Raw genomic sequence first — 57,273 nt, 5'->3', positions numbered from 1 at the left:
TATAGCAGAGATACGACGCCTGGCGCTCGTCGAGCGCGGGCCAGTCGAAGCGGCCGTCCTGCCCGTCCATCAGCGTTTCGTAGCACAGCACCGACGTTTGCATCGGCGGCCGATGTGCTTCATCGCATAGTGCGATCCAGCCGCGTACGCGCGGGCACTGCGGCGCGAGCGTGTCGACCAGCGCGGCGAACGTCGTGTCGAACAGCACGTACGCGTCGTCGGCATGATTGACGATGTAGGCGATCTGGTCGGGGAAAAGCCGCGGGTTGATCGTGTGACACACGGCGCCGAACCCGGTGGTGCCGTAATACGCTTCGAGATGCCGGTAGCCGTTCCACGCGAGCGTCGCGACCCGTTCGCCCGGTTCGACACCGAGCGCGATGAGCGCCTGCGCGAGCTGCTTCGCGCGCTGCTCGCAATCGCGATAGGTGTAGCGATGCAGGTCGCCTTCGATGCGCCGCGACACGATCCCGGTGCTGCCGAAATGCCGCGCGGCATGCGCGAGCAACGATGACACGGTGAGCGGCACGTCCATCATCTGGCCCAGCAGCGGCGTCGTCATAAGGCGGGGTCTCCTCGGCTTGTCAGTGGGTCGATGGGTTGGCGCAAGATCGTGGCGGCGTCGAGCGCAGCAGCATGGTCCGAACGATGAAGGCGGCCGCCCAGCAGCGCCGCGGGCGCGGACTTACAATATCGGCTAATCCAGAGGCGCTCAACATGTCGTTTTCCCCAAGCTTTGCAGGGCTATCCGCAGCTTTGACGGATCTTTCCAACACACTCGCCACTCCCCCAGCCAACGCGTTCGCGCGGCTCGGCGGCACGTTCCTCACGCGCCTGCCCGCCGCGCCGCTCGACGCACCCTATCTCGTCGGCTTCGCGGCCGAGACCGCCGCGCGGCTCGGGATGCCCGAGGGTATCGAGCGCGATCCGGGCTTTATCGAGCTGTTCTGCGGCAACGCGACGCGCGACTGGCCGGCCGACACGCTGCCTTATGCGTCGGTGTACTCGGGGCATCAGTTCGGCGTGTGGGCCGGCCAGCTCGGCGACGGCCGCGCGCTCGGTCTGGGCGAGCTCGAACACGACGGCGAGCGCAACGAACTGCAGCTCAAAGGCGCGGGCCGCACGCCCTATTCGCGCATGGGCGACGGCCGCGCGGTGCTGCGCTCGTCGATCCGCGAATATCTGTGCTCGGAGGCGATGCATCATCTCGGCATTCCGACCACGCGCGCATTGTGCGTGATCGGCTCCGACCAGCCGGTGCGGCGCGAGACGATCGAAACCGCCGCGGTGGTCACGCGCGTCGCGCCGAGCTTCGTGCGCTTCGGCCACTTCGAGCACTTCTACGCGAACGATCGTGTCGACGCGTTGCGCGCGCTCGCCGATCACGTCGTCGAGCGCTTCTATCCGCATTGCAAGGAGGCCGACGATCCGTATCTGGCGCTGCTCGCCGAGGCGGTGCGCTCCACCGCGGATCTGATGGTCGACTGGCAGGCGGTCGGTTTCTGTCACGGCGTGATGAATACCGACAACATGTCGATCCTGGGCCTGACGATCGACTACGGCCCGTTCGGTTTCATGGATGGCTTCGATGCCGGCCACATCTGCAATCACTCCGATACGCAGGGCCGCTACGCCTACCGGCTGCAGCCGCAAATCGCGTACTGGAACCTGTTCTGCCTCGCGCAGGGACTACTGCCGTTGTTCGGCGAGAAGCACGACGAAAGCGTGCGCGCCGACAAGGCGGTCGAAGATGCGCAGCACGTGCTCGCCGGCTTCAAGGACCGTTTCGCGCCGACGCTCGAAAACCGCATGCGCGCAAAGCTCGGCCTCGAACAAGCGCGCGACGGCGACGACGCGCTGGTCAACCGGCTGTTCGAAGTGATGCACGCGAACCGCGCCGATTTCACGCTGACGTTCCGCAATCTCGCGCGCCTGTCGAAACACGATGCGAGCGGCGACACGCCGGTGCGCGACCTGTTCCTCGATCGCGTCGCCTTCGACGCATGGGCGAACGACTATCGCGCGCGGCTCGCCGAAGAGTCACGCGACGACGTTGCGCGCGCCATTGCAATGAATCGCGTGAACCCCAAATTCGTACTTCGCAACCATCTGGCGGAAACGGCGATCCAACGCGCGAAGGAGAAGGATTTCTCCGAGGTGGAACGGCTCGCGGCCGTGTTGCGTCACCCGTTCGACGAGCAGCCCGAATACGCGTCGTATGCGGGCCTGCCGCCCGACTGGGCGAACTCACTGGAAGTGAGCTGTTCGTCATGACGCGCCGGCGCGGTTGAATCGCCACGGCCGTGCCTCCAGAAAATACCGGCACGAACCAGCACAAACCCGCGAGACAAACCCGAGACAGGAACCCGACCATGAGCAACCCCGACGATCTCAAGCATGACGCCCCAGCCGTACAGAAAAGCGACGCCGAGTGGCGCAAGCAGCTGACCGACATGGAATACCAGGTGACGCGCCATGCGGCCACCGAGCGCCCGTTCACGGGCCGCTACGACGATCACTGGGAACGCGGCGTCTACGACTGCGTGTGCTGCGGCGCGCCGCTGTTCGAATCGGACACCAAGTTCGACGCCGGCTGCGGCTGGCCGAGCTATTTCCGCCCCATCAACGGCGAGGTGATCGCCGAGAAGACCGACCGCTCACACGGCATGCTGCGCATCGAGGTGCAGTGCAAGAACTGCGGCGCGCATCTGGGCCACGTGTTCGAGGACGGACCGGCGCCGACCGGTCTGCGTTACTGCATCAATTCAGCTGCGTTACAATTCGAGCCCAAGTAACGCGGCGCGGCAGCATCCCTGCCCGCCTTCGGCGCCGCATTGGAAGTGCGCGCGGCGCCCTTCCAATGCGGCAGTCCCGCTCGCCAGCGGGCACCGCGCACCTTGCACGCCAGGCGGGCGCGCTTCAACGTTCGACTCACTCTCCGACTTCCCGATCAGATAATGAAATTCCTGTTCGATCTGTTCCCGATCATCCTGTTCTTCGTCGCCTTCAAGATCTGGGGCATTTTCACGGCGACGGCAGTGGCGATCGTCGCCACGCTGGTGCAGATCGCGTGGGTGGCGTTCCGCCACCGCAAGGTCGACCCGATGCTGTGGGTGAGCCTCGGCGTCGTCGTCGTATTTGGCGGCGCGACGCTCGTGCTGCACAACGACACCTTTATCAAATGGAAGCCGACCGTGCTGTACTGGGCGTTTTCCGTCGCGCTGATCGTCTCGCAGCTCGGCTTCAACAAGAACCTGATCGAAGCGATGATGGGCAAGCAGATCACGCTGCCGCACGCGATCTGGGGCAAGCTGAACCTGATCTGGGCGGTGTTTTTCGTGCTGCTCGGTCTGCTGAACCTGTTCGTCGCGTATCACTACACGACCGATCAGTGGGTCAATTTCAAGCTGTTCGGCGCGACCGGCTGCCTGCTCGTGTTCATCGTCGGGCAGAGCCTGTGGCTGTCGAAGTACATGAAGGAGGAATGACATGAGCGACCTGTTCATGCACGCCACCACCGCCGAGCGCGCCGCGCTGATCGAGGCGCGCCTCGCGGCCGCGCTCGCGCCCGTCGAATCGATCCGCATCACCGACGACAGCGCGCAGCACGCGGGCCACGCTGGTGCCGCCGCCGGCGGTCATTTCAGTGTCACGATCGTGGCCGTCGCGTTTGCCGGTAAGCCCCGCGTGGCGCGGCATCGCATGGTGTATGATGCGCTGGCCGATGCCATGCAGCGCGGCATTCATGCCCTTGCCATCACGGCGTATACGCCCGAAGAATTTGCTTTGTTGCCCCGCTAGGAACCTTTCGATGACCTTGAAGAAAACCCGCCACTGGGTATTGCTGGCTGCGTTCGCGGCCGCACCTGCATTCGCACAGAACATCGCCGTGGTGAACGGCACGCCGATTCCGAAGTCGCGCGCCGATGCATTGATCCAGCAACTGGTTCACCAGGGACAGCAGGACACGCCGCAGCTGCAGCAGGCCGTGCGCGAAGAACTCGTGAATCGCGAAATCCTGATGCAGGAAGCGCTGCGTCGCGGGCTGCCGAACCGTCCGGACGTCAAGGCGCAAATCGCGGTCGCGCAGCAAACTGTCGTGCTGCGCGCGCTGATCGAAGACTTCGTAAAGAACAATCAGCCGACCGACGCCGAAATCACCGCGCGCTACAACGCGCTCGTCAAGGATGCGGGCGGCAAGGAATATCACCTGCACCATATCCTCGTCGACAACGAACAACAGGCGAAGGACCTGATCGCGAAGATCAAGGCCGGCGCGAGCTTCGAGGCCCTGGCCAAGCAGTACTCGAAGGACCCGGGATCGGGCAAGAACGGCGGCGATCTCGACTGGTCGGACCCGAAGGCCTACGTGCCTGAATTCGCAGACGCGGCCACGCATCTGCAGAAAGGCCAGATGACCGACACGCCGGTGCATACGCAATTCGGCTGGCACATCATCCGTGTCGACGACATCCGCGCCGTCACGCCGCCGCCGCTCGAGCAGGTGCGCGCGCAGATCGTGCAGCAGATCCAGCAGGAAAAGCTGCAGGCGTTCGAAGAGAATCTGCGCAAGAACGCGAAGATTCAGTAAGGGTCGGCGGGCAGATTGTCTTCGGATAGTCCGCCTGGCTCTGAAGCCTGAATGCGATAAAGCCGCCCGTGGGCGGCTTTTTTGTTGCTGCAAGATTTGCAGCGGCGGCGTGCGTGGCTGCCGCAAACAGGAGCCGCCGCACGCGGGTGGGGGCAGCCCCTCGACTCATCAACCGAGCCAGCGACGCGCGTTCTGGAACGCGCGCAGCCACGGGCTCGCGTCCGTGCCGATCTCGCCCCAGCCCTGCGGATGCCAGCTCATCTGCACCGCGCGATGCACGCGCTCCATGTGCGGCATCAGCACCGTGAAGCGACCATCGGCCGTCGTGACCGACGTGATGCCCTCGGGCGAACCGTTCGGGTTGAACGGATACTGCTCGGTCGCCTGACCACGGTGATCGACATAGCGCATCGCGACCGCGACCTTCGACTTGTCGCCCTGCTGCGAGAAGTCCGCAAAGCCTTCGCCGTGCGCGACCGCGACCGGAATGCGCGAGCCTTCCATGCCGGCGAAAAAGAGCGACGGCGATGCCTGCACCTCGACGAGCGAGAAACGTGCCTCGAACTGCTCCGACTTGTTGCGCGTGAACTTAGGCCATGCTTCGGCGCCGGGGATCATCGACGCGAGGCTGCTCATCATCTGGCAGCCGTTGCAGATGCCGAGCGCGAACGTGTCGCCACGACTGAAGAACGCGGCGAACATGTCGGCCAGTTGCGCGTTGAAGCGGATCGTCTTCGCCCAGCCTTCGCCGGCGCCCAGCGTATCGCCGTACGAGAAGCCGCCGCACGCGACCGCACCCGCGAAATCGGCGAGGTTCGCGCGGCCCGCGAGCAGGTCGCTCATATGCACGTCGTGCGCGTCGAAGCCGGCGCGATCGAATGCATAGGCCGTCTCCAGATGCGAGTTCACGCCCTGCTCGCGCAGGATCGCGACGCGCGGACGCGCGCCCTTGCCAACGCCCCGAAGGAAGTCCCCTTGGGGGACGAACGGGGCGGCGACATCGTCGGCCGGATCGAAGCTCAGCACCGGCGTGATGCCAGGGTCGGCCGCATCGAGCAGCGCGTCATATTCGGCGTCGGCGCAAGCCGGGTTGTCGCGCAGACGCGCGATGCGCCAGCTCACTTCGCTCCACGTGCGATGCAGTTCGGCACGCGGCGCCTCATAGAGCTTCTTCGCGTCGCGATAGATCTCGATCACGTCGCGCTCGTTGGTCTTGCCGATCACGTGCGAGCACGCCGACAGATCATGCTCGCGCAGCGCGGCGAGCACCGCGTCGCGATCGGCCGCGCGCACTTGCACGACGGCGCCGAGCTCTTCGTTGAAGAGTGCGCGCAGCGTGCGGTCGTCGCGGCGGCCGCTGGTCTGCTTCACCCAGTCCTTCGCGTCGCCGTAATCGGATTCGTGGTGCGCGTCGAGCACGAGCATGTCGACGTTCAGCGACACGCCCGCGTGACCCGCGAACGCCATTTCGCAAACCGTCGCCCACAGGCCGCCGTCCGAGCGGTCGTGGTACGCGAGCAGCTTGCGGTCGCTATTGAGCGCCTGGATCGCGTTGAAGAAGCGCTTCAGATCTTCCGGATCGTCGACGTCCGGCACCGTGTCGCCGACCTGCTGCGTGACCTGCGCGAGAATGCTGCCGCCCAGACGCTGCTTGCCGCGGCCGAGATCGATCGCGATCAGCACCGACTCGCCGACTTCGCTCACGCGCTGCAGTTGCGGCGTCAGATGCTTGCGGACGTCTTCAACCGGCGCGAACGCGGAGATGATCAGCGACACCGGCGCGACCACTTCCTTCGCGACGCCGCTCTCTTCCCAGCGGGTGCGCATCGACAGCGAATCCTTGCCGACCGGAATGCCGATACCGAGCGCCGGGCACAGTTCCATACCGATCGCCTTGACCGTGTCGTAGAGCGCGGCGTCTTCGCCAGGCGCGCCGCCCGCGGCCATCCAGTTGGCCGACAGCTTGAGTTTGTCGAGCGACGCGATCGGCGCCGCCGCGATGTTGGTGATCGCCTCGCCGACTGCCATACGGCCGGAGGCCGGTGCGTTGATGACGGCGAGCGGCGTGCGCTCGGACATCGTCATCGCTTCGCCGCTGAAGCCTGCGTAATCCATTGTCGTGATCGCGACGTCGGCCACCGGCACCTGCCACGGACCGATCATCTGATCGCGCGCGGTCGTGCCGCCGACCGAGCGGTCGCCGATCGTGATCAGGAACGACTTGCTCGCGACCGTCGGATGACGCAGCACGCTCTGCGCGACGTCCTGCAGCGCGAGGCCGGTCACGTCGACCGGTTCGAGCCTGCGCTCGGCACGCTTTACGTCGCGGTGCATACGCGGCGCCTTGCCGAGCAGCACTTCCATCGGCATATCGACTGGCTGGTGCGCGCCTTCCTGCAGTTCGGAATCAATGAGCTTCAGCTGACGCTCGGCGGTGGCCGTGCCGATCACCGCGAACGGGCAGCGCTCGCGCTTGCACATCGCCTCGAACACCGGCAGATCCGCCGGCGCGATCGCCAGCACGTAGCGCTCCTGCGCTTCGTTCGACCAGATTTCGCGCGGCGACAGACCACTTTCTTCGAGCTGGATCTTGCGCAGTTCGAACAGTGCGCCCTTGCCCGCACCGTCCACCACTTCGGGGAACGCGTTCGACAGACCGCCCGCGCCGACGTCGTGAATACTGAGGATCGGGTTCTTGTCGCCGAGTTGCCAGCACGCGTTGATCACTTCCTGCGCGCGACGCTCGATTTCCGGGTTGCCGCGCTGCACCGAGTCGAAGTCTAGCTCGGCGGTGTTGGTGCCGGTCGCCATCGAGCTCGCGGCGCCGCCGCCCATGCCGATGCGCATGCCCGGGCCGCCGATCTGGATCAGCAGCGAGCCTTCCGGCAGATCGTGCTTGTGCGTGTGCTGGTCGGAGATATTGCCGATGCCGCCCGCGATCATGATCGGCTTGTGATAGCCGCGCACGAGACCCGCGACGTTCTGCTCGTAGGTGCGGAAATAGCCGCCGAGGTTCGGCCGGCCGAATTCGTTGTTGAACGCGGCGGCGCCGAGCGGGCCGTCGATCATGATCTGCAGCGGCGAGGCGATGCGGTCCGGGCGGCCGTACGCTTCGTGCTGGTCGGCCGGATTGCGCTGCGCGAGCGGCTGAGCGGTGTCGCGGGCGTTTTCCCACGCCTCGACGCCGTCCGGCAGTTCGAGGTTCGATACCGTGAAGCCCGCGAGGCCCGCCTTCGGACGCGCGCCGCGGCCGGTCGCGCCTTCGTCGCGGATTTCGCCACCTGCGCCGGTCGCGGCGCCCGGGAACGGCGAGATCGCGGTCGGGTGGTTGTGCGTTTCGACCTTCATCAGCGTGTGCGTGAGCTCGACGCTGCGGCCATAGTGCTCGGGCAATTCGCTCGCGCCGAGGTCGGCCGGCGTGCGCGGGAACCAGCGCTCGGCCATGCCGCCGACCATGATCGCCGAGTTGTCCGAATACGCGACGATCGTGCCCTGCGGGTTCAGCTTCTCGGTATTGCGGATCATGTTGAACAGCGACATGTCCTGCTTCTCGCCGTCGATCGTCCAGTCCGCGTTGAAGATCTTGTGGCGGCAGTGTTCGCTGTTGGCCTGCGCGAACATCATCAGCTCGACGTCGGTCGGATTGCGGCCGAGCTTCGTGAATGCGTCGACCAGATAGTCGATTTCGTCGTCGGCGAGCGCGAGGCCCAGTTCCGCGTTGGCGGTTTCGAGCGCGGCGCGGCCGCTCGCGAGCACGTCGACGGTTTGCAGAAGCTTGGCCGGCAATTCGTCAAACAGATGCAACGCATGGTCGCGCGACGGCGCGACGCTCTCGGTCATGCGATCGTGCAGCGCGGCGGCGACGGCCGCGCGCGCTTCGTCCGACAGCGTCTTCTTGCCGCCGAGCAGGCCGCTTTTCAGCGTCACCGAGTACTCGACGCCGCGCTCGATGCGGCGCACCCGCGTGAGCCCGCACAGATGCGCGATGTCGGTTGCCTTGCTGGCCCACGGCGACACGGTGCCAAAGCGCGGCACGACGAGGAAGGCCTCGACCGCGCCACGCTCCTTGCCCTCTTCGAACGGATTGCCGTAGTGCATCAGCGCCTCGATCTTCGCGCTGTCTTCAGCGGACAGTTCGGTCTGGGCATTGACGAAGTGCAGATACTGCCCGCGCACGCCGGTGATATTCGGGTCGATGCGCGTGAGCGTGTCGAGCAGGCGGGTTTGACGGAAATCGGAGAGGGCCGAAGCGCCGGGGAAACACGAGAAGTGGGCCATGGGACTTGACGTTGCGTCGCTCATTGATGCCGGGGAGCCGCGCATGCAGGCGACGTGAGGCGGAAAGGAAGTCCGGGATTATACCCCGGGAACGGGCTTCCAGCGGGCTCCGGGGTGCGTGGGCGGCGGGCGGCGCCGGCCCGCGCGAGGCGTCGCCGCGGTGCCCGTCGCGTCGCCGCGCGGGTGTTTTGACTGCTATCATTCGCGTTTCACCAGATCGGCGCACGCGGCCCGGGTTTCACCCGGCGGCGCGCCGCATGTCACAGCCAGCGGGACCGCGCGCGAGCCGCCCGTCGGCACATCGAATCAGAGCATGGATGTCATCGTCATTGGCGGCGGGATAGCGGGCGTCGCCACCGCTTATCACCTGCGCGCGGTCGGCCACCGGGTATGCGTCGTCGAGCGTCACGCGACCGTCGCGCAAGGCGCCACCTACGGACAAGGCGGCAACGTGCTGCCGACGCCGCTCGACGTCTGGTTCGGCCCGACCTTCATGGCGAGCCGCTACAACGCGAAAAACGGCGTGATCAGCAAGACCGGCTTCAACGGCGCCGCGCGGCAGTTCATCAAGCAGCTCGGAGCATGGCAGGAGCCCGAGGCGTTCGCGCGCCAGTACGCGCTGCTGCGGCCGCTGATCGAATCCTCGCGCGATGCGATGGCCGACGTCGAAGCCCGCTTCGGCCTCGAATTCGAACAGGCGAGCGGTCTGCTGAACCTCGTGCGCAGCGCGCACGAATGGGAGCTGAACGCAGCCGCGCTCGATCTGCTGCACCGGTTCGAGGTACCGCATCACGTGCTGAGCCCGGCCGAATGCGCGGCGTTCGAGCATGCGGTCCCCACAGATCCTGAATTCGCCGGCGGCGTGCTGTTCGAGCACGAGCGCACCGCGAACTGTCCGCTTTTTACCAAGCTCGTCAAACAGGTGCTCGATACCCAAGGCGGCGTGCAGTTCATGCCGAACTGCGAGGTGACCGGCATTCGTCTCGAAAGTCAGCGCGCGGCGGTCGAGCTGGCGCCGCGCGACAGCGCGCCCCGCTCGCGCGAGATCGACGTGGTCCAGGCCGACGCGGTCGTGGTCGCCGCCGGTTACGGCAGCCTCGCGCTGCTCGAACGCGCGGGGCTCAGGCTGCCGCTGCATCCGCTGCGGCTGCACTCTCTGGTCGCGCCGATCGCGCACGAGGAATGTGCGCCGCACGTCGCGATCGTCGATGCGGTCAAGCGCATCGGCATCAGCCGCATGAACCATCGGCTGCGGATCGCGGGCGGCGCGGTGCTGCAAAGCGCGAGCCAGATCGACAAGCCGCTCGGCGAAGCGCTGACCAAGGAGGCGCTCGCGTTGCTCGGCCAGGCGACGCACGACTGGATTCCGGGCGCCGCGCGCATTTCGGCGGCGCTGCCGTGGGAAGGCGTGAAACTGCTGTCGCCCGATGGCTTGCCGGTGATCGGCAACGCGCTGCATCCGCGGCTGTTCATCAACGTCGGGCATGGCCCGGCCGGCTGGGGTCTCGCCTGCGGCGCGGGCAAGCTCGTTGCACAGCTGATGTCGGGACAGACGCCGACGTTGCCGCAAGACACGCTCGCTGCATTGAGGCCGGAGCGGTTCCAGTAAGGTTTCGTGCGGTTCCAGGCGGGTATGGCGGGCTGACAGCCCGCTGTCGATACCCCGCGTTCATCGCGCCGCTTCCGCCGCGCGCACCGAAACAGCCGCACGCCGTGCGCCTATCGGCACTAACATAGCGATTCCAAAGTCTGCCCGCCGCGCCGCGGGCGCACCGCCAGGTTTCGCCATGACAGACGCAGAAAACTCGCTGCTCTCCCTTTTCGATCCGCTGACCGACTCGCAGCCGCTTGCGCTGCCGCTGCTGACACTGACCGACTTGCGGATCGCCGAATCCCAGGCCGCCGCGGCCCTGCCCGAGCACACGCTGATGGCGCGCGCCGGTCATGCGGCCGCGCGCTGGCTGCTCGAACGGATCGCCGCGGATACGTCGGTGACGAAGTCGCAGCAGCGCGCGTGGCTGGTCGCCGGCCCCGGCAACAATGGCGGCGACGCGCTGGTCGTCGCGACGGAACTGCACAAGGCCGGCATCGCAGTAGAAGTCTGTATGCCGCTTGAAGTGAAGCCCGCCGACGCGCGCTGGGCGCTCGACGCCGCGCGCGCCGCCGGCGTGCCGATCGACGCGGCGCCGCCCGCCTCGCTCGACGGCTATGGCTGGCTCGTCGACGGTATGTTCGGCATCGGTCTCGCGCGGCCGCTCGACGGCGTCTTCGCGACGCTCGCGCGGCAGCTGTCGCAGCGCACGAAGGCGCGCCCGACACAAGGCGCCGTGCTCGCGCTCGATGTGCCCAGCGGGCTCGACAGCGACACCGGCGCGGTGATCGGCGGCAACGGCGCGGCGGCGGTCCATGCGACGCACACGATCACGTTCATCGGCGCGAAGCCGGGGCTTTTCACCGCGCAAGGCCGCGATCTCGCCGGGCGAGTGACGGTCGCACCGATCGGGCTCGTGGCAGGGATCAACGACGGGGGCAGCCAGGACGCTGCCACCAGCGCCTCACGTGCGGCGATCCAGCTCAGCGCGCCCGATCTCTTCGGCCCCTTCATGCCCCCACGCAACTTCGCGACCAACAAGGGCACCTTCGGCAGCCTCGCGGTGGTCGGCGGCGACACCGGCATGTGCGGCGCGCCGATTCTCGCGGCACGCGCGGCGCTCTACACCGGCGCGGGCAAGGTCCACGTCGCGTTGCTCGGCGAAGGCGCCCCGCCCTACGATCCGCCGCACCCCGAACTGATGCTGCATCCGATCGACACGCTGCCGCTCGATTCGATGGACGCGCTCGCGATCGGCTGCGGCATGGGGCACGGCGAACGCGCGACGCGGGTACTGCACGACGTGCTGCTACTCGACGTGCCCAAGCTGTTCGATGCCGACGCGCTGAACCTGGTCGCCAAGGATCCCGCGCTCGCCGCGGAAGTCACCGCGCGCGGCGTGCAAGGCGATCCGTGCATTTTCACTCCGCATCCGCTCGAAGCGGCGCGCCTGCTCGGCAGCGATGCGGCGAGCGTGCAACGCGACCGTCTCGCGGCCGCGCGCGCGCTCGCGGCGCGTTTTGCGAGCGTCGTCGTGCTGAAGGGCGTCGGCACGATCATCGCCGCGCCCGACGGCCGCCTCGCGCTGAACCCGACCGGCAACGCCGCGCTCGCGACTGGCGGCAGCGGCGACGTGCTCGGCGGCATCATCGGCGCGCTGCTCGCGCAGCATCTGCCACGCTTCGAGGCGGCGCTCGCGGGCGTCTATCTGCACGGCCTCGCCGCCGATGCGCTGACCGCGCAGGGCCACGGCCCCGCCGGGCTGACGGCCGGCGAGCTGGCACCGATGGTGCGTACCTTGTTGAACCGGCTGTTCTATTCAGCGCCGCTTGCTTGACGCGCGCGATTGCTCTGAATACGAATCGCGTTCGCGGCGCTCGTCACACCGATGAAACATCGCGATCCCAATCATTGCGAGCGCGCGCAACGCCCTGCTGCCCGTCGCGCATCCCCGCTATACTGATTGCCTGCGCCGCGCGTCGGATCGATCGCGGGTCGCGGCGATACTCCAGCGGGCGCGGGCGCCGCCTCGCGTGTTCGCGAAGTTCGCCCGCTTCGCGAAGTATCGTCGGCACCTGTCCCAATCCGGGCCGCGTGGCATCGCTCCGACTGCATCGCCGCATCATTCTCGGCCACGCTTCATGCGCGCGCCTTCCTTCGTGCCCCTTGGTTAGACGGACGCTATGACCCAGAACTCGCTCCCCTCCTGGTCCTCGCTGCAGACGCATTACGACACGATTCGCGATGCGCATCTGCGCGACTGGTTCGCTCCCGAGAACGATCCCGCTCCCACGCGCGCCGAACGCTTCACGTTCGCGGGCGGCGGTCTCTCAGCCGATTTCTCGAAGCACCGCATCACCGCCGAAACCCTGCAACTGCTCGTGCAACTCGCCCGCGAAGCCGGCGTCGAGAAGCGCCGCGACGCGATGTTCGCGGGCGAGGTCGTCAACCCGACCGAAGGCCGCGCCGCGCTGCACACGGCCTTGCGCGCAACCGACCCGAAGGCGCCGTTCTTCGCCGAAGTGCAGGCCGAGCGCAAGAAAATGGCCGCGTTCGCCGAGCAGGTCCGCAGCGGCACATGGACCGGCTACACCGGCAAGCGGATCCGTCATGTCGTGAACATCGGCATCGGCGGCTCGGATCTCGGGCCGAAGATGGTCGTGCACGCGTTGCATCATCTCGCGACGCCCGAGATCTCGACGCACTTCGTGTCGAACGTGGACGGCGCCGATCTGTACAACGTGATGCAGCAGATCGATCCCGAAGAGACGCTCGCGATCATCGTGTCGAAGACTTTCACGACGCTGGAGACGATGACCAACGCGCGCTCGCTGCGCGACTTTTTCATCCAGAAAGGCTGCCCGGAAAGCGCGCTGGCGAAGCACTTCGTCGGTGTGTCGGCCAATACCGCCGAAGTCGTCAAGTTCGGCATCGCGCAAGAGAACGTGTTCTCGATGTGGGACTGGGTCGGCGGACGCTACTCGCTGTGGTCGGCCGTCGGTCTGTCGATCATGATCGCGGTAGGTCCGCAACAGTTCGACGAGCTGCTCGCCGGCGCCAACGAGATGGACCAGCACTTCCGCACCGCGCCGCTCGACAGGAACCTGCCGGTGCTGCTCGGCATGATCGGCATCTGGTATCGCAACTTCTTCGGCTCGCAGAGCTATCTGGTCGCGCCGTATTCGCAGGCGCTGCATTTCCTGCCGTCGTATCTGCAGCAGCTCGAAATGGAGAGCAATGGCAAGTCCGCGCGTCTCGACGGCGCGTTCGTCGACTATGCGACTTCCGCAGTCACGTGGGGCGAGCCGGGCACAAACGGTCAGCACGCGTTTTTCCAGATGCTGCACCAGGGCCCGACGATCGTGCCGATCGATTTCATCGCGCTGCTGACGCCCGAGCATCCGCTCGCGAGCCATCATCCGAAGCTGCTCGCGAACTGCTTCGCGCAGAGCGAAGCGTTGATGCTGGGTCGCACGCTCGAGGAAGCGAAGAAGGTGGCCGGCCCCGACAAGCCGGAACTCGCACCGCACCTGACGTTCCCCGGCAACCGCCCCACCGCGACGCTGCTGCTCGACGCGTTGACCGCGCGCACGCTCGGCGCGCTGATCGCGCTTTATGAGCACAAGGTGCTGGTGCAGGCGTCGGTGTGGAACATCAACCCGTTCGATCAGTGGGGCGTCGAACTCGGCAAGATCCTCGGCAAGGTGGTCGAGGCCGATCTGGGCGCGGCGAGTACCGACGTGAAGAAGCATGACTCGTCGACGTCGGCGCTGATCGCGCGGGCCCGGGCTGCGTTGAAGCGCTGAATGGAAGTCTGGAGCGCACGATAGCGGGCGATAACGCGCCACAAACAGAACGAAGCGGGCTACGGCCCGCTTTGTTTTTGCTTCGACGACGACATGCTCGAGGTACGCGAGCGCAAGCCCGCGATCCGCCAGACCATCAAGCGAGCCGCCCCGCTTCGATCGTCACCGTCGTATCGCAACGCCGCGCGAGTTCGATGTCGTGTGTCACGAGCACGAGCGTCGCGCCGTGCGCGCGATTCATCTCGAACATCAGATCGATCACCGCGTGGCCGGTGGCCGCGTCGAGACTGCCGGTGGGTTCGTCGGCGAACAGGATCGCCGGGCGCGTGACGAACGCGCGCGCGAGCGCGACGCGCTGCTGCTCGCCGCCCGACAGCAGCTTCGGATAATGACCGGTACGCTGCCCGAGCCCAACCTGTTCGAGCAGTTCACGCGCACGCGCGGCGGCCTCGCGTGTGCCGATGCCGCCTTGCAGTTCGAGCGGCAACGTGACGTTTTCGAGCGCGGTCAGATGCGGCATCAACTGAAACGACTGGAACACGAAGCCGACCGCGCCGCTGCGCAACGCGGCGCGGCCGTCTTCGTCGAGCTCGCCGAGTTCGCGCCCGAGCAGCCGAACCGAGCCCGCGCTGGCACTGTCCAATCCCGCGAGCAAGCCGAGCAGCGTAGACTTGCCCGACCCGGATGCACCGACGATCGCGACGCTGCTGCCGGCATCGATGGCAAGATCGATGTCATCGAGAATCGTCAGTTCGCCCGCAGCATCCTTAACCCTCTTGCACAAGCCCCGCACTTCAATGACTGGATCAGTTCTGTTTGGCATGGTGAAGCGTAGGTTGAAAGTGCGCGCCATCGCCCCTCGCGCCGCGGCGCTGTCTGCGGCATTCGGCGCGACCATGATGGCCGCCGCGCTGGTTTCGTTACCGTTGCGGGCTCACGCGGCGAATACGCCCGAACCCGCAAAGCCGGTGATCGTCGTGCTCGGCGACAGCATCTCCGCTGAGTACGGGCTGCCCCGCGATACGGGCTGGGTCGCGTTGATGCGTCAGCGTCTGGCCGAAGAGCGCATCGATTATAGCGTCGCCAATGCGAGCATCAGCGGCGACACGACGAGCGGCGGACGCGCGCGTCTGCCCGCGCTGATGGAACGGCTCAAACCGAGCATCGTGATCGTCGAGCTCGGCGCCAACGACGCGTTGCGCGGCGTGCCGCTCTCGACGACCGAGGACAACCTGCGCACGATCATCGAACAGGCGCAGCAAGGCCACGCGAAGGTCGTGCTCGTCGGCATGTACGTGCCGCCCAATTACGGCCCCGACTATACGCAAAAGTTCCACGGCCTCTACGGCCAGCTGTCGAAGGAGTTCCATGTGCCGCTCGTGCCGTTTCTTCTCGCCGGCATCGCGGATAAACCGGACATGTTCCAGGCCGATCAGCTCCACCCAACGCAGCAGGCACAGCCGCTGCTACTCAACAACGTGTGGCCCGCTGTCAAGCCACTTCTTCGCACAAGTTCGCCGCACTGAAAGACCTGCTAACGACTTGTTTCCGGAACCTGGGGGGAACATGGATCGCCGAGCCGTTCGACATATGGGCAATCCCTGCCACCCGGCTCATTCTTGAGCGACTTCTGAGGAGATAACGTTGAAATATTTACCGTTAATCGCTTTGACCATTGCCATCTCGGCTTGCGCGGCTCAACCGCCGGCCGGCGTTCAGTCGGTGGGTCAAAGCCAGCAGCCGCCTCGCGCCGTCGCAACCTGCATCGCGCAGAAATGGGCGGATAGTTCGCAACAACAGGTGATCTCGCAAAACATCCTCGCCAACGATCAGGCCATGGACGTCTACGTCCCGGGCCAGCAGCCGCCCAACGGCGCGGCCGCGGTGGTCCGTCCTTCGTATAGCGGTAAGGGCACGTGGGTCGGCTTTCGCGCCGGCGGCGCTGGCGGTGGCAACGCCACCGGCGCGATCAGCGGCTGTCTGTAAAGCTGCCACCTGGCTGTAGATAAAAAAAGCCCCGCAAATGCGGGGCTTGCTTTTGGACGAGCAGGTAATGCTTACTGCGGCTTACTGATCGGCCGGCTGGGTGGCGCTGTCGAGCGTACCGTAGAACTTCACCTTCGAGCGCTCGCGCAGCGCTTTCAGATAGGCTTCGGTCTCCGACTGCGCGTCCACCTGCGCGATCTGCTGCTGCGCGACAGCGAGATGCTGCGCGTCGGTGGCCGCGGGCTGCACGATCTGGTTCACGCGATAGATCGCATAGCCGTCGTCGCCGAGATCGACACCGACGTAGGCCGGCAACTTTTGCGCATCGACCTTGTAGATTGCGCTCAGTGCGGCAGGTGGCACGCCCTGCGCGTCATTGCGCGACACCTTCAGCGGCGACGAGAAACCGGCAGTCGCCTTCGACTTCTCGAACTCGGCCAGTTTCGCGACGCCGTCCTTGTGCGCTGCTTCGTTCGCCTGCACGGCGATCACCTTCTGACGCACCGCGTCCTTCACCGCGTCGAATGCGGGCACGGCAGCGGGCTTGTAGTCGGTCACGCGCGCAGCGATCAGCGTGTTGTTGCCGACGTCGATGGCCTGCGTATTGTTGTGCGCCGATACCGAGTCGTTCGCGAACACGGCTGCGAGGAACTTCGGGTTGTTCACCGGGCTGTCGGGCGGCAGCTTCGGATCCGGCTGCGGCGTGACCGTCGCGGTCTGGATCTGCAGCTTGAATTTGTCAGCGGCCGGCTGCAGGCTCTTGGCCTTTTCATAGACGAGCGACGTGAAACCTTCCGAACTGTCGGTGAATGCCTTGCTCGCCAGTTGCGTCTTCAGCTCCCTGGCGATCTGGTCCTTCACTTCGTCGAACGACTTCGTGACCGCCGGCTTTACATCGGTGACCTTGATGATGTGGAAACCGAAGTCGGTCTGGACGATGCCGCTGATTTCGTCCTTCTTCAGCGCGAACACCGCATCGTCGAACGCCTGGCCGCCCGCGATCATGCCGCGGCCGAAGTAACCGAGATCGCCACCCTTCGATGCCGAACCCGGATCCTGCGAGTTCTGCCGCGCGATCTGCGCGAACTGGTCCGGATGCGCCTTGAGCTGCGCGAGCAACTCCTCGGCCTTCTGCTTCGCTTTGGCCTTGTCGGCCGCGCTCGCGTCCTTCGGTGCCGCGATCAGGATATGGCTCGCGCGCACTTCGCCTTCGGTGCGGAAGTGGGCGATGTTGTCGTCGTAGTACTTCTTCAGGTCCGCGTCGCTCGGCTGCACCGATGCGCTCAGCGCGGCCGGCGACATCACCAGGTACTGGATCGTCGCCGTAGCGGGCGTCGCGAAGTCGTTGCGATGCGCGTCGTAGTACGCTTGCAGTTGCGCATCGGTCGGCTGGATCTTCGCCGCGTAATCGTGCGGATGGAACGCGATGCCCTGCACTTCACGCTGCTGCTGCGCGAGCTCGGTCAAGTGCTGCGCAAGCGTCTTCGACGTGAACGCGCTCGCCTCGATGCTCGCGGGCAGTTGTTGCATAGCGAGGTTGTAGCGCACGCGCTCGTCGTACTGATCGGGCGTCATGCCCTGCATCGCGAGCAGTTGCTTGTAGCGGTCGAGGTCGATCGACCCGTCGGGATTCTTCAGCGACGAGATCACCGGATCGGACAGCAGCGCGCGGCGCACCGCTTCGTCCGATGCGCTCAGATGCAGACGCTGCGTTTCGTCGGCAAGCACACGCTGCTCGATCATGCCGTCGAGCATCTGGCGACGGCGCTCCGGCGTGTCGAACGACTTCATGTCGAACTTCGCGCCGAGCATCTGACGCCCGCGGTCGATCTGCTGGCGCATCGCGTCGTCGTATTCGACACGGGTGATCTTGTGACCGTTGACACTCGCGACGTTTGCACTTTCGTCAAAGAAGCCGCGGAAACCCTGAATACCCACGAAACCCAACCCCGGCAAAATGACGAGGATGAGCATGAACATCATCAGGCGTTGGTGATTGCGGAAAAAATCGAGCATGCGTGAGGGGTGCCAAAAACAGAACGCCCGATCTTACAACAGCGGGCAACAAAAAAGGCGAACCGGAGTTCGCCTTTCGTGGATACTGGCGGAGTGGACGGGACTCGAACCCGCGACCCCCGGCGTGACAGGCCGGTATTCTAACCGACTGAACTACCACTCCTTATACTGCACTTTTGCGACTGGAAACACTGCAGCCGAATCTGAAACTGGTGGGTGCTGAGAGGCTCGAACTCCCGACCTACGCCTTGTAAGGGCGCCGCTCTACCAACTGAGCTAAGCACCCGTTTCGTGATTCAGTGCTTGATGTGTTTTCTGCCTTGCCGCTGCCCTCCCAGTGAATCGTTCATGCAGTCGGGTTAAGCAATTCCTCAAGCAGCAAGCGCACTAGTTTAGCGCATCCTTCAGAGCTTTGCCAGGCCTAAATTTAGGAACTTTTGCTGCCTTGATTTTGATCGCGGCGCCCGTGCGCGGATTGCGTCCGGTGCGCGCGGTGCGCTTGCCGACCGCGAACGTGCCAAAGCCGACCAACGTCACAGATCCGCCCTTCTTCAACGTGTTTTTGACGCCCGCGATGACTGCATCGAGCGCACGGCCCGCCGCGGCCTTCGAAATGTCGGCTTGCTGTGCGATGTGATCGATCAATTCCGTCTTGTTCATTCAAACCCCCGTGAATATTTATTGGCAATCGTGACAGTGCTTTCCAGCACCTCCCGCCACGCGGCCGGCGCGAACGCCAGGCCGCCTCATTAGAAGCGGCCGAAACCCTTGTGTCAACCGGGGTTGAGCCTGATCGGCGTTATTTTAGAGGGGCGCTTTTGTCACAGTATGTTGCAGCGGAAAGACTGGCGATGCGGCCTGGCGACGAAGCCGCGCGGGCAAAAAAAACCCGCGGCTCTTGACCGCGGGTTTTCTGCTTCAGCGAACGACACCGCTGCAGAATGCTTTGGCGTCAGCGCATTCTGATGCGCATCGAACCTTAGTGCTTGACGACGTCCGTCGCTGCATCCTTGCCCGGCTCAGCCCCAACCGGCGCCGAGGGCTTCGGTTCTTCTTCCGGTAACGCCTGCGGTACACGCTCGAGCGCAAGTTCGAGCACCTTGTCGATCCAGCGGACCGGCACGATTTCGATCGCGTTCTTCACGTTGTCCGGAATCTCCGTCAAGTCCTTGACGTTTTCTTCCGGAATCAGCACCAGCTTGATGCCACCGCGATGCGCCGCCAGCAGCTTTTCCTTCAGGCCGCCGATCGGCAGAACTTCGCCACGCAGCGTGATTTCGCCCGTCATCGCGACATCGGCGCGCACCGGAATACCGGTCAACACCGACACCAGCGCGGTCGTCATCGCGATACCAGCCGAAGGACCATCTTTCGGCGTTGCGCCTTCCGGCACGTGGATGTGAATGTCCTGCTTCTCGAACGCTTCGTCCTTGATGCCAAGACGACGCGAACGCGAACGCACGACCGAGCGCGCCGCTTCGACGGATTCCTTCATCACGTCGCCGAGCGAACCCGTGCGGATCACATTGCCCTTGCCCGGCATCACCGCGGCTTCGATGGTCAGCAGATCGCCGCCCACTTCCGTCCACGCGAGACCCGTGACCTGGCCCACCTGATTTTCCTTCGCGGCCAGACCGAAGTCGTACTTGCGCACGCCGAGGAACGTGTCGAGGTTGCTGCCGTCGACCTTCACCGCGCCTTCCGCCTTCTTCAGCAGAAGCATCTTCACGACCTTGCGGCAGATCTTCGAAATTTCACGCTCGAGCGAGCGAACGCCCGCTTCGCGCGTGTAGTAGCGAATGATGTCGCGGATCGCAGTTTCCGTCACATCGACCTCGCCATCCTTGAGGCCGTTGTTCTTCTTCTGCTTCGGCAGCAGATAACGCTGCGCGATGCTGACCTTCTCGTCTTCGGTATAACCGGACAGACGAATCACTTCCATCCGGTCGAGCAGCGGCGGCGGAATGTTCAGCGAGTTCGACGTCGCCACGAACATTACGTCCGACAGATCGAAGTCGACTTCGACGTAGTGGTCGGCGAACGTGTGGTTCTGTTCCGGATCGAGCACTTCCAGCAGGGCCGACGACGGATCGCCGCGGAAATCCTGACCCATCTTGTCGACTTCGTCGAGCAGGAAGAGCGGATTGCGCACGCCGACCTTGGTCAGGCTTTGCAGGATCTTGCCCGGCATCGAACCGATGTACGTGCGACGGTGGCCACGAATCTCGGCTTCGTCACGCACGCCGCCCAATGCCATGCGCACGAACTTGCGATTCGTCGCGCGCGCGATCGACTGACCGAGCGAAGTCTTACCGACGCCCGGAGGCCCCACGAGGCACAAGATCGGCGCCTTGACCTTGTCGACACGTTGCTGGACCGCGAGATACTCGAGAATACGTTCCTTCACTTTCTCGAGACCGAAGTGGTCTTCGTCGAGCACGCGCTCCGCATTCGACAGGTCGTTGTTGACCTTGCTCTTCTTGCGCCACGGCAAGCCGATCAGCGTGTCGATGTAGTTGCGCACGACCGTCGCTTCCGCCGACATCGGCGACATCAGCTTGAGCTTCTTCAGCTCGGCGTCGGCCTTCTTCTTCGCTTCCTTCGGCATGCGGGCGGCCGTGATGCGCTTCTCGAGTTCTTCGAGATCCGCACCTTCTTCGCCTTCGCCGAGTTCCTTCTGGATCGCCTTGACCTGTTCGTTCAGGTAGTACTCGCGCTGACTCTTCTCCATCTGACGCTTCACGCGCCCCCGGATACGCTTTTCGACCTGCAGGATGTCGATCTCGGCTTCGAGTTGCGCGAGCAGATGCTCGAGCCGCTCGATCACCGGGAACATCTCGAGGATGTGTTGCTTCTGGTCGAGCTTGAGCGGCAAATGCGCCGCGATCGTGTCGGCGAGACGCCCTGCCTCGTCGATACCCGACAGCGAGGTCAGGATCTCCGGCGGGATCTTCTTGTTCAGCTTCACATACTGGTCGAACTGCGACACGATCGCGCGACGCAGCGCTTCGGTTTCAGCGCTGTCGGCGTGGTCAGGTTCGAGCGGCATGACTTCGCACGAGAACTGCGTTTCCTGTTCTTCGATGGAAAGCGTCTTCGCGCGCTGCAAGCCTTCGACGAGCACCTTCACGGTACCGTCGGGCAGCTTCAGCATCTGCAGGATGTTGGCGATACACCCTACTTCGTACATGTCCTTTTCGGTCGGCTCATCTTTCGCAGCCGTCTTCTGGGCGACGAGCATGATGTGCTTGCCGCCTTCCATCGCTGCTTCGAGAGCCTTGATCGACTTCGGGCGGCCTACGAAGAGCGGAATCACCATGTGCGGGAAAACGACTACGTCGCGCAGCGGGAGCAGCGGCAGCGTAATGCGTTCCGGCGGGAGGAGTTGGGTTCCTGACATTTCATTTCCCCATGAGTGGAATCAGTTCGTTCGATAGGTGAGGCCAGCAGAAAATATTGCAAGCCTCCGCGTGTGGGAAAAGTTCAGTGACTCCGAAGGTTCAGTGACTCCATAGTTGAGAACAACCAGCCTGACCACACGATAAACGAAAAAGCCGTTCACGTCGCCATGAACGGCCTTTTTGCAGAACTCGAAAGCCGATCAGTTCGAACCCGCGACCTTCGGCGCGTCTTCGTAGATCAGCAGCGGTTTGCCGTCGCCGTCGATAACGTTGTCGTCGATGATGACCTTGCTGACACCTTTCATTTGCGGAAGGTCGTACATGACATCAAGCAACGCCTGTTCCAGAATCGAACGCAGGCCCCGCGCGCCCGTCTTGCGGCGGATCGCCTTGCGCGCCACGGCCTGCAACGCGGCCGGACGGATTTCGAGCTCGACGCGCTCCATGCTGAACAGCTTGTGATACTGCTTGACCAGCGCATTCTTCGGTTCGACGAGAATCTTCATCAGCGCCGCTTCGTCGAGCTTGCCGAGCGTGGCGACCACCGGCAGACGGCCGATCAGCTCCGGAATCAGGCCGAATTTGATCAGATCTTCCGGCTCCACTTCGCGCAGCACTTCGCCGGCGTCGCGGTCCTGCTTGCTCTTCACGCTCGCGCCGAAACCGATGCCGGTCTTCTCGGTGCGATCGACGATGACCTTCTCGAGGCCGTCGAACGCACCGCCGCAGATGAACAGGATGTTCGTCGTATCGACCTGGATGAAGTCCTGGTTCGGATGCTTACGGCCACCTTGCGGCGGCACCGACGCCATCGTGCCTTCGACCAGCTTCAGCAGAGCCTGCTGCACACCCTCGCCCGACACGTCGCGCGTGATGGACGGGTTGTCGGACTTGCGACTGATCTTGTCGATTTCGTCGATGTAGACGATGCCGCGCTGGGCCTTGTCCACCTCGTAATTACAATTCTGCAGCAGCTTCTGAATGATGTTCTCGACGTCTTCGCCGACATAGCCGGCTTCCGTCAGCGTGGTCGCGTCGGCAATCACGAATGGCACGTTCAGAAGGCGCGCGAGCGTCTGCGCAAGCAGCGTCTTGCCGGAGCCGGTCGGGCCGATCAGCAGGATGTTGCTCTTGGACAGCTCGATTTCATCCTTCTTGTCGAGATGCTTGAGGCGCTTGTAGTGGTTGTAGACCGCGACCGCGAGGATCTTTTTCGCGCGCTCCTGACCGATCACGTACTGGTCGAGAATTTCGCGGATTTCCTGCGGGGTCGGCAGATCGGACTTGGACAAGCCGGCCTCGATGCCCGCGCCTGCAGCCTCGTCACGAATGATTTCGTTGCACAGATCGATACATTCATCGCAGATGAATACCGACGGGCCAGCAATCAGTTTCTTGACCTCATGCTGGCTCTTGCCGCAAAACGAGCAATACAACAGCTTTTCGCTGTTAGAACCTTTCTTGTCCGCCATAGATGTGTGAGCCTCCGGACACCGGATTAGATAATACGCCGTTTGCCCCCGCCACGCAGTTTGGGCGCGGCAGGGCTAGTGAGCACGATAACGGCGCTTGCCGCAGACGCCCGGACGGAAGTTGAACATTCACAACCGACCCGATGACGGTTTTGCCGCAACAGTGGGCAAAACAGCATGGCAAAACCGTACCAGATCAGGGACGCTTGTGCGCCACCTGGTCGACGAGGCCGTACGCCTGCGCGTCATCGCCGGACATGAAATTGTCACGGTCGGTGTCACGCGCGATACGTTCGACCGGCTGACCGGTGTGGTGCGCGAGCAGATGATTCAGCCGATCCTTCAGGTACAGGATTTCACGCGCCTGGATTTCAATGTCCGATGCCTGGCCGCGCGCGCCGCCGAGCGGCTGATGAATCATCACGCGCGAATTCGGCAGCGCGAAACGCTTGCCCTTAGCACCGGCCGCGAGCAGGAACGCGCCCATGCTCGCCGCAAGCCCCATGCACAGCGTCGAGACGTCCGGCTTGATGAACTGCATCGTATCGTAGATCGCCATACCAGCAGACACGGAGCCGCCCGGACTGTTGATGTAGAAGTAGATGTCCTTGTCCGGATTCTCGCTTTCCAGAAACAGCATCTGCGCAACCACCAAATTGGCCGTCTGGTCGTTCACTTCGCCCACGAGGAACACGATGCGTTCCTTCAGCAGACGCGAATAAATATCATAGGAGCGCTCGCCCCGACCGCTCGTTTCCACGACGATCGGCACCAGACCGAGTGCCTGCGCTTCGAGATCCCGGGACGACTGGGAGGTCAACGTGTCCAGCATTTGGGCGCGAAAGGTCATGCAATGGATCCTTGTCTGGAAATATTCTGAATATTAGCTGCTGGACACAGGTTGGTGCGACGAGCCCGTATTCAAGTGCCGTCTTCGTGTGGGCCGCACGACCGGATCCGGTACGTCACACAGATTCATGGCACAAAAAAACGGCGTGCCGGCCGTCGGTCGCTCCGACAGCCGGCACGCCGTTGCAGCGACGCTTACGCTTGCGCCGTTGCGCTTGCCAGTTCCTCGAAGCTCACTTCCTTGTCCGTCACCTTGGCCTTGCTGAGGACGAAGTCGACGACGTTGGCTTCAACGACATACGCTTCCATTTCAGCAAGACGTTGCTGGTTGGAATAATACCAGCGGACGACTTCCTTCGGGTCTTCGTAGCTTTTCGCGAATTCATCGACTTCGGCACGGATCTGCTCCGGCTTCGCCTGCAGTTCGTTCGCCTTCACCAGTTCGGCCAGCACGAGACCCAGCTTGACGCGGCGCTCGGCCTGCTCCTTGAACATCGCGGCCGGGATCGGCGCGTCCTTCGCGTTCGGCACGCCGCGCTGTTCCAGATCCTGGCGAGCCATCGCGACGAGGCGCTCCTGATCCTGCTCGATCAGCGCGTTCGGGACGTCGAGCTCCGAGATTTTCAGCAGTGCGTCCATCACCTGGTTCTTGACGATGGCTTGCGTGCGGCGCTTCGCTTCGCGCTCGAGGTTGTCCTTGATTTCAGCGCGCATCTTGGTCAGATCGCCGTCTTCGATGCCGAGCGATTTCGCGAATTCGCCGTCGACTTCCGGCAAATGCGGCCATTCGATCTTCTTCATCGTGATCGTGAATTGCGCCGTCTTGCCCGCCACTTCCTTGCCGTGGTAGTCGTCCGGGAACTTCAGGTCGAATTCCTTCGCTTCGCCGACCTTCAAGCCGAGCGCCGCTTTTTCGAATTCCGGCAGCATGCGGCCTTCGCCGAGGATGAAGCCGAAGTCTTCGGCGCTACCGCCCTGGAATGCTTCACCGTCGATCTTGCCGACGAAGTCGACCGTCACGCGGTCGCCGTCTTTGGCGGCCGTGTCCGCGCCGCCGTCGCCGTGCTCGCCTGCCTCGCCGCGAGCGTGGAAGTGCACGCGCTGTTTGCGCAGGATGTCCAGCGTGCGGTCGATTTCCGCTTCGCTGATGCTGGTCATGGTGCGCTCGATTTCAGCCGTGGCGACGTCGCCCAGCTTCACTTCCGGATACACTTCGAAGGTCGCGTCGAACGCGTAGCTGCCTTCACCAGCGTCGGTCTTCGGCGCGAAGCTCGGCTGACCCGCGACACGCAGGTTTTCGGTGCGGCTGATGTCGAAAAATTCCTTGCCGACCTTGTCGCTCAGCACTTCGGCTTCCACCTGGCCCGAATACTGTTGCGTCACCATCTTGAGCGGCACCTTGCCCGGGCGGAAACCCGGCATGCGCACGTTCTTCGCGAGTTGACGGATACGCGAATCCACTTCCTTCTGCACGGCATCCTTCGGCAGGGAAATCGTCACGCGGCGTTCGAGCTTGCCGAGGTTTTCAACAACGTTAGCCATGGCTTCAATCGTCCTAAAATTATTCGAGCGAATCAGTTATCTTCTCCGTGCTGCCCGTCGATGTCGCTTCGCATCGATTTGCGCCGATTGCATCGCGCCGATTGCATCGATCACGCACCTGCGCCGCGGGCTTGCAGGCCGTCGGCAGCACGGTTGAGTCCAAAGAGCCGAATATTTTAGCAAACTATTTGCGCGCCTAGCCGGGATTCGATGATTGCATCGAGCTTTCCCTGCATTCCGGGCGTTTTGAGGGCCATTTTCGGTTAGTTTTGACACAGCGAGCGCGATTTGCCGCTGGCATCGCTTTCCGGTTAGCGTCGTGCGTTCCTCGGCGCTCTTTCGTCATGCAACAGAACGTTCGCGTGGACGCTCGCACCCGCTCGCGGCCGACGCGTCGTGGCCGCGATCCCGCCTATGCCTTTCGACATATTCAGCCGACGCCCCCATGCTGATAAGCTAACGCACTCGCTCGGGCCGCCACCGCCGGTCACCGGCAGCCGGTCGCTTCATCCGCTCCGGCAACCGCTTACAACGACTCAAACCTCTCAGAGACACCATGCCGAATTCGTCGTCCTCGCCTGTCGTCGTCGTCGCTCCCGATTCATTCAAAGGCTCGCTCAGCGCGGAACAGGTCGCGCAAGCGATCGCATCCGGCGTCCAGCGCGCACGCCCCGACGCGAGCGTGCGCATCTGTCCGATGGCCGACGGCGGCGAAGGCACGCTCGACGCAATGCTCACGAGCGGCGGCGAGCGCCGCACGCTTAGCGTGCGCGGCGCGGCCGGTCCGACGCGCGCAGCGCTGACGGGCCTGCTCACAGACGGCAGCGCCATCATCGAAACGGCGGAAATCGTCGGCATTACGGACCCCGTCGGCATGGGCGTGCCGGTCGAGGCGCGCAGCACGCGCGGCATGGGCGAAGCGATTCGCGCGCTGCTTGATGCCGGCGTGCGGCGCTTTTTCGTCGCGCTCGGCGGCAGCAGCACGAACGACGGCGGCGCCGGCCTGCTGACCGGCCTCGGCTTGCAACTGTTCGACGCGCAAGGCAACGTACTCGAAGGCACACCCGAGCAGCTTGCGCGCGTGGCGCGGGTCGATGCGTCGCTGCTCGACGCGCGGCTTGCCGACACGCAGTTCGTCGGCATGTCGGACGTCGACAATCCGTTGACCGGCGCGCACGGCGCGACCGCGATCTTCGGTCCGCAAAAAGGCGTGAAGCCAGAACAGGTCGCGCCGATCGACGCGGCGCTCGCGCGCTTCGCCGATCTGCTCGAAGCCGCGCTCGGCCGCACGGCGCGTGACCTGCCGGGCGCGGGCGCGGCGGGCGGCCTCGGCTTCGCATTGCACATGCTCGGCGCGCAGTTCGAGCCGGGCGCGGAAACCGTCGCGCGGCAAATCGGCCTCGACGCCGCGCTCACGGGCGCCAACTGGCTGATCACGGGTGAAGGCCGTTCCGACGTACAGACGCTGCACGGCAAGGCGCCGTTCATCGTCTGCGCGCATGCGCGCGCCGCGGGCGTGCCCGCCACGCTGCTGTCCGGCGCGATCGACCCCGCCGCGCTGCCGCGTCTTGCCGAATACTTCGGCGGCTGCTTTTCTCCGGCGCCGGGGCCGATCACGCTCGACGTCGCGATTCGCGACGCGGCGCGCCTGCTCGCCAACGAAGCCGAGCAGCTGACGCGCCTGAAATACGGCGTGCGTTGACCCGCGAAACGGTTGCCGCAACAATCACAGCGCCACGACCGTTCCACTCATCACGGGGTGACCATGAAGGACTCCGCCAAAGCCGGGCTCGAGCAGTTCCTCACGTATCGTCTGCATGTACTGAACAAACTGGCCGAGCGCGGCATCAGCGCGCGCTACGCGGCGAAGCTCGACGTGACGCTGCCCGAAGCGCGGGTGATTGCGACGGTGGGATCGTTCGGACCGTTCTCGATCATGGAGTTGGCACGCCATGCCAATCTCGACAAAAGCCAGGCGAGTCGCGCGGCCGAAGCGCTGATCCGGCAGGGACTCGTGCAGCGCGAAGCGAGCGCCGCGGACGGCCGCGTCGTGCTGGTCTCGCTGACGCAGGAAGGCCGCGCGCTGTATCGCAAAGTGATGCCGATCGCGCGCAAGTGGAACGGCGATATGTTCGAGTGCCTCGACGAAGAGGAAAGGGCCGCGTTCGGCGCGGCGCTCGACAAGGTGATCCGTGCCATGAACGCGCGGGAGTGATAGCGCGCGGCGAACCGGCCGTGTTTGAAAAGCGCCGTTTCACGGCATTGGGCGGCGCGTGTCAAAATTGAGCCTCGGCCAACGCGCCTTTACCCTCTTTTTCATCCAGGGACGCTTCAGTGGACATCAACAAACAGGTCGCGGCACTCACCGCGTCGGAACTCCAGACCGCCGGCGCGAGCCAGGCGAGCGCGATCGCGGTCAGCGTCGTACTGCGTCATCTTCGTTCGCCGGAACTGGCGAAACTGCTGTCGTCGGCATTTGAAAATCATCAGGCGGTGATGCTGCAAACGCCATGGCCGGACCAGATGCTGCAGGCGTTCGAGTCGACGCGCCGTTTCCTCGAAGGCGCCGCGCAAGCGGAATTGCCGGGCTCGCAGGAAGCGCCGGGAACGCCGGGTGCCTGAGTCGCGCGGTCGCGATGAAAGGCAGCGGAGCAACACTGAGGCCTTTCAGAAGACCGCGCAAAAAAGAAAAAACCCCGTCGGTCCAAAGACTTGACGGGGTTTTTCTTGACTACCAATAAGTGGTGCGAGGGAGGGGACTCGAACCCCTACACCCTTGCGGGCGTCAGGACCTAAACCTGGTGCGTCTACCAATTTCGCCACCCTCGCAGCCGGGTACGCCGCAATGCGTCGCGCCCGATTGTCCTGTGCACTCCCAAGCGCGCTGAACACGTGCCCGAAAGCGTAAGCGCGAGATTCTAACCGATTGATTCGCGCTTGTCTGCACCCGGCGGTATCTGCGCGCGCGACGCCGATGCTACAATTTTCGGCTCGTCGAGACGGGCGCCGCGACGGACGTCGGCGCCCTTCTCGCCAGTCCTTCCCCACACTCTCATCCCGTGAATTTCGACGACTATTGCCAGCAGAAAGCGGCGCCCCCAGGATCGAGCACCTACTATGCGCTTCGCCAGGCGCGCGCCGCCAGTCAGCCGCTGTTGACGGCGCTCTTCGCATTGCGTCGCGAGTTCGAGGAAACGGTCAAGGAGACGAGCGATCCGGCGGTCGGCCGCACGAAGCTCGCGTGGTGGCAGAAAGAAATTGCCGCGCTGGCCGCGGGCTCGCCGTCGCATCCGGTGTCCAAGGCACTCGCGGCCTATCTGCCCGACGCGCAGGCCGAATATCCGGCTCTGCAGGAACTGCTCGCGGGCTTCGAGATGGATCTCGACCAGGCACGCTATCTCGACTATCCGAACCTGCGGCGCTATGTGCATGGTGTCGGTGGCAATTTTGCTTCGCTGGTGTCGCGCGCGGCTGCAACCGGATCGGCCGACGATGCCGCGCATGCGTCGGCGTGGGCCGCTCCGCTCGGCGAGGCGCTGATGCTCGCGCAGTTCGTCGCCGAAACCGGCAACGATGCCCGGCACGGCCGCATCTACGTTCCGATCGACGAGATGCAACGCTACAACGTCACCGCCGCCGATCTGATCAACCGCAAATACACCGACGCTTTCACCGAGCTGATGCGGTTCGAAACGAATCGCGCGCGCGACGCGGTGCAGACCGCGCTCGCCGCGGTGCCCGCCAGCGCGCGGCGCGCGCAGCGCACGCTGCTCGCGCTCGCGGCGCTCGCGTTGGCGTTGCTCGATGAAATCGAGCACGACGGTTATCACGTGCTGCATCAACGCATCGCGTTGACGCCGATCCGCAAGCTATGGATCGCGTGGCGCGCGAAGTAGCCTGAGCGCCGGGCGCGTCGATTCGCGCCCAGCGCCCAGCGCTCACGCCCGCAGCAACGGCAGCGGCTCGAACCGCTGCTGCAGAATCGCAGGCGCGTCCAACCCCCACCAGGGCCCGAGCACCGTCGCATAAAGCTGGCGAAAATCCACGCCGACCGGCAGGTTGCCATTCCCATCGAGCCGCGCAAGCATCGGCGGCACGCCAAACAAACCGCCCTGCACGCGACCGCCCGTCACGAAGTGCGGCGCCAGCGTGCCGTGATCGGTGCCGCTACTCTGGTTCTCGCGCGGACGGCGCCCGAATTCCGCGCACGTCATCACGAGCGTATCGTTCCACCGGCCCAACTCGACGAGCGCGGCCTGCATCGCCACCATCCCTTGCGCGAACTGTTTGAGCAACTCGGCCTGTTGTCCCGGCTGGTTCTGGTGCGTATCGAAACCGTTCAGCGTTAGCCGGATCACGGCCACGCCCTGCCCGCTCAACGGCTGCTCCTGTGGCGCGCGTCCGGCGCCAGCTATCTTCAGCGTGTCCGAAGCGGCCAGCACCTGCATTGCCGTTTTGATCGAACTGCCGAACGCGCCGCCCGCAAACGCGGTCTTCAACTGAGGCTGCCCTTGCGTCGCGCGCAGACGACCGGCCGGTTTCACGATGTCGTTTTCGACGTCGAGAAGAGGCGCGAGCGCGGGATTGCGCTCGTGCAAGGACACTGACATCGCGAGTCGAGAGGCCCTGACGAACTGCGCGGGATTGACCAGCGCGATCGCGCGCGCCGTTTGCGAGCGGCCCGATTTCGGCGCTGCCGATCACGACGCTGTCGGCCGCGAAACCGATGGGCACCGGCCTCATCGCGAACGCGCGCGTGAGCCAGCCGTCGCGCAGATATCGGTCGGAGCGTGACGCGGTATCCCAGATCTCGATCGAACGGAAATGCGACAGGTTCGGCGGATAGAACAGGTTCTCGCCGAGCGCGCGTATCTGCGCGGCGAACGGCGCCGTGTCGTCGTAGCCGACAGCGAATGCGCGCAGCGCGCCGATCACGAACTCGACCGGCGACTTCACCAGCACCCCGCGATTGCCATCGCTCCAGAACGCATCGCTGAGAAAAGAGCGCGCGTAGCGTCACCTCGATGTCATAACCGCTCGCGCGAAACTGCATGGCGATCGGCTCGACGCGTGCCGGGTCCGGCGTGTCGGAGATGTGACGCTGATCCGGCGTCCATGCGTTGCGCTCGGCGCGCGTTGGGATCGGCTCGAATACAGTCGGGAGGTCGCGATATCGCTTCGCGGCGCGCTCGTGAGTAGCGTGACATCGTGAGCCGAGGCGCCTGTATGCACCAAGACGCGCACAAAAGCGCGCCGGCGCTGGCGACTCAACGGAGCAGCGGATCAGAAAGTGGACGCTGAAGATGCAACGGGATTTTTCACGCGGCAATGCGCGCGCTGGGATTAACGCTTGTACAACTCGCGCACGGCGTCTTCGATGTGCTGCCGCAACAGCCGACGCTCTTCGGGCGTCATATGCCCGTCGCGGCGACGTTGATCGAGATCGGGGGGAACCGCGGTGCGCAGCATCGCGTCAGAGGCAGGGCGATCGATGCTCGGGTTGTGGCGGCTGGTTCTGCCATTGCCCAAGCGGGGCGCATGCTCGCTCGCCGCTCTATCCGCGGACGGCTGCGCATGAGCGAGCGTCGGGCCCAGTGTGCCTGCCAGCGTACCGGCAACCGCCAGTGCAATCACGCTCAGGCGCACGTTTGGCCAAACCCCTCCCTTCATGTTGTTCCCTTCGTGGCGCGGCAACCGGCTACCTCAGATGCGTATACAAACCCCGGTAACAGCCGGGTGCGAGAGTTTTGTCGAGTGAAGTATCCACCGAACAGCCGCATTCAGTAAAGCAGTCTAAACGCGCATACTTTACGTCGCGCCACACCGCGGGTAAATTTTGTAACCGACTGTAACCCCAGAAATGGTGTAACCGCGCACCACTTTCTAATCGCGCTAAGATGCCGACCATGGAAACCAAAAACCCTTCGAAAATCCTCGTCGTCGACGACGATCCACGCCTGCGCGATCTTCTGCGCCGCTACCTCGGCGAACAAGGCTTCAACGTCTACGTCGCCGAAAATGCGCCGTCAATGAACAAGCTCTGGGTGCGCGAGCGCTTCGATCTGCTGGTGCTCGATCTGATGCTGCCCGGTGAGGACGGCCTGTCGATCTGCCGGCGACTGCGCGGCAGCAACGACCGCACGCCGATCATCATGCTGACGGCCAAGGGTGAGGATGTCGATCGCATCGTCGGCCTCGAGATGGGTGCCGACGACTATCTGCCCAAGCCGTTCAATCCACGCGAACTGGTCGCGCGCATTCACGCGGTGCTGCGTCGCCAGTCGCCGTCCGAGTTGCCCGGCGCTCCGTCCGAGACCACCGAGGTCTTCGAGTTCGGCGAGTTCGCGCTGAATCTCGCCACCCGCACGCTGACCAAGGCCGGCCAGGAAATTCCGCTCACCACCGGTGAGTTCTCGGTGCTGAAGGTATTCGCGCGTCATCCGCGTCAGCCGCTGTCGCGCGAAAAGCTGATGGAACTCGCACGCGGCCGTGAATACGAGGTCTTCGACCGCAGCCTCGACGTGCAGATCTCGCGTCTGCGCAAGCTGATCGAGCCGGATCCGGGCAGCCCGCGCTTCATTCAGACCGTGTGGGGCCTCGGCTACGTCTTCATCCCCGACGGTGCAGCCTGAGTTTGTGCTCCGTTTTCGTTTCTGTGTCACATAAGAAGGGCCCATGCGGATCGACCGGCGCCTCCTGACGCTCGCGTTCGGCGGCCTTTTCTGGCGGACCTTTCTGCTGATCGCGCTGTTGATCGCAGTCAGTCTCGCCGCGTGGTTCCAGAGCTTTCGCGTGATCGAGCGTGAGCCGCGCGCGCAGCGCGTGGCTCTGCAACTCGTCGCGATCGTCAAGCTCACGCGCACCGCACTCCTCTATTCCGATCCCGACCTGCGGCGCGCGTTGCTGCAGGATCTGGAGAGCAACGAAGGGGTGCGCGTGTACCCGCGCGAAGCCACCGACAAATACAAACTCCAGCCCGACGAATCGTTGAATCGCCTGATCGAGCACGACATCCGCGGCCGTCTCGGCGACGACACCATAATCGCGCAGAGCGTCAACGATATCAACGGCGTATGGATCAGCTTCAAGATCGACGACGACGATTACTGGGTCGCGCTCGACCGCGATCAGCTCGACAACGCCACCGGCCTGCAATGGGCCGGCTGGGGCGTGTTCGCGCTCGCGCTGTCGCTGTTCGGCGCGGCGTTCATCACGAGTCTGGTGAACCGGCCGTTCGCGCGTCTGGCGATGGCCGCGCGCCGGGTCGGCTCGGGGCAATCGCCCGAGCCGCTACCCGAGCGCGGCATGGGTGTGGCCGCCGAAACCAATCGAAGCTTCAACCAGATGGTGCGCGACCTCGAACAGCTCGAGGCGGACCGCGCGCTGATGCTCGCGGGCATCTCGCACGATCTGCGCACGCCGCTCGCACGGCTGCGGCTCGAGACCGAAATGAGCCCGTCCGATCAGGCCACCAAGGACGCGATGGTCGACGACATCGAGCAAATGGACATGATCATCGGCCGCTTCCTCGACTACGCGCGTCCCGTTCAGCGTGTGCCGGAGCCGGTGGACCTCTCGGTGATCGCGAGCGAACTCGCCGCACGCATGCAAAGCGAGGACAGCATGCGGCTGATCACGCGGCTCGCTCCGTCGGCGGTGATCGAGGCCGATGAAACCGACATGCGTCGCGTGGTCGGCAATCTGCTCGAGAACGCGCGCAAATATGGCCTCAGCGACGGCGACGGTGTGCCGCGCGTCATTCTCGAAACGCGCGTGTCCCACTCGCGCGTCGAACTCTCGGTGGTCGACGAAGGCCCCGGCATTCCCGAAGACCAGCTCGCGCTCGTCACGCGGCCGTTCTATCGTGTGAATTCGGCGCGCACCCAGGCCAACGGCACGGGCCTCGGCATGGCGATCGTGCAGCGGCTCGTCGCCCGTTATCGCGGCGCGCTACGGCTGCGCAACCGCTCGCCCGGACCCGGGCTTGAAGTGACGATCGAGTTTCCGCTCGCGAAAAGCGCGTGAGCCGACGACGCGCGGCACCGCGCGCCGTCGCCATTCGAAACACGCCGCTTGTTGCGACTTCCGAAGGAGCCTTTGCATGAAAACCGTTGGCGATAAACTCGAAGCGTTCACCGTCATTGCCGCCAAGCCGGGCTTCAACCATCACGAAGAACACGGCGTCTCGGCGTTCGAATACATCACCGAGCAGTCGTTTCCAGGCAAATGGAAAATCATTTACTTCTATCCGAAGGATTTTTCGTTGGTCTGCCCGACGGAAATCGTCGAATTCAGCAAGCTCGTCAAGGAGTTCGAGGACCGCGAGGCCGTGCTGCTCGGCGGCAGCGTCGACAATGAATACGTGAAGCTCGCATGGCGCCGCGAGTACCAGGAGCTCGACAGGCTCAACCACTACTCGTTCGGCGACGTGAAAGGCGAGCTGATCGACCAGCTCGGCGTGCGCGACAAGGAAGCGGGCGTCGCGCTGCGCGCGACCTTTATCGTCGATCCGGACAACACGATCCAGCACGTGTCGGTCAACAATCTGTACGTGGGCCGTAATCCCGAAGAAGTGCTGCGCATCCTCGACGGCCTGCAAACGGACGAGCTGTGTCCGAGCAATCGGACGATTGGCGGCGCGACGCTGTAAGCGGCACCGCCCGTCACCCAAACAAAAATCCCGTTCAGCTCCTGACCAACAACACCGCGGCCTGCGCCTCGATGCCCTCGCCGCGGCCGAGATAACCGAGCTTCTCGTTCGTCTTCGCCTTGACGTTCACGCGCTCGATCGGCAGACCGAGGTCCGCCGCGATATTGGCGCGCATCCCTTCGATATGCGGTGCGAGCTTCGGCGCCTGCGCGATCACGCTGCTGTCGACGTTGCCGATCGCAAAGCCGGCCGCCTTCACGCGCGCCACGCATTCGCGCAGCAGCACGCGGCTGTCGGCGCCGGCGAACTTCGCGTCGGTATCGGAGAAGTGGCGGCCGATATCGCCCAACGCGGCCGCGCCAAACAGCGCGTCGGTGATCGCGTGCAGCAGCACATCCGCGTCCGAGTGACCGAGCAGCCCGCGCTCGTACGGAATCGTTACGCCGCCGATGATCAACGCGCGCCCCGGCACCAGCGCATGCACGTCGTAGCCCTGCCCAATTCTGAAATCCATGTGCGTCACGTCCTCAAGTGCTGAAGCTTTTAAAGCTTCTTTAAAGCCTTTCTAAATTTTTCCAATGTGCCCAGGCGCGGTTTCACGAACCGGCGGGGCGGCTCAGAATCGCCTCGGCCAGATCGAAATCTTCCGGATAAGTGACCTTGAAGTTACGCAGGCTGCCTTGCACGAGCTTCGGCGCGTGGCCCGACCATTCGATCGCGCTCGCCTCGTCGGTCAGATCGTGGCCGTCGGCCTGGGCGCGCAGGATCGCCTCGCGCAGCATGCCGATGCGGAACATCTGCGGCGTCTGCGCCTGCCACAAGCCGTCACGCGCTTCGGTTTGGGCGATGCGGCCATCGGCCGACGCGCTGTCGATACGCTTCAAGGTATCGGCGACCGGCAACGCCATGATGCCGCCGACCGCATCGTCCTTGAGCGAACCGATCAGCGTACGGATCAGCGCCGCCGTGATGCCCGGCCGCGCCGCGTCGTGCACGAGCACCCAGTCGGCGTCGTGGGCGCCGAACTCGGCGAGCGCGTGCAGACCGTTGAGCACCGACGCCTGGCGCGACGCGCCGCCCACGCGACGCACCGCGAAGCGCAGATTGCCGAAGCGGCGGGCGTCGAAGTGCTGGTCGTCGGGCGCGATGACGACGAGCGTCTGCGTGAATTCGCTGCACGCGTCGAACGCGGCGAGCGAGTAATACAGCATGTCGCGGCCGGCGACAGTGCGGTATTGCTTGGGCATCGCGGCGCCGGAACGGCTGCCGGTGCCTGCGCACGGGATCAGGGCAAAGAGACGGGAAGTCACGAGTGCGGATGCCGCCAGGTCAAAGTAAAGGACGGATTTTATAATACGTCCTTCGCATCCACGCCCGTACACGCGTAAACTTGGCCGTCGCGTGAACCCCGAGCCGCCCCTTTTTCTCCTTTATGCCAGACATCGCCGCATCCTCGCAGTCCACCCCGCCCGTCGCGCTCGTCAAGGCCGGCCAGCGTTTCGCCTTCGACGGCACGCGCGGTTCGTCCGACGCGCTGCTGATCGCCCGCTACCATCTCGCGTATCGCGAGAAGATGCCGCTGCTTGCGGTGGTCTGCGAAAACGCGCTCGACGCGCAGCGGCTGTCGCAGGAAATCGGCTTTTTCGCGCCGGACGCGCGCGTGCGCCTCCTGCCCGACTGGGAGACGCTGCCTTACGACACGTTTTCGCCGCACCAGGACCTCGTCTCCGAGCGTCTCGCGACGCTGCACGACCTCGGCGAAGGCCGCTGCGACATCCTGCTCGTGCCGGCCACGACGGCCTTGTACCGGATGCCGCCTGCATCGTTTCTGGCCGCCTACACGTTCTCGTTCTCGCAAGGCGAGCGGCTCGACGAAGCGAAGCTGAAGGCGCAGCTGACGCTCGCCGGCTACGAGCACGTGAGCCAGGTGGTGCGTCCCGGCGAATATTGCGTGCGCGGCTCACTGCTCGATCTGTTCCCGATGGGCTCGCCGCTGCCCTATCGGATCGACCTGTTCGACGACCAGGTCGACTCGATCCGCGCGTTCGACCCCGACACGCAGCGCAGCCTCTATCCGGTCAAGGACGTGCGCCTGCTGCCGGGCCGCGAATTCCCGTTCGACGAGGCCGCGCGCACCGCATTCCGCAGCCGCTGGCGCGAGACTTTCGAGGGCGATCCGAGCCGCGCGTCGATCTATAAAGACATCGGCAACGGCGTGCCGTCGGCGGGTATCGAATACTATCTGCCGCTGTTCTTCGAGGAGACCGCCACCCTCTTCCATTACCTGCCCGACGGTTCGCAACTCGCGTTCGTCGGCGATCTGGACGCGGCGATCCGGCGCTTCACCAACGACACGAAGCAGCGCTTCAATTTCCTGTCGCACGACCGCGACCGGCCGATTCTCGAACCGCACAAGCTGTTCCTGTCGGACGAGGATTTCTTCACGTTCGCGAAACCGTTCGCACGGCTCGTGCTGCCCACCAACGGCGACGGCGCCTGGTCGATCGCGCTGCCGAACCTCGCGATCGATCGTCACGCCGACGATCCCGTCTCGGCGCTGCGCGCGTATCTGAGCACGACGCCGAACCGGGTGCTATTCGCCGCCGAATCGGCGGGCCGCCGCGAGACGCTGCTGCAACTGCTCGCCGACAACCAACTGAAGCCCGCCTCGGCCGACAGCTTCGCCGACTGGCTCAAGAGCGACGCGCGTTTCTCGCTCGGCGTCGCGCCGCTCGCGAACGGCTTCGCGCTGCCGGGCGACGGCATCGCGATCATCACCGAAACCGAGCTGTACGGGCCGCTCGCGCGCCGCGCGGGACGCCGCCGCCAGGAACAGGCGAGCAACGTCGATTCGATGGTGCGCGATCTGTCCGAGCTGAAGCTCGGCGACCCGGTCGTGCATTCGCAGCACGGTATCGGCCGCTACATGGGTCTCGTGACGATGGATCTCGGCGAAGGCGAAACCGAGTTCCTGCATCTCGAATACGCGGGTGACAGCAAGCTCTACGTGCCGGTCGCGCAATTGCACGTGATCTCGCGCTATAGCGGCGCCGACCCGGAAAGCGCGCCGCTGCATTCGCTCGGCTCGGGCCAGTGGGAAAAGGCCAAGCGCAAGGCCGCGCAGCAGATCCGCGACACCGCCGCCGAGCTGCTCAACCTGTACGCCCGCCGTGCCGCCCGCGAGGGCCACGCGTTCGCGCTCGAACCGAAGGACTACGTGAAGTTCGCCGAGAGCTTCGGTTTCGAGGAAACGCCGGACCAGGCCGCCGCGATCGCGGCCGTGATCGGCGACATGACGAGCGGCAAGCCGATGGACCGGCTCGTATGCGGCGACGTCGGCTTCGGCAAGACCGAGGTGGCATTGCGCGCGGCGTTCATCGCGGTAATGGGCGGCAAGCAGGTCGCGCTGCTGTCGCCGACCACGCTGCTCGCCGAGCAGCACACGCAAACCTTCAGCGACCGCTTCTCCGACTGGCCGGTGCGCATCGCCGAGCTGTCGCGCTTCAAGTCGACCAAAGAAGCCAACGCGGCGATCCGGCAGATCAACGAAGGCACGGTCGACATCGTGATCGGCACGCACAAGCTGCTGTCGTCCGATGTGCAGTTCAAGCGGCTCGGACTCGTGATCATCGACGAGGAGCATCGCTTCGGCGTGCGTCAGAAGGAGGCGCTGAAAGCGCTGCGCGCGGAAGTCGACGTGCTGACGCTGACCGCGACGCCGATTCCCCGTACGCTCGGTATGGCACTCGAAGGCCTGCGCGATTTTTCGGTGATCGCAACGGCGCCGCAAAAGCGCCTCGCGATCAAGACCTTCGTGCGGCGCGAGGAAGACAGCGTGATTCGCGAAGCAATGCTGCGCGAGTTGAAGCGCGGCGGCCAGGTCTACTTCCTGCACAACGAAGTCGAGACGATCCAGAATCGCCGGCAGATGCTCGAAGAGCTGGTGCCCGAAGCGCGCATCGCGGTCGCGCATGGACAGATGCACGAGCGGGAACTGGAGCGGGTGATGCGCGACTTCGTCGCGCAACGCGCGAACGTGCTGCTGTGCACGACGATCATCGAAACCGGCATCGACGTGCCGAGCGCGAACACGATCCTGATCCACCGCTCCGACAAGTTCGGCCTCGCGCAATTGCATCAGCTGCGTGGCCGGGTCGGCCGCTCGCATCACCAGGCGTACTCGTATCTGCTCGTGCACGATCCGCAGGGGCTCACCAAGCAGGCGCAACGGCGGCTCGAAGCGATCCAGCAGATGGAGGAACTCGGCTCGGGCTTCTATCTCGCGATGCACGACCTCGAAATTCGCGGCACCGGCGAGGTGCTCGGTGACAAGCAGTCGGGCGAGATTCACGAGATCGGCTTCCAGCTTTATACCGACATGCTCAACGACGCAGTGAGGGCGCTCAAGAACGGCAAGGAGCCAGACCTCACCGCGCCGCTCGCCGCGACCACCGAGATCAACCTGCATTCGCCGGCGATCCTGCCGTCGGACTATTGCGGCGACGTGCAGGAACGTCTGTCGCTGTACAAGCGCCTCGCGAACTGCGAACACAACGATTCGATCGACGGCATCCAGGAAGAACTGATCGACCGCTTCGGCAAGCTGCCGCCGCAGGCGCATGCGCTGGTGGAGACGCATCGACTGCGGCTCGCCGCGAAGCCGCTCGGCATTTCGAAGATCGATGCCGGTGAAGCGGTGATCGGCCTGCAGTTCATCCCCAATCCGCCCGTCGACGCGATGCGGATCATCGAGATGGTGCAGAAGCACAAGCACATCAAGCTCGCGGGTCAGGACAAGCTGCGTATCGAAACGCGCAGCCCGGATCTCGCGGTGCGCGTCGCGACCGTCAAGGAGACCTTGCGCGCGCTCGGTTCGCCGAGCCGCGGCACGGCGGCGGCGCCTGCTCGCTGAGCGCGGCACGCTGCGCGCACAGGCTCGTGAAAACCGCAAAAAACGGGGGGACGTCCCCCGTTTTTTGCATCGATGCTGCGCTGCGCCAACGCGAGCCCGGCTTTTTGGACATCCTGACGAAACTGCAATTTGGGATATGATCGATAGACACAAAACGCTGGAGTCATGTCATGTCTCACGTCGCTGAAACAGCGCAATCGTTGCAGTCGTCCGCCTCCTCCACGTCCCCCGCTTCTCCGATATCTCTGCCCTGGGTCACCCGTCTCGTGTCGATGGACACGGTGAGCCGCAATCCAAACCTCGGCCTGATCGAAACCGTGCGCGACGAACTGCGCGCGGTCGGTATCGACGCGACGCTGACGCACGGCAAGGGCGGCAAATGGGCGAACCTGTTCGCGACCATTCCCGCGCACGACGGCGAAACGAACGGCGGCGTCGTGCTGTCGGGCCACACCGATGTCGTGCCGGTGGACGGCCAGCAATGGGACAGCGATCCGTTCAAGCCGGAGATTCGCGGTGACAAGCTCTATGGCCGCGGCACCTGCGACATGAAGGGCTTCATCGGCGCGGCGCTCGCGCTCGTGCCGGACATGCAGCGCACGAAGCTCGCGAAGCCGATCCACTTCGCGCTGTCGTTCGACGAGGAAGTGGGCTGCGTGGGCGCGCCGCTTCTGATCGCCGATCTGCTGAAGCGCGGCGTGAAGCCGGACGGCTGCATCGTCGGCGAGCCGACCAGCATGCGCCCGATCATCGCGCACAAGGGCATCAACGCGTATCAGTGCTGCGTACGCGGCCAGGCCGCGCATTCGTCGCTGACGCCGAAGGGCTTGAACGCGATCGAGTACGCGGCTCGCCTGATCTGCTACATCCGCGACATGGCCGACCAGTTCCGCGCGCAAGGCCCCTTCGACGAACTGTACGACGTGCCGTTCAGCACCGCGCAGACCAGCACGATCACGGGCGGCAACGCAATCAACACGGTGCCGGCCGAATGCCAGTTCCAGTTCGAGTTCCGCAATCTGCCGACGCTCGATCCCGAGCAGATCTTCGCGCGCATCGACAGCTACGCGCGCGAAACGCTGCTGCCGAAAATGCTGCGCGAGCATCCGTCGGCCGCGATCGAGATCACGAAGATCGCCGCAGCGCCCGGACTCGATTCGTCTGAACAGGCCGCGATCACGCAGCTCGTACGCGCACTGACGGCCGACCAGGACAAGCGCAAGGTCGCATACGGCACCGAGGCCGGCCTGTTTTCGAACGCGGGGATTCCGAGCATCGTCTGCGGCCCCGGCGACATCCAGCAGGCGCATAAGGCGAACGAATTCGTCGAGCTCGCGCAGCTCGTCGCGTGCGAGCGCTTCTTGCGCAAGTTCATCCACAGCATGTCGGTCGAGGCCGCTTAGCCCGTTTCGTTGCAGCGGCGCGCAGCCGCAGTGAACCTGCGCGCCGAGCCACGGGCCTCAGCGACATCGACGACTCCGGAGCGACCGCCATGTCCAGCGCCATGCCGCAGCACACGGATCACACGATCGACGGTGAGCCGATCCCCACGCTCGACGACATCGCCGCGCAGCACTTCGCGTTGACGCCCTGGGTCGCGCGCACGCCGGTGTTCGACCGGCTCGACTTCTCGTCGCTGCGCGGCACCGTCGTCAATTTCAAGTTCGAGCTGCTGCAGGCGGGCGGCAGCTTCAAGGCACGCGGCGCCTTCACGAACCTGCTCGCGCTCGACGACGCGCAAAAGAGCGCGGGTGTCACCTGCGTGTCGGGCGGCAATCACGCGGTGGCGGTCGCCTATGCGGCGATGCGGCTCGGCGTCAGCGCCAAGGTCGTGCTGTTCAGCGCGGCGAATCCGGCCCGCGTCGCGTTGTGCCGCGAGTACGGCGCCGACATCGTCTATGCGGAAGATCTCGCCGAAGCGTTCGAACTGGTGCGCCGCGTCGAGGCCGAGGAAGGCCGCTATTTCGTTCATCCGTTCAACGGCTATCGCACGGTGCTCGGCTCGGCGACGCTCGGCTACGAATGGGCCACGCAAACGCCCGACCTCGAAGCGGTGATCGTGCCGATCGGCGGCGGCGGACTCGCGGCCGGGGTCTCCACCGCGCTGCGGCTCGCGAATCCGAACGTGCACGTGTACGGCGTCGAACCCGAAGGCTCGGACGTGATGAGCAAGAGTTTTGCCGCCAACCATACGGTCAGAATGGGCCACATGCACAGCATCGCCGATTCGCTGATGTCGCCGCATACCGAGCAATACAGCTACGAACTGTGCCGCCGCCATGTCGATCGGATCGTCACCGTGTCCGACGACCAGTTGCGCGAGGCGATGCTGATCCTGTTCAATCAGCTGAAGCTCGCGGTCGAGCCGGCTTGCGCGGCCGCCACGGCCGGCTTGCTCGGACCGCTGCGCGAACAGTTGCAGGGCAAACGCGTGGGCGTGCTGCTGTGCGGCGCCAATATCGACCCGGTCAGTTTTGCCGCGCATCTGGAGCGCGCGCGCCATAGCGAGTCACAGTTTCCTCATTAGCGACGCGCAGCAGATGCGCTTGTTGCCTTGCGGCCAAAGCACTAGCCTATCCGCTTCAGGTTGGTATGATTCGGCTATTCACATCAGGGAGGTGTAGGTATGAGCATGATCCAGGAATTTAAAGAATTTGCCCTCAAAGGCAACGTGATGGATCTGGCGGTCGGTGTGATTATCGGCGGCGCGTTTTCCACCATTGTCAATTCCGTGGTTAAAGACCTGATCATGCCGGTTGTCGGGGTCGCTACCGGCGGCCTCGATTTCTCCAATCTGTTCGTTCGCCTGGGCCATATTCCGGCCACTTACAAAGGCAACCCCGAATCGTATAAAGACCTGCAGACGGGTGGCGTGGCGGTGTTCGGTTACGGTTCGTTCATTACCGCGACGATCAACTTCATCATTCTCGCGTTCATCATCTTTCTGATGGTCAAGTTCATCAACAAACTGCGCAAGGAGCCGCAAGCCGCGCCGGCGGAGCCGCCGCCGCCGCCGGAAGACGTGCTGCTGCTGCGCGAGATCCGCGATTCGCTGAACAACCAGCAGCGTTAATCGTCGAATCAAGCTCGGGTTGCACTGGCCTGAGCCAGTGAAATCAAAAGGCCTGTTGCGATCGGCGTCGCAACAGGCCTTTGTGTTTTCACGCTGCCTTCAGCGCGCTGCGCTTTATCGAGCCTTACCCTTCCTTTTGCGCCTTCAATTGCGCCGCGCTTTCGATCATCGCTTCGAGCTGGCCGAAATTGACAGGCTTCGTCAGATGCGATGTAAAGCCCGCGCTCAAACAGCGGCGCACGTCCTCGTCGGTGCCGAAGCCGGTCAGCGCGACGGCTGGCACGTCGGAATGTTCGCGAAACGCCTTGACGAAATCAAGACCGGTGCCATCGGGCAATCCGACATCGCTGACAACCAGATCGAACCTGTGCAACTGCGTCGCCGCAAGCGCATCGTCGACGCGCCCGACCACCGTCACCTGATGACCCAAGCCGCGCATCAATTGGGCCATCACGTCGGCGGTGTCGGCATGGTCCTCGATCAGCAGCACGGACAGCGAACTCGCCGGCTGCATGTTGCTCGGCACGATGACCGGCGGCGCGGTGGCTCGCGCGGCGGCGGTCGGCAGCGTGATCGTGAAGGTCGCGCCGCAATGCGGACCGGGACTCCGCGCGGTCACGGTGCCGCCGTGCACGTCCGTCAAAGCCTTCGTGATCGCGAGACCGAGACCCAGGCCGCCGAACTGCCGCGTCATGCTTTGGTCGCCCTGCTCGAACGCATTGAACAGCTTGCCGATCTGCTCCGGCTCGATGCCGATGCCGGTGTCTTCGACCGAGATCTGCACCTGCATGCGTTCGTCGCGTGTGCGCACATAGATATGGCCGCCGTCCGGCGTGAACTTCGCGGCATTGCGAATCAGGTTCCACAGCATCTGTTGCAGCCGCGCGCGATCGGCGAGCACGTAGTGATGCGTCGCGTGCTTCTCGACATGCACGTCCTGCTGCTTGACCTGGATTTCGCTGCGAAAGAGTTCGAGCACGCTGTCGATCACCTCGTGTACGTCGACGGTCTCCAGCGACAGCCGCAGCTTGCCGTTCGCGACGCGCGTCAGATCGAGCAGATCGTCGATCAGCCGCGCCTCCAGTTCGACGTTGCGGCGGATCATGCGCACGCTCGCACGCGCCTGCTCCGGCAGTTCCGGGATCATCTCGAGTACGCTCGCACCCGCGAGCACCGGCGTGAGCGGTGTGCGCAATTCGTGCGACAGCATCGCGAGAAAACGGTCCTTCGCGCGATTCGCTTCTTCGGCGGCCTGGCGCGCGGCCTGCTCGGACTCGAGCAGTCGCTCGCGCTCCTCAATCGCCTCGCGCTGCGAGTGGATGTCGGTGCAGCTACCGAACCATTTGCTGACGTTGCCATCGGCATCGCGCATCGCGACCACGCGCACGTCGAACCAGCGGTACTCGCCGTCGTGGCGGCGAATCCGCATCTCGTGCCGATAGTCGCCGCTGCGGCTCGCGACGGCCTTCAGCCAGCTTTGCCGGATCTGCTCGCGGTCGTCGGGATGCACGGCCTCGAGCCACGCGAGACCATGCGAGCCATGTTCGGGCAAGCCGGTGTAGTCGTACCACTGCTTCGACAGGAAGTCGCAATCGCCGGCCGCGTCGCAGGTCAGCACGAGATGCGGCAACGTCTCCGACAGCGTGCGGTAATGCAGCTCGCGATCGCGCAGCACCCGCGCTTCGTCGGACGCGCGTTGCAGCCGCACCTGCGACAACACGCGCTCCACGGCCTCTGGCAGATAGTCGAGATAGTCGCCGGACTTCGGCACCACGTCAGACACGCCCGCGCGCAGCGCCTCGATCACGCGCGACTCGTCGGTGAAGCCGGTCACGAGGATCGCCGGAATGCGCACCCCCTCCGCGCGCAGACGCCGGAAGAAATCGAGCCCGGTCTCCGGTCCGCTCAGCTGATAATCGAGCACGAGCAGATCGGGGGCGCGGCTCGCGAGCCGCTCGCGGGCCGCCTCGACGCCGGCGCAGATCGTCACCCGGCAGCCGGCGCGTTCGAGCGACTTGCGCGCGAGCCGCAAGATGCCCTCGTCGTCATCGACGACGAGCACATAGGCGGCGTGCGGCGTGGACACTTCTTCGATCATGCAGGTGCTCTCCGGCTCGGTACGGTGCTCATCTTGTCATGAACGGCTTTCGGACAGCTTCAAGGCGGCGCGAGCCGATGCCCCGGCGGCAGTTTGACCACTTGCAGGAAAAAGCCGAGCCGACGCACGGCCTCGATGAACGCATCGTATTCGACCGGCTTGCAGAGATAGACGTTGCAACCGAGTTCGTAGCAGCGCGCGATTTCGCGCGGATCGTCGGTCGTGGTCAGCACGATCACGGGCACGGCGGCGGTCTCGGGGGCCTCCTTCAGACGCCGCAACACCTCGAAGCCGTCGACGCGCGGCATCTTCAGATCGAGCAGCACGACGAAATTCGCCAGATTCTCGCGCGGCGGATAGGGATGGCCGTCGGCGTCGGTCAACGGCTCAGCGGCCGCGGGGCCGAAGAAGTAATCGAGCGCCTGCTGGCCGTCGCGAAAGCGCACGAAGCCGTTCGAAATGCCGGCGCGGCGCAGATTCCGCTCGACGAGCGTCGCGTGGCCGTCGTCGTCTTCGATCAGAACGATGCTGACCGCTTGCGCGTGATTCATAGGCTCTCCGTGCCAACGATTCGTCATCCATGCCGCCGGGAGAATGGCAGCGACGGTGCCCGCGCCGGCGTGCGCCGCGCTCAGAGGCGCGCCGGCTGCTCGGGCAGCACCACGAAAAAGGTCGATCCGGCGCCTTCGGCCGATTCGACCCAGACGCGCCCGCCGTGCCGCTCGACCGCGCGCCGCACCACCGCGAGGCCGATCCCCTCGCCGCTTGCGACGTCCCCGTGCAGACGCTGGAACGCGCGAAACACCTTCGACAGATACACGGCCGGAATGCCGAGCCCATTATCGCGGACGTAATAGATGCGCATACGGACCGCGCGCGGCTCGCTTTCGTCGACGGGTTCGGGCGCGAGCGCGCCGACCTCGATGCGCCCGCGGCGCGCCGGATCGAGGAAAGTCAGCGCATTGCCGATCAGGTTGCCGAAGATCTGCTCGACCGCCGCCGGATCGCCCCATGCGGGCGGCAGCTCGCGCACCGTGACGCTCGCGGCGCGCTGGTCGATCGTGCCTTGCAGCCCATCGACGACTCGCGCCACCGCGCGCTCGACGCTGACCCGCTGCCACTGATATTCGAGCCGTCCCGCGCGCGAGATGCGCAACAGCGCGTCGATGATCGCCGCCGCGCGCGCGACCGCGGTGCGCAAATAGTGCAACGACTCGCGCACGTCGCCATCGAGGATCTGCGTCATGCGCCGTGCTTCATTCGCCGGCAGACGAGCCCGTCCGACGAGCACGTCGAGTTCGTCGCACGACACGTGCAGCTCTTTCGAAAACCCCTGCAGATTGACGAGCGGCGAGCGCAGATCGTGCGACACGCTGTAGATGAACATCTCGTTGTCCTGCGTTTCCTGGCGCAATTCCTCATTGACGGCCGCCAGTTCGCGCGCGCGTGCTTCGAGCTCCGTCTTCAGCGCTTCCTGCCCGGCTTCCGCCTCGCGCAGACGCGCATCGGTCTGATGTAGCACCGTGTCGAGCGCGGCGATTTCGTCGCTGCCCGACAACGGCGCCGCGAGCGGCCGGCCGCTGCCGAGCCGCTCGGCGTTATCGGTCAGCACTTCGAGGCGTTGGCCGATGCCGCGCGCGAACACGAAGGCGGTGACCGCCCAGATCAGCATCGAGCCGAACACCGCGGCGATCAGCGCGCGCTGCTGAAGCTCGCGCCGCTCGCCGAGCGCGCTCGAGCGCTCGACGTCGAGCTCCGACGCCGCCGCGCCGAACTGGGCCAACTCGTCGCGGAACACGGCGATCTGCTCCGGCAACTCGCCGGTTTCGAGCGCGATATAGGGGCGTAGACTGCGCCCCTCGTGCAACGCCTGCGAGATCGCGACACTCTGTTCGCGATACGCGTCGATCGCGCGCCGCATGCTGCGCACACGCTCGGCCTGGGCCGGCGTTTCGGCGACGAGCGCATCGAGCTTCGCGAGCCGGTCATTCAGGTCGACCCACACCGCATGGCGGTCGATCAGCGAGGCGCTGCCCGTCACCATCGCCGTGCGCACGCGCGCGGCCTGACGCAGCAGCGGATCGACGATGGCCGACGACTCGTAGAGGATCTGCTTGCTGTTGTCGACCCATCGCGCGGCCTGCGCGGTCCGCTCCTGGGTATCGAAGACGACCCCGAGCAGCGCGAGTTCGACCACGCTCGGTATCGCGATCAGCAGCAGACCTTTGGTGAATAGTTTCATGGTTCCGTCAGGGCGTTCAGGCTGTGGTTCAGGCTGTCACTCGAACGGCGGGGCTCGCGCGCACCCGTCGCGCCCTGCAAGGCGGGCGCCGCGCGGCTGGACGGGCCATTATCGACGTGAATCAGAGATATTTCAACGACGCGCCAGCAAGCGCTCGACCACACAAAAATGACTTTTTTATTGGGATGGGATGTTTTTTCCGCGCCGCCTGCGTCTATGATGGAGACAAGGTGTGCTGGGATGCGAATGCGCGCGGCGAGGCGGTTCGGCATGATTCGTGCGGGAGGCGGTGGGGCGATGCGGTAGCGTCGAATCATCGTGAATCCGGCCTTGTCGTATGCTATAAAACATCGACGTGCGGCGCGCGAAAGCCGGGAGTGGTCGCATGAGGACGCAGCGATTCTTGCAATTCTTTTTCAGGCGAATTTTTATGTCCTTCCCGAAAAAGCGTAGACGCGCGAAGGTGGACGGCGACGAGTCGTTCCTCGCGGTTCTGCGGCATTTCAAGCCGTTCGGTCAACTCGACACCAAGATTGCGCGGGCTCGCGCGCAGGACGAACCGGTGCTCTATGCACACGTGCTGCCCGGACTCGACGTGCTTCTATGCAGTGTGCGCGGCGCACAGCCGCCCTACCCCGCGCCAGCCGAATTGCGGCGGCGCTGCCTCGAATCCATTACCAACGCGCTGGAGCAGCCGCTCGATGGTCTCGAGAACGGCGGCTACTGGTACGAGGCCGACGGCTTCGGCTTCCTCGTGTTCGCGAGCCGTGCGCGCGGCAAGATTCTGACGGAGTTCGGCGCGACACGAATCGGTACCCGGCGCGGCGTGCGTCGCCAGGATGCGTCGGGCGATGCAACACCACGTTCGCTCAGATAGGCCAATCGGGCGCCCTGAAGTTCAGGGCTGCTGACAGGTCGTTCCCTTCGCTTCATCGAAACCCTGGCTCGACGGCAACCGCGCGCAGTTCCTCACGCGGCATCATGCCGTTGATTCGGCGATCGCATCATCGACGCGCTCGCCGCGCTTCAACCGCCCTTGTATTCGGCCGCGCTCGCCGGCGACTGCGTCGCGGGCTTACGATCCACCGCGGCTGGCGACGACGCGCCGCCCGAAGACTTGTTGACCGGCGCGCCCTTGAGCGATATCGGCGCCTTCGGCTGTTGCTTGACGCCCGGCGGCGGCGCCTTCGGCATCTGCCGCGCTTGCGCGAGCAATTGCGCGCACGGCAGCGGCTTGTTGTTGCTCGGCGCGAGCAGCGGGATCAGCGCCGCGAACGGATTGATCAGCCCGAGCCCGACCACCGCGCCGCCGCGCAACGCGAGCGCGGCCGCATTGACGCCGACGTGCGGATCCTTGAAGGTGCCCTTCACGTACAGCGGCGAGCGCAGCGAAAAGACCCGGAAGCCCTTCGTATGCGGATGCACGCCCAGGTCCATCGTCTCGTCGCGCAGATTCACGTGACCGTCGATGTTGATCACCGCGTCGCCGGTATCGAGCGCGAACACGCGCGCTTCGAGCACGCCCTCGGTCGCGACGAAATCGGCGGCCGCGCAGTTGATCTTCACGTCGCGCGCGCCGAACAGCTTTTCATAGACGACGTTCGCGACGTTCAGCCCCGCCGCCTCCATCAGCAGACGGCTCACGGTGCCGTCGGTCACGAGCGCCTTCAACTCGCCGTTCGAAGTCGCCGCGAGCGCCGCCGGCGAATTACCGGTCGCGGACAGCGACGCATCGCCGTTGATCTCGCCGAGCGCGTTCTGCATCGTCTTGAAGCTCGGGAACAATTGCTTCAACTTCAGATGCCGCGCCGACATCGCGAAGCGCCCCTTCAACGGCGCCGCGCTGCCATCGAGATGAATGTCCGACGCGAGCGAGCCGCCCGCGACGCCGAACTTCAGTGGCACGAGCGACAGCACGCCGTCGGTCATCACGACGTGCGTGTACAGATCCGTGATCGGCAGGTTCGTGTTCTTGATGATGCGCCGGCCGGTGAACTTAACGTCGGCGTCGATCGCCTTCCAGCGGTCGGTGCGGAACTCCTCCACGGGCAGCGCGCGATCGCTCGGCTGACGGGCCGTGTCGCCACGCTTCGCCTTGCTCGCGTTCGAATCGGCGCCGATCACCGGCGCCAGATCCGAGAACTGCAACAGATGCGACTCGAGTTCGCCCCGCAGCAGCGCACGTGGCTCGCGCCCGGTATAGGTCAACGAACCGTTCAGATCGCTGCCGCCGACCCGGCCTGTAAAGTTTTCATACGTGAACACGTTGCCGCTCGCTTTGAACTGACCGATCAGACGACCCTCGGTCGCGTACGGCGGGGTCTCGGGCAAGGTCACGCCGGTCAGCGAATACAGGCGCGCCATGCTGTTGCCCTGCAGCCAGAGACGCAGATCGAGCGCCCCGAGATGCGCCGGATCGGTGAGCGTGCCGACGAAGGCGATATGCAGATCGCCGGCTTTGACATCGGCCTGCACCGGGAACGGCCGGTTCGCGTCCTGCAGCGCGAGCACGCCGCCGAGCTTGCCGTTGCCCGACACCGGCGTGCGGTTGTAGGTGCCCTTGACGGTCCAGCCGATCGCATAAAGCGGCGTCGCGCGCCGGGCGCCAGGTGCGGTGCCGCTCGCCCCCGAGACAGCCGCGGCCGGGCTGGCGCTCCCGCTGGTGGTTTCGGCCGGTGCGGCGGCGCCGCTCGTCGCGAGCGCGCCGGAACTCGCGGCCACGCCCGACGTTGCGGATGCGCCCGATGCGCCCGACGCGCCCGATGCCTGCGCCGCCGCTTCATAAGCCGCCGCTGCGGAAGCCGCCTTCGCCTCCGAGGCCGCCTCTGCCTCGGCCTGCGCGGCGAGTTGGCGCGCGCCCGCCCGGCCGACGGCCTGAGCCGACGCGCTGCGCGAGGCCGCTTCCTGCTGCTTCAGCGCGTCGCCGATCGGGATCGGCTGCCCGAGCGTATCGACGACCATCTGCACCTCGACCTTCTTCTGCTGATCCGACAGCGCGATGTTGCCCTTCGCGAACGCGATATCGTGCAGATCGAGTTTCCACTCGGTGGGTCCGCTCGACGACGGCAGCTTGAAGGTCCAGTTATTGCGCCCGTCGACAAGACGTTCCAGATCGACCGACGGATTCACGAGGTTGATCGCCGGAATCACGATGTCGTGCGCGAGCAGCGGCAGCACCTCGACCTCGAAGTCGATTTCGTCGAGCGTCGCGAACTGCGGCTGTTTGGTCCAGTCGGGATTGCCGATGGTGATGTTGGCCGCCGAAAAGCGCGGCCAAGGCACCCAGCCGCGCCAGCCGGTCTCGCCGACCGCATGACGCCAGCCCACCTTCAGGTCGCCGTTGATCGCAAACGGCCGCCCGATCGCCTGGCTGACCTTGTCGTCGATGTAAGGCCGCGCGCGGTTCCAGTCGAAGCTCAGGATGAAGATCACGAGCGCGACGATCAGGATCACGAGCGCCGCCAGCAGCCATGCAAAGATTTTTCCGACCCGTCGTCCGGTGCCGCTCGACCCTGCCATTGAAAAGCTCCGCGTGTTGTTCCACGTTGTGCACCGTGCAGCAGTTATCGTACCTGGCGCGCGAGCATGAATCGCCGCGTCGGTCGTGCGCTGTTGCGCCTCGTCGCTTTATCATGGCGCACGCTTTACCGACAGCCCCACCGGCACACCCTCCCTCCCCACGGCGTTCCAACCATGACCGATGTTCCCTTCGTCCTCGCCGACGGCATCGTACGGCGCGATGCGCAGCGCGGCCAGACGCTGTTGCAGCCGACCACCTTCGCCCTGCGCGCCGGCGAGCGCGTCGCGATTACCGGACCGTCCGGCTCCGGCAAGAGCGTGTTTCTGCGCGCGCTCGCGCTGCTCGATCCGGTCGATGCGGGGCGCATCCTGTGGCATGGCGCGCCGCTCGAGCGTGCGCGGATTCCGCGCTACCGGCGCGCAATCGCGTATATCCGGCAGCGGCCCGCGCTGATCGACGGCAGCGTCGAAGACAATCTGCGCTATCCGTTTGAGCTGCGGGCATATCGCGACGCGCGCTTCGATCGCACGCGCGCGGCCAGGCTTGCGATGCAGGCCGGCCGCGGCGAGGACTTTCTCGGCAAGCGCGCAAGCGAATTATCGGGTGGCGAAGCGCAGATCGCCGCGCTGATCCGCGTGCTGCAACTCGCGCCCGAAGTGCTGTTGCTCGACGAGCCGACCGCCTCGCTCGATCCGGCGTCGTCGCGCGCGATCGAAGCGCTCGTGCAGGCGTGGTTCGATGCCGCGCCGGGCGCTCACGCATCGATGTGGGTGTCGCACGATGTCGAGCAGGCGGCACGCATGAGCGAACGGCATCTGACGATGCGCGCCGGCGTACTGGCCGAACACACTTGCGTGCGGCGCGATGCGGACCAACGCGCTCCCGCGGACCAGCGTCGGGAGCCCCGCCAATGAGCCTGCAGAATCTGAGTTTATGGGACGTCGCGATCGCGACGCTGCTGATCGTCGTGAATGGCGCGGTGTCGGTCGCGCTGAAGCTCGATCTCGAGCGCAAGCTCGCATGGGCGGCGCTGCGCACCGTGGTCCAGTTGCTCGCGATCGGCTATGTGCTCGGCTGGGTGTTCAGTTTCGCTCGCTGGTACGTGGTGCTGCCGCTGATGATCGTGATGACGCTGATCGCCGGTTTCGCCGGAGCGCAGCGCGGCAGCCACACCTATGCCGGACAACGCGCCGACAGCGTGCTGTCGATCTGGGTCAGCTCGTGGCTCGTGGCCGCGGTGGGACTGTTCGTCGTGATCCGCATCCATCCGTGGTACGCGCCGCAATATGCGATTCCGATTCTCGGCATGATCCTCGGCAACACGCTGACCGGTGTATCGCTCGGCATCGAGCGGATGACCGAGGAGCTGACCGCGCGGCGCGACCGCGTCGACATGGCGCTCGCGCTCGGCGCGACACGCTGGGAGGCCGCGCAGGCGCCGGCGCGCCAGGCGGTGCGCGCCGGCATGATGCCGACGTTGAACCAGATGGCGGTGGTCGGCGTCGTCAGTTTGCCGGGCATGATGACCGGTCAGGTGCTGGCCGGGCAGTCGCCATTGCAGGCGGTGCGCTATCAGATCGTCATCATGTTTCTGATCGCGGCGGCGTCGGCGCTGGGGACCGTGGGCGCGGTGCTGCTCACGTACCGGCGGCTCTTTTCGGCCGAGCATCAGTTCTTGCCGACGCGGCTCGTCGAGCGTGAGGCACGCAAAGGATGACGCATAGGGATGACGCGCTAGCGCGTGCTACGCTCGCGCACGCGGCCATCATGCCGCACGCTCGAACCTTCACCGCTTCGCGGTGACGGCGATCTCCGTGCCGTCGGTCAGCGTCAGCGTTTTCGTCGTGCCGTTGACCGGCATCGTGAAACGCACGATCTGACTCACGCTCACATCGTTCGGACACTTGAGCGTCTTGCCGCCGCTCGTCACGGTTTTCACGCCATGCGGCGTCTGCGCCTGGAAGCTCAGCTGGACGGCCGCGGTGCCGTCGCTCGACACCACCGGCGAGAAGCGGATTTGCGTCTGGCGGATCATCGCGCCATTCTCGTCGACCGGCAGCGACGCATAGTCCGGGCATGCGTCCGTCGCGGCCACCGGACCGCCGGGCGGCACGGTCTTCCACGTGAAGTCGTCCGATTCGCCCGAGCGGATCGTGCGGGTCTCCTGGGAATTGCCGAACTGTTTCGACGTGACGCGAACGGTGTAGCGGATCGGACCGTCGAGCGGGGCCTTGTTGGTCACCGTGATCGGCGTGGCTGCGCGAGCAGCCGGCACGAGCGCGCAGGCGAGAGAAGCGACAACGGAAACGGCGGAGAGTTTGAAGCTGAAGCTCATACTGTCACCTCGTTGTTGTGCCGCTGCGCGCTCGCGTCGACGCGACTGCCTGTGCACTGTTCACGCACTGCCGAGGGCCGGCCGGTTCATACCGGCTGGCCTCGCCGCAAGACACGCAACCGTTTTGGCATGCTGCGTCGTCAGTCTAACGCCAAGCGCGCTGCCGCGCGTGTCGTGTCGGCCCGGGTGTTAACCCGCTTGCGGCGACGCGCTTTCTGCGCGTCGATTTCATCTCAGAAGCCAGTCAGCACCAGCTTGCCGATCGCGCGTCCTGCTTCGAGCAACCCATGCGCGCGACGCAGATTCTCCGCGTTGATGCGGCCGAGGTCCTGGCCGAGCGTCGTGCGCAACGTGCCGGCATCGACGAGCCGCGCGACCTCGGTCAGCAGCTTGTGCTGCTCGATCATGTCGGTCGTGCCGAACATCGAGCGGGTGAACATGAACTCCCAGTGAAACGCGGCGCTCTTCGCCTTCAGCAATTCGACGGGCACGGCGGCGCTGTTCTCGACGATCGTGCAGATGCCGCCTTGCGGCTTGATCAGTTGCGCGGCGGCCGGGAAATTACGGTCGGTGTCGTTGAAGATCAGCACGTAGTCGACCTGCTCGATGCCGATCTCCTTCATCTGCGCGGGCAGATCGCCGAAATGATCGACGACGTGATCCGCGCCGAGCTCCCGTGCCCATTTCGCCGATTCCGGCCGCGACGCGGTCGCGATCACCTGCAGCTTGCCGAGCTGCTTCGCGAGCTGGATGCCGATCGAGCCGACCCCGCCCGCGCCGCCGAAAATCAGCACCGTACGGCCGGCGTCGGCGCCCTGAGGGGATACGCCGAGGCGATCGAACAATGCTTCCCACGCAGTGATCGCGGTCAGTGGCAGCGCGGCCGCGTGCGTGAAATCGAGCGACGCCGGCTTGTGTCCGACGATCCGTTCGTCCACCAGATGAAACTCGCTATTGGCCCCGGGCCGGGTAATGCTGCCCGCATAGAACACCGGATCGCCGACCTTGAACAGCGTGACCTCGGGGCCAGCTGCGACGACAGTGCCGGCCGCATCCCAGCCGAGCACGCGCGGCGTCTTTTCGACGATGTCTTTCGGCGCGCGCACCTTGGTGTCGACCGGGTTCACGGAAATGGCTTCGACCTTGACCAGCAGATCGCGGCCGGTCGCTTCGGGTTTCGGGATCTCGACGTCGACGAGCGCTTCGGCGTGATCGATGGGCAGATAACGGTAGAGTCCTACGGCTTTCATGGCTGCTCCTTGTGGATTCGGTTGATGTGCACGTATGACTCGTATCGTAGGATGGTTCTTATTCTGATAAAACAGTCATAATCACTGAAACATTTTTTGGTTTTTCAGAATAATGGACGATTCAAGCCCGGCCGGCCGGTCCGTGCCCAGCGAACGCGAACGGCTCGATCTGCTCGACGTCGCGTTGTTCGTGCGTGCCGCGCTGCTCGCCAACGTGTCGGCGGCCGGGCGCGAGTTCGGTTTGTCGGCGGCGGTCGCGAGCGCGCGGATCGCACAACTCGAAAAGATCCTCGGCGCGCGTTTGTTGCATCGGACCACGCGCCGCATCAGCCTCACCCAGGACGGTGAAGTGTTCATGACGCGCGCCGAGGCGCTGCTCGACGCGGCCGCCGCAGCGCGCGCATCGGTCGGCCGCGCGCAGGCCGAGCCGCAGGGACGGCTGCGCGTGTCGATGCCGTCGTCGTTCGGGCGTCAGCATGTGTCGCCGGTGATCAGCGAGTTTCTGCGCCGCTATCCGGGGGTCAGCGTCGATCTGCGCCTGACCGATCAGGTGGTCGATCTGGTCGACGCGGGAATCGATGTCGCGATTCGCGTCGGCGTGCTGAAGGATTCGTCGCTGGTCGCGCGGCGGCTCGCGGTCAACCGCCGCGTGCTGTGCGCGGCCCCCGCCTATCTGGCCGCGCGCGGCACGCCGCATCATCCGTCGGATCTCGCGGGGCACGAGTGCATCATCCTGTCGGCGCAGCGCGACTGGCGCTTCGTGACGCCCGCCGGTCCGCTCGACGTGCGCGTGAGCGGCCGCCTCGTCACCGACAACGGCGAGGTGATTCGCGACGCGCTGCTCGCGGGCTTCGGCATCGCGCTGAAATCGACATGGGACGTGGCGCCCTATCTGCGCAGCGGCAAACTCGTCAGCGTGCTCGACAGCTATCCTCTCGCGGACGACGTCGCGATCTGGGCCGTGTACCCAAGCCGCGCGTTCGTGCCGCCGAAGACGCTCGCCTTCATCGACTTCGTCGCCGCGCATTTTGGCGATCCGCCGTACTGGGATCGCGAGCCGGTTGGCCTGGCGGGCGCGTAGACGCGATGCCCGCTACGCCGCGTCAGCGCTCGCCGACCTTTGCGCCGCCCTGCTTGCGATCCGAGTTTACGTCGGCATGCGCGTCGTTCTGCGTGCGTTGCTGATACTCGCCGCCGCCGCGGCGGTCGGTATCCTGCTGCCCATGCGCGATGTCGTCATGTGCCTGCTTGCCGACATGGCGCGGCTCGTCCTCGTGCTGCGACTCGGGATGCTGGTCGGCTTCATGCGGCAGCGGCGCCGCGGCTTCCTGCAACGACTTCGGGTCCTTGTTCGCGCGCGGGTCGGCTTGCGGGTCGCCATCGGTCGATTGCGGCAGGGTCTTCATTGCATTGCTCCTTCGCGAAGCGCGTTCGCGCGCCAAGTACGCACGGCGCATTCGCGGGTTGGATTCAGCCACCCGGACGCGCGCTCATCACGCGACGCCCAGACGCTTTTTCATCGCCGCGGTGATGCGCTGACGCGTCTTTGCGTAGCCGGCCCACGGGTCGCTTCCGAGGCCGTCCACGCGCTCGTGGACGTTGCGGATGCCCCATTGATCGCCGCTCGTCGTGCTCTCCAGTTCGTCCCACGCGAGCGGCACCGACACCCCGAGCCCCGGCCGCGCGCGCGCCGAGAATGCGGCCACCGTGCTCGAGCCACGGTTGTTGCGCAGATAGTCGATGAAAATCTTTTTCTTGCGATTCTGCGCGCCCATCCTGGCGCTGAAGTACTGCGGCAGCGTCGTCGCCATGTGCTGCGCGACCGCCTGCGAGAAATCCTTCACTTCGTCCCAGCCGGCCTGCTTCGCGAGCGGCACGACCACGTGCAAGCCCTTGCCGCCGCTCGTCTTGCAGAACGACTTCAGGCCCAGTTCGTCGAGCAGCGAGCGGGTCAGTTGCGCGGCCTCGACCATGCGCTCCCAGCCGAGCGACGGGTCCGGGTCGAGATCGAAGACCATGCGATCGGGCTTTTCGATATTCGACGCGACCGCATTCCACGTATGAAACTCGACGGTGCCCATCTGCGCGGCGCCGACCAGCGCGGCGAGCGTGTCGATCGTGATCAGCGGAGGATGGCCCGGATCGAGTCCCTCGTGCTGCGTGACGTGCGGAATCGACAGCTTCTGGCTGTGCTTCTGGAAGAACAGCTCACCGCCGATATCCTCGGGCGCGCGCACCAGCGCGACGGGCCGCTCGCGCAGATGCGGCAGCATCCATTCGGCGATTGATTCGTAGTACTGCACCAGTTCGAGCTTGCTTGCGCCGCTGCTCTTGTCGATCACGCGATCGGGATGCGAGATGCGCACGCCGGCGATTTCGCCCTGTGCACGCGAGCGTGTTGCCGTGGTTCGGGCGGGCGCGCTTTCCTTGGCGGCGGCCCTGGCGGCACTGGCGGTCTTGCTGGTTGCGCGCTTTTTCGGCGCGTCTGTTCGTGGCGTATCGGCGGTGGCGGTTTCGGTTTGCTGTTGCACGTCGACTCCTTGTCGGGCGGTTTCCCTGACGATCTGGCGGGCCGGCTTGTCGTCGCGCAGGCTGACGAACGACGCCTGGCGCACGATGCCGTCGCCCGTCCATTCGGCGAAGTTGCATTCGGCAACGAGCACCGGCTCGACCCAATGCACGGGCGTGCGGCTGCGCTCGCGCGGTGTGCTCGCGAACGGCATGCGCTTGCTCGCGTGCGCGTCGAGCGCCTGTTTGACCGAGCGCAGCAGCGCGGCGTCGAAGCCCGTGCCGACGCGGCCTGCGTACTGCAGCCGGCCATCGGCGTCGTAGACGCCGAGCAGCAGCGCGCCGAACGCCGAGCGGCTGCCGCCCGGCTCCGAATAGCCGCCGATCACGAACTCCTGGCGGCGCCGGCACTTCAGCTTGATCCACGACGGCGAGCGGCCCGACACATAGCTGCTGTCACGCCGCTTGCCGATGATGCCTTCGAGCGCCATGTCGCACGCGCTCTTGAGCAGCTCGTCGGCGCTGAACGCGAAGTCGTTCGAAAAGCGCAGCACGCGATCGTCGACGCCTTCGAGCAGCGCCCGCAAAATCGCGCGGCGCTGTTCGAGCGGCACGTCGCGCAGGTCGTAGCCGTTCAGAAACGGCAGATCGAACAGATAGATCACGATGTCCTGCGGGCGATGCGCATCGAACGCATTTTGCAGCAACTGGAAGTTCGGCACGTCGCGTTCATCGAGCACGACCGCCTCGCCGTCGAGCCACGCGCTTTGCACATCGAGTGCCGCGAGAGCCTCGATCTGCTTGCTGAACTTTGCGGTCCAATCGTTGCCGTTGCGCGTGAAAACGCTGACGGGACCGCCCTTCGCTTTCGACGCGTGGTCGATGCGCGCAAGCACGCGGTAGCCGTCGAACTTGACTTCGTAGAGCCAGTCATCGCCTGGCGGCGCGCTGTCGACGAGCGTCGCCAGCTCCGGCTTCAGGCTCGCGGGCAAGGCCGCTGCGACCGCGCCTTCGATCGATGGCGACGCGGCGAGTTCGCGTAGCGACTGCGCGCTGCGCGTCGCGACGATGTCGGGGCGTTTGGGATCGGCTGCGCGGCGCAAGGATGCGGATTTCGCCGGCTTGCCCGCGCTCGTGGCCTTGCCGTCGCGCG

The 57,273-nt window shown here is 65.0% G+C and carries 47 protein-coding genes, 3 tRNA genes and 1 pseudogene (2 of these 51 running past the window's edge); 25 read left to right on the top strand and 26 right to left on the bottom strand.

The annotated features are described in order from the left end of the window. Positions 1 to 562: the start of a 3-(methylthio)propionyl-CoA ligase gene (locus HDG34_RS29565; RefSeq protein ID WP_184065050.1), read on the bottom strand. Its footprint begins 1,136 nt before the window's first position; only the first 562 of its 1,698 coding nucleotides appear in the window; it begins with the start codon at positions 560 to 562; the stop codon falls past the left edge of the window. A gap of 155 nt (positions 563 to 717) precedes the next feature. On the opposite strand from HDG34_RS29565, the gene HDG34_RS29560 reads away from it, so the two are divergent. The 5 genes from HDG34_RS29560 to HDG34_RS29540 all read left to right on the top strand — a co-directional run bounded on the left by HDG34_RS29560 (position 718) and on the right by HDG34_RS29540 (position 4,591). Further along, on the top strand, positions 718 to 2,274 hold the full coding sequence (locus tag HDG34_RS29560; RefSeq protein WP_184065047.1) for a YdiU family protein: 1,557 nt from the start codon (positions 718 to 720) through the stop codon (positions 2,272 to 2,274). A gap of 98 nt (positions 2,275 to 2,372) precedes the next feature. Beyond that, positions 2,373 to 2,795 carry a peptide-methionine (R)-S-oxide reductase MsrB gene (msrB, locus tag HDG34_RS29555; protein ID WP_090804758.1) on the top strand — a complete coding sequence of 141 codons (423 nt, stop codon included), beginning with the start codon at positions 2,373 to 2,375 and terminating at the stop codon, positions 2,793 to 2,795. A 162-nt stretch (positions 2,796 to 2,957) separates the two neighbouring features. Further along, on the top strand, positions 2,958 to 3,488 hold the full coding sequence (locus tag HDG34_RS29550; RefSeq protein WP_085481354.1) for a septation protein A: 531 nt from the start codon (positions 2,958 to 2,960) through the stop codon (positions 3,486 to 3,488). A gap of 1 nt (position 3,489) precedes the next feature. Continuing rightward, on the top strand, positions 3,490 to 3,801 hold the full coding sequence (locus HDG34_RS29545; protein WP_013089413.1) for a BolA family transcriptional regulator: 312 nt from the start codon (positions 3,490 to 3,492) through the stop codon (positions 3,799 to 3,801). A 10-nt stretch (positions 3,802 to 3,811) separates the two neighbouring features. Next, entirely contained in the window at positions 3,812 to 4,591 is a 780-nt protein-coding gene (locus HDG34_RS29540) for a peptidylprolyl isomerase (protein WP_184065044.1), read from the top strand. Positions 4,592 to 4,759: 168 nt separating this feature from the next. Here the strand turns inward: HDG34_RS29540 and purL are convergent, their stop codons facing one another. Continuing rightward, a complete protein-coding gene (purL, locus tag HDG34_RS29535; protein ID WP_184065041.1) occupies positions 4,760 to 8,869 on the bottom strand; it encodes a phosphoribosylformylglycinamidine synthase in 4,110 nt (1,369 codons plus the stop codon). A gap of 313 nt (positions 8,870 to 9,182) precedes the next feature. Here purL and HDG34_RS29530 point away from each other — a divergent pair, with 313 nt between their 5' ends. The 3 genes from HDG34_RS29530 to pgi all read left to right on the top strand — a co-directional run bounded on the left by HDG34_RS29530 (position 9,183) and on the right by pgi (position 14,266). Further along, positions 9,183 to 10,478: an FAD-dependent oxidoreductase gene (locus HDG34_RS29530; RefSeq protein ID WP_184065038.1), complete on the top strand. Its 1,296-nt coding sequence runs from the start codon at positions 9,183 to 9,185 to the stop codon at positions 10,476 to 10,478. A 178-nt stretch (positions 10,479 to 10,656) separates the two neighbouring features. Continuing rightward, complete coding sequence (locus HDG34_RS29525; protein WP_184065035.1) at positions 10,657 to 12,297, top strand: NAD(P)H-hydrate dehydratase; 1,641 nt, start codon at positions 10,657 to 10,659, stop codon at positions 12,295 to 12,297. Positions 12,298 to 12,643: 346 nt separating this feature from the next. Continuing rightward, positions 12,644 to 14,266 carry a glucose-6-phosphate isomerase gene (gene pgi, locus HDG34_RS29520; protein WP_184065032.1) on the top strand — a complete coding sequence of 541 codons (1,623 nt, stop codon included), beginning with the start codon at positions 12,644 to 12,646 and terminating at the stop codon, positions 14,264 to 14,266. Positions 14,267 to 14,402: 136 nt separating this feature from the next. Here pgi and HDG34_RS29515 read toward each other — a convergent pair whose 3' ends face one another. Next, entirely contained in the window at positions 14,403 to 15,089 is a 687-nt protein-coding gene (locus HDG34_RS29515; RefSeq protein WP_026225394.1) for an ABC transporter ATP-binding protein, read from the bottom strand. Between HDG34_RS29515 and HDG34_RS29510 the strand changes: the two genes are divergently transcribed. Then, a complete protein-coding gene (locus HDG34_RS29510; RefSeq protein WP_184003517.1) occupies positions 15,088 to 15,792 on the top strand; it encodes an arylesterase in 705 nt (234 codons plus the stop codon). The genes HDG34_RS29515 and HDG34_RS29510 overlap by 2 nt on opposite strands. 118 nt (positions 15,793 to 15,910) lie before the next feature. After that, a complete protein-coding gene (locus tag HDG34_RS29505; RefSeq protein ID WP_090804745.1) occupies positions 15,911 to 16,252 on the top strand; it encodes a hypothetical protein in 342 nt (113 codons plus the stop codon). An 81-nt stretch (positions 16,253 to 16,333) separates the two neighbouring features. Here the strand turns inward: HDG34_RS29505 and HDG34_RS29500 are convergent, their stop codons facing one another. The 8 genes from HDG34_RS29500 to tig form a co-directional block, all read right to left on the bottom strand. Further along, a complete protein-coding gene (locus tag HDG34_RS29500; protein ID WP_184065029.1) occupies positions 16,334 to 18,268 on the bottom strand; it encodes a SurA N-terminal domain-containing protein in 1,935 nt (644 codons plus the stop codon). A gap of 86 nt (positions 18,269 to 18,354) precedes the next feature. Further along, positions 18,355 to 18,431 (bottom strand) — tRNA-Asp (locus HDG34_RS29495). A 47-nt stretch (positions 18,432 to 18,478) separates the two neighbouring features. Further along, positions 18,479 to 18,554, bottom strand: a tRNA-Val gene (locus HDG34_RS29490). Between the two features lie 101 nt (positions 18,555 to 18,655). Then, on the bottom strand, positions 18,656 to 18,928 hold the full coding sequence (locus HDG34_RS29485) for an HU family DNA-binding protein (RefSeq protein WP_018418077.1): 273 nt from the start codon (positions 18,926 to 18,928) through the stop codon (positions 18,656 to 18,658). Positions 18,929 to 19,247: 319 nt separating this feature from the next. Continuing rightward, complete coding sequence (lon, locus tag HDG34_RS29480) at positions 19,248 to 21,668, bottom strand: endopeptidase La (protein WP_018418078.1); 2,421 nt, start codon at positions 21,666 to 21,668, stop codon at positions 19,248 to 19,250. Between the two features lie 201 nt (positions 21,669 to 21,869). After that, complete coding sequence (gene clpX / locus HDG34_RS29475; protein ID WP_013089402.1) at positions 21,870 to 23,141, bottom strand: ATP-dependent Clp protease ATP-binding subunit ClpX; 1,272 nt, start codon at positions 23,139 to 23,141, stop codon at positions 21,870 to 21,872. Between the two features lie 196 nt (positions 23,142 to 23,337). Next, the gene (clpP, locus tag HDG34_RS29470) at positions 23,338 to 23,991 is read right to left on the bottom strand and encodes an ATP-dependent Clp endopeptidase proteolytic subunit ClpP (RefSeq protein WP_013089401.1); all 654 of its coding nucleotides are present in this window, start codon (positions 23,989 to 23,991) and stop codon (positions 23,338 to 23,340) included. A 194-nt stretch (positions 23,992 to 24,185) separates the two neighbouring features. Continuing rightward, complete coding sequence (gene tig / locus HDG34_RS29465; RefSeq protein WP_184063592.1) at positions 24,186 to 25,532, bottom strand: trigger factor; 1,347 nt, start codon at positions 25,530 to 25,532, stop codon at positions 24,186 to 24,188. A gap of 556 nt (positions 25,533 to 26,088) precedes the next feature. On the opposite strand from tig, the gene HDG34_RS29460 reads away from it, so the two are divergent. The 3 genes from HDG34_RS29460 (at position 26,089) to HDG34_RS29450 (ending at position 28,154) form a co-directional block, all read left to right on the top strand. Beyond that, a complete protein-coding gene (locus HDG34_RS29460) occupies positions 26,089 to 27,234 on the top strand; it encodes a glycerate kinase (RefSeq protein ID WP_184065026.1) in 1,146 nt (381 codons plus the stop codon). 63 nt (positions 27,235 to 27,297) lie between these two features. Beyond that, on the top strand, positions 27,298 to 27,747 hold the full coding sequence (locus HDG34_RS29455) for a MarR family winged helix-turn-helix transcriptional regulator (RefSeq protein WP_184063596.1): 450 nt from the start codon (positions 27,298 to 27,300) through the stop codon (positions 27,745 to 27,747). Between the two features lie 119 nt (positions 27,748 to 27,866). Then, positions 27,867 to 28,154, top strand: a complete 288-nt coding sequence (locus HDG34_RS29450; RefSeq protein ID WP_184065023.1) for a hypothetical protein — start codon at positions 27,867 to 27,869, stop codon at positions 28,152 to 28,154. Between the two features lie 120 nt (positions 28,155 to 28,274). Here HDG34_RS29450 and HDG34_RS29445 read toward each other — a convergent pair. Next, positions 28,275 to 28,361: transfer RNA gene (locus tag HDG34_RS29445), tRNA-Leu, on the bottom strand. Positions 28,362 to 28,591: 230 nt separating this feature from the next. On the opposite strand from HDG34_RS29445, the gene HDG34_RS29440 reads away from it, so the two are divergent. Continuing rightward, complete coding sequence (locus tag HDG34_RS29440) at positions 28,592 to 29,428, top strand: squalene/phytoene synthase family protein (RefSeq protein WP_184065020.1); 837 nt, start codon at positions 28,592 to 28,594, stop codon at positions 29,426 to 29,428. Positions 29,429 to 29,470: 42 nt separating this feature from the next. Here HDG34_RS29440 and HDG34_RS29435 read toward each other — a convergent pair whose 3' ends face one another. From HDG34_RS29435 to HDG34_RS29425, 3 genes and pseudogenes are all read right to left on the bottom strand, one after another. Then, positions 29,471 to 30,142, bottom strand: a complete 672-nt coding sequence (locus tag HDG34_RS29435; protein ID WP_184065084.1) for a DUF1501 domain-containing protein — start codon at positions 30,140 to 30,142, stop codon at positions 29,471 to 29,473. A gap of 19 nt (positions 30,143 to 30,161) precedes the next feature. Beyond that, positions 30,162 to 30,627, bottom strand: a pseudogene (locus tag HDG34_RS40255) (DUF1800 family protein); the annotation flags it as partial. A gap of 248 nt (positions 30,628 to 30,875) precedes the next feature. Continuing rightward, positions 30,876 to 31,202: a hypothetical protein gene (locus HDG34_RS29425; RefSeq protein WP_184065017.1), complete on the bottom strand. Its 327-nt coding sequence runs from the start codon at positions 31,200 to 31,202 to the stop codon at positions 30,876 to 30,878. A gap of 227 nt (positions 31,203 to 31,429) precedes the next feature. On the opposite strand from HDG34_RS29425, the gene ompR reads away from it, so the two are divergent. The 3 genes from ompR to HDG34_RS29410 all read left to right on the top strand — a co-directional run bounded on the left by ompR (position 31,430) and on the right by HDG34_RS29410 (position 34,182). Continuing rightward, on the top strand, positions 31,430 to 32,164 hold the full coding sequence (gene ompR, locus HDG34_RS29420; RefSeq protein ID WP_006048917.1) for a two-component system response regulator OmpR: 735 nt from the start codon (positions 31,430 to 31,432) through the stop codon (positions 32,162 to 32,164). Positions 32,165 to 32,207: 43 nt separating this feature from the next. After that, on the top strand, positions 32,208 to 33,557 hold the full coding sequence (locus HDG34_RS29415; protein ID WP_090804732.1) for an ATP-binding protein: 1,350 nt from the start codon (positions 32,208 to 32,210) through the stop codon (positions 33,555 to 33,557). Between the two features lie 76 nt (positions 33,558 to 33,633). Beyond that, positions 33,634 to 34,182, top strand: a complete 549-nt coding sequence (locus tag HDG34_RS29410; RefSeq protein WP_184065014.1) for a peroxiredoxin — start codon at positions 33,634 to 33,636, stop codon at positions 34,180 to 34,182. A 34-nt stretch (positions 34,183 to 34,216) separates the two neighbouring features. Here HDG34_RS29410 and ispF read toward each other — a convergent pair whose 3' ends face one another. Both ispF and ispD read right to left on the bottom strand, forming a co-directional pair. Then, positions 34,217 to 34,696: a 2-C-methyl-D-erythritol 2,4-cyclodiphosphate synthase gene (ispF, locus tag HDG34_RS29405; protein ID WP_018432029.1), complete on the bottom strand. Its 480-nt coding sequence runs from the start codon at positions 34,694 to 34,696 to the stop codon at positions 34,217 to 34,219. A gap of 82 nt (positions 34,697 to 34,778) precedes the next feature. After that, complete coding sequence (gene ispD, locus HDG34_RS29400; RefSeq protein WP_184065011.1) at positions 34,779 to 35,492, bottom strand: 2-C-methyl-D-erythritol 4-phosphate cytidylyltransferase; 714 nt, start codon at positions 35,490 to 35,492, stop codon at positions 34,779 to 34,781. A gap of 122 nt (positions 35,493 to 35,614) precedes the next feature. Between ispD and mfd the strand changes: the two genes are divergently transcribed. The 4 genes from mfd (at position 35,615) to mscL (ending at position 42,167) form a co-directional block, all read left to right on the top strand. Further along, on the top strand, positions 35,615 to 39,094 hold the full coding sequence (mfd, locus tag HDG34_RS29395) for a transcription-repair coupling factor (RefSeq protein WP_184065010.1): 3,480 nt from the start codon (positions 35,615 to 35,617) through the stop codon (positions 39,092 to 39,094). A 170-nt stretch (positions 39,095 to 39,264) separates the two neighbouring features. Continuing rightward, positions 39,265 to 40,497: an acetylornithine deacetylase gene (gene argE / locus HDG34_RS29390; RefSeq protein WP_184065007.1), complete on the top strand. Its 1,233-nt coding sequence runs from the start codon at positions 39,265 to 39,267 to the stop codon at positions 40,495 to 40,497. Positions 40,498 to 40,586: 89 nt separating this feature from the next. Beyond that, the gene (locus HDG34_RS29385) at positions 40,587 to 41,621 is read left to right on the top strand and encodes a threonine/serine dehydratase (protein ID WP_090804696.1); all 1,035 of its coding nucleotides are present in this window, start codon (positions 40,587 to 40,589) and stop codon (positions 41,619 to 41,621) included. 99 nt (positions 41,622 to 41,720) lie between these two features. Continuing rightward, on the top strand, positions 41,721 to 42,167 hold the full coding sequence (mscL, locus tag HDG34_RS29380) for a large conductance mechanosensitive channel protein MscL (RefSeq protein WP_090804694.1): 447 nt from the start codon (positions 41,721 to 41,723) through the stop codon (positions 42,165 to 42,167). A 124-nt stretch (positions 42,168 to 42,291) separates the two neighbouring features. Here the strand turns inward: mscL and HDG34_RS29375 are convergent, their stop codons facing one another. The 4 genes from HDG34_RS29375 to HDG34_RS29360 all read right to left on the bottom strand — a co-directional run bounded on the left by HDG34_RS29375 (position 42,292) and on the right by HDG34_RS29360 (position 46,779). Next, a complete protein-coding gene (locus tag HDG34_RS29375; RefSeq protein WP_184065004.1) occupies positions 42,292 to 44,265 on the bottom strand; it encodes a response regulator in 1,974 nt (657 codons plus the stop codon). Positions 44,266 to 44,324: 59 nt separating this feature from the next. Further along, positions 44,325 to 44,816, bottom strand: coding sequence for a response regulator (locus HDG34_RS29370; protein WP_184065000.1), 492 nt, complete (start codon positions 44,814 to 44,816; stop codon positions 44,325 to 44,327). A gap of 80 nt (positions 44,817 to 44,896) precedes the next feature. Then, complete coding sequence (locus HDG34_RS29365; RefSeq protein WP_184064997.1) at positions 44,897 to 46,507, bottom strand: ATP-binding protein; 1,611 nt, start codon at positions 46,505 to 46,507, stop codon at positions 44,897 to 44,899. Further along, complete coding sequence (locus HDG34_RS29360; protein ID WP_184064994.1) at positions 46,504 to 46,779, bottom strand: hypothetical protein; 276 nt, start codon at positions 46,777 to 46,779, stop codon at positions 46,504 to 46,506. The genes HDG34_RS29365 and HDG34_RS29360 overlap by 4 nt, the downstream gene beginning before the upstream one ends. 113 nt (positions 46,780 to 46,892) lie before the next feature. Here HDG34_RS29360 and HDG34_RS29355 point away from each other — a divergent pair, with 113 nt between their 5' ends. Then, entirely contained in the window at positions 46,893 to 47,384 is a 492-nt protein-coding gene (locus tag HDG34_RS29355; RefSeq protein ID WP_184033415.1) for a hypothetical protein, read from the top strand. 149 nt (positions 47,385 to 47,533) lie between these two features. On the opposite strand, the gene HDG34_RS29350 is transcribed toward HDG34_RS29355, so the two are convergent. Then, positions 47,534 to 50,026 (bottom strand): AsmA family protein, encoded by a 2,493-nt coding sequence (locus HDG34_RS29350; RefSeq protein WP_184064991.1) that lies wholly within the window; start codon positions 50,024 to 50,026, stop codon positions 47,534 to 47,536. 174 nt (positions 50,027 to 50,200) lie between these two features. On the opposite strand from HDG34_RS29350, the gene HDG34_RS29345 reads away from it, so the two are divergent. Beyond that, positions 50,201 to 50,941, top strand: coding sequence for an ATP-binding cassette domain-containing protein (locus HDG34_RS29345; protein WP_184064988.1), 741 nt, complete (start codon positions 50,201 to 50,203; stop codon positions 50,939 to 50,941). Next, complete coding sequence (locus tag HDG34_RS29340) at positions 50,938 to 51,744, top strand: ABC transporter permease (protein WP_184064985.1); 807 nt, start codon at positions 50,938 to 50,940, stop codon at positions 51,742 to 51,744. The genes HDG34_RS29345 and HDG34_RS29340 overlap by 4 nt, the downstream gene beginning before the upstream one ends. Positions 51,745 to 51,813: 69 nt before the next feature. Here HDG34_RS29340 and HDG34_RS29335 read toward each other — a convergent pair whose 3' ends face one another. Both HDG34_RS29335 and HDG34_RS29330 read right to left on the bottom strand, forming a co-directional pair. Beyond that, positions 51,814 to 52,362, bottom strand: a complete 549-nt coding sequence (locus HDG34_RS29335) for a DUF6013 family protein (RefSeq protein WP_184064982.1) — start codon at positions 52,360 to 52,362, stop codon at positions 51,814 to 51,816. A gap of 233 nt (positions 52,363 to 52,595) precedes the next feature. Further along, the gene (locus tag HDG34_RS29330) at positions 52,596 to 53,612 is read right to left on the bottom strand and encodes a zinc-binding alcohol dehydrogenase family protein (RefSeq protein ID WP_184064979.1); all 1,017 of its coding nucleotides are present in this window, start codon (positions 53,610 to 53,612) and stop codon (positions 52,596 to 52,598) included. A 112-nt stretch (positions 53,613 to 53,724) separates the two neighbouring features. On the opposite strand from HDG34_RS29330, the gene HDG34_RS29325 reads away from it, so the two are divergent. After that, complete coding sequence (locus tag HDG34_RS29325) at positions 53,725 to 54,693, top strand: LysR family transcriptional regulator (protein ID WP_184064976.1); 969 nt, start codon at positions 53,725 to 53,727, stop codon at positions 54,691 to 54,693. A gap of 22 nt (positions 54,694 to 54,715) precedes the next feature. Here HDG34_RS29325 and HDG34_RS29320 read toward each other — a convergent pair whose 3' ends face one another. Both HDG34_RS29320 and ligD read right to left on the bottom strand, forming a co-directional pair. Further along, positions 54,716 to 55,018 (bottom strand): hypothetical protein, encoded by a 303-nt coding sequence (locus HDG34_RS29320; protein WP_184064973.1) that lies wholly within the window; start codon positions 55,016 to 55,018, stop codon positions 54,716 to 54,718. A gap of 87 nt (positions 55,019 to 55,105) precedes the next feature. Further along, positions 55,106 to 57,273, bottom strand: the 3' portion of a protein-coding gene (gene ligD / locus HDG34_RS29315; protein ID WP_184064970.1) for a DNA ligase D. 649 nt of this gene lie beyond the right edge of the window; 2,168 of the gene's 2,817 nt are visible here — the last part of the coding sequence; its start codon lies off the right edge, out of view; it ends in the stop codon at positions 55,106 to 55,108.

The organism is Paraburkholderia sp. HC6.4b (assembly GCF_014200875.1).
Taxonomy (GTDB): Bacteria; Pseudomonadota; Gammaproteobacteria; order Burkholderiales; family Burkholderiaceae; genus Paraburkholderia; species Paraburkholderia tuberum.
This window is presented reverse-complemented; position numbering and strand designations above follow the sequence as displayed.

Bases quoted from the DNA above. Each gene is read 5' to 3' on its own strand.
- HDG34_RS29530 (WP_184065038.1), top strand. From the start codon at position 9,183: ATGGATGTCATCGTCATTGGCGGCGGGATAGCGGGCGTCGCCACCGCT.
- HDG34_RS29325 (WP_184064976.1), top strand. From the start codon at position 53,725: ATGGACGATTCAAGCCCGGCCGGCCGGTCCGTGCCCAGCGAACGCGAA.
- HDG34_RS29345 (WP_184064988.1), top strand. From the start codon at position 50,201: ATGACCGATGTTCCCTTCGTCCTCGCCGACGGCATCGTACGGCGCGAT.
- msrB (WP_090804758.1), top strand. From the start codon at position 2,373: ATGAGCAACCCCGACGATCTCAAGCATGACGCCCCAGCCGTACAGAAA.
- HDG34_RS29360 (WP_184064994.1), bottom strand. From the start codon at position 46,779: ATGCCGAACCGCCTCGCCGCGCGCATTCGCATCCCAGCACACCTTGTC.
- ispF (WP_018432029.1), bottom strand. From the start codon at position 34,696: ATGGATTTCAGAATTGGGCAGGGCTACGACGTGCATGCGCTGGTGCCG.
- clpX (WP_013089402.1), bottom strand. From the start codon at position 23,141: ATGGCGGACAAGAAAGGTTCTAACAGCGAAAAGCTGTTGTATTGCTCG.
- purL (WP_184065041.1), bottom strand. From the start codon at position 8,869: ATGGCCCACTTCTCGTGTTTCCCCGGCGCTTCGGCCCTCTCCGATTTC.
- HDG34_RS29460 (WP_184065026.1), top strand. From the start codon at position 26,089: ATGCCGAATTCGTCGTCCTCGCCTGTCGTCGTCGTCGCTCCCGATTCA.
- argE (WP_184065007.1), top strand. From the start codon at position 39,265: ATGTCTCACGTCGCTGAAACAGCGCAATCGTTGCAGTCGTCCGCCTCC.
- HDG34_RS29355 (WP_184033415.1), top strand. From the start codon at position 46,893: ATGAGGACGCAGCGATTCTTGCAATTCTTTTTCAGGCGAATTTTTATG.
- mscL (WP_090804694.1), top strand. From the start codon at position 41,721: ATGAGCATGATCCAGGAATTTAAAGAATTTGCCCTCAAAGGCAACGTG.
- HDG34_RS29500 (WP_184065029.1), bottom strand. From the start codon at position 18,268: ATGCTCGATTTTTTCCGCAATCACCAACGCCTGATGATGTTCATGCTC.
- HDG34_RS29330 (WP_184064979.1), bottom strand. From the start codon at position 53,612: ATGAAAGCCGTAGGACTCTACCGTTATCTGCCCATCGATCACGCCGAA.
- HDG34_RS29410 (WP_184065014.1), top strand. From the start codon at position 33,634: ATGAAAACCGTTGGCGATAAACTCGAAGCGTTCACCGTCATTGCCGCC.
- HDG34_RS29370 (WP_184065000.1), bottom strand. From the start codon at position 44,816: ATGAATCACGCGCAAGCGGTCAGCATCGTTCTGATCGAAGACGACGAC.
- ompR (WP_006048917.1), top strand. From the start codon at position 31,430: ATGCCGACCATGGAAACCAAAAACCCTTCGAAAATCCTCGTCGTCGAC.
- HDG34_RS29540 (WP_184065044.1), top strand. From the start codon at position 3,812: ATGACCTTGAAGAAAACCCGCCACTGGGTATTGCTGGCTGCGTTCGCG.
- HDG34_RS29335 (WP_184064982.1), bottom strand. From the start codon at position 52,362: ATGAGCTTCAGCTTCAAACTCTCCGCCGTTTCCGTTGTCGCTTCTCTC.
- clpP (WP_013089401.1), bottom strand. From the start codon at position 23,991: ATGACCTTTCGCGCCCAAATGCTGGACACGTTGACCTCCCAGTCGTCC.
- HDG34_RS29365 (WP_184064997.1), bottom strand. From the start codon at position 46,507: ATGAAACTATTCACCAAAGGTCTGCTGCTGATCGCGATACCGAGCGTG.
- HDG34_RS29550 (WP_085481354.1), top strand. From the start codon at position 2,958: ATGAAATTCCTGTTCGATCTGTTCCCGATCATCCTGTTCTTCGTCGCC.
- HDG34_RS29510 (WP_184003517.1), top strand. From the start codon at position 15,088: ATGGTGAAGCGTAGGTTGAAAGTGCGCGCCATCGCCCCTCGCGCCGCG.
- mfd (WP_184065010.1), top strand. From the start codon at position 35,615: ATGCCAGACATCGCCGCATCCTCGCAGTCCACCCCGCCCGTCGCGCTC.
- HDG34_RS29485 (WP_018418077.1), bottom strand. From the start codon at position 18,928: ATGAACAAGACGGAATTGATCGATCACATCGCACAGCAAGCCGACATT.
- lon (WP_018418078.1), bottom strand. From the start codon at position 21,668: ATGTCAGGAACCCAACTCCTCCCGCCGGAACGCATTACGCTGCCGCTG.
- HDG34_RS29385 (WP_090804696.1), top strand. From the start codon at position 40,587: ATGTCCAGCGCCATGCCGCAGCACACGGATCACACGATCGACGGTGAG.
- HDG34_RS29375 (WP_184065004.1), bottom strand. From the start codon at position 44,265: ATGATCGAAGAAGTGTCCACGCCGCACGCCGCCTATGTGCTCGTCGTC.
- tig (WP_184063592.1), bottom strand. From the start codon at position 25,532: ATGGCTAACGTTGTTGAAAACCTCGGCAAGCTCGAACGCCGCGTGACG.
- HDG34_RS29350 (WP_184064991.1), bottom strand. From the start codon at position 50,026: ATGGCAGGGTCGAGCGGCACCGGACGACGGGTCGGAAAAATCTTTGCA.
- HDG34_RS29545 (WP_013089413.1), top strand. From the start codon at position 3,490: ATGAGCGACCTGTTCATGCACGCCACCACCGCCGAGCGCGCCGCGCTG.
- HDG34_RS29525 (WP_184065035.1), top strand. From the start codon at position 10,657: ATGACAGACGCAGAAAACTCGCTGCTCTCCCTTTTCGATCCGCTGACC.
- HDG34_RS29560 (WP_184065047.1), top strand. From the start codon at position 718: ATGTCGTTTTCCCCAAGCTTTGCAGGGCTATCCGCAGCTTTGACGGAT.
- HDG34_RS29340 (WP_184064985.1), top strand. From the start codon at position 50,938: ATGAGCCTGCAGAATCTGAGTTTATGGGACGTCGCGATCGCGACGCTG.
- pgi (WP_184065032.1), top strand. From the start codon at position 12,644: ATGACCCAGAACTCGCTCCCCTCCTGGTCCTCGCTGCAGACGCATTAC.
- HDG34_RS29415 (WP_090804732.1), top strand. From the start codon at position 32,208: ATGCGGATCGACCGGCGCCTCCTGACGCTCGCGTTCGGCGGCCTTTTC.
- HDG34_RS29425 (WP_184065017.1), bottom strand. From the start codon at position 31,202: ATGAAGGGAGGGGTTTGGCCAAACGTGCGCCTGAGCGTGATTGCACTG.
- HDG34_RS29435 (WP_184065084.1), bottom strand. From the start codon at position 30,142: ATGTCAGTGTCCTTGCACGAGCGCAATCCCGCGCTCGCGCCTCTTCTC.
- HDG34_RS29515 (WP_026225394.1), bottom strand. From the start codon at position 15,089: ATGCCAAACAGAACTGATCCAGTCATTGAAGTGCGGGGCTTGTGCAAG.
- HDG34_RS29455 (WP_184063596.1), top strand. From the start codon at position 27,298: ATGAAGGACTCCGCCAAAGCCGGGCTCGAGCAGTTCCTCACGTATCGT.
- HDG34_RS29320 (WP_184064973.1), bottom strand. From the start codon at position 55,018: ATGAAGACCCTGCCGCAATCGACCGATGGCGACCCGCAAGCCGACCCG.